The organism is Methanobacterium sp. (genome assembly GCF_016217785.1).
Classification (GTDB): Archaea; Methanobacteriota; Methanobacteria; order Methanobacteriales; family Methanobacteriaceae; genus Methanobacterium.
Genome location: NZ_JACRGA010000019.1, coordinates 87501 through 132529, shown reverse-complemented (window position 1 = coordinate 132529; position 45029 = coordinate 87501). Strand labels below are relative to the sequence as shown.

The 45029-nt window shown below is 37.2% G+C and carries 29 protein-coding genes, 3 tRNA genes and 2 rRNA genes; 24 read left to right on the top strand and 10 right to left on the bottom strand.

Going from position 1 to position 45029, the window contains the following annotated elements:
• Positions 1-5: 5 nt before the first annotated feature.
• Positions 6-127 (top strand): 5S ribosomal RNA (rrf, locus tag HY987_RS08515).
• A 757-nt stretch (positions 128-884) separates the two neighbouring features.
• Positions 885-1006: ribosomal RNA gene (gene rrf / locus HY987_RS08510) — 5S ribosomal RNA — on the top strand.
• A gap of 464 nt (positions 1007-1470) precedes the next feature.
• Here the strand turns inward: rrf (HY987_RS08510) and HY987_RS08505 are convergent.
• From HY987_RS08505 to HY987_RS08495, 3 genes are all read right to left on the bottom strand, one after another.
• On the bottom strand, positions 1471-3984 hold the full coding sequence (locus tag HY987_RS08505) for an Ig-like domain repeat protein (protein WP_292757545.1): 2514 nt from the start codon (positions 3982-3984) through the stop codon (positions 1471-1473).
• A gap of 314 nt (positions 3985-4298) precedes the next feature.
• Positions 4299-7517 carry an Ig-like domain repeat protein gene (locus HY987_RS08500; protein WP_292757543.1) on the bottom strand — a complete coding sequence of 1073 codons (3219 nt, stop codon included), beginning with the start codon at positions 7515-7517 and terminating at the stop codon, positions 4299-4301.
• Between the two features lie 373 nt (positions 7518-7890).
• The gene (locus HY987_RS08495) at positions 7891-10533 is read right to left on the bottom strand and encodes a hypothetical protein (protein ID WP_292757541.1); all 2643 of its coding nucleotides are present in this window, start codon (positions 10531-10533) and stop codon (positions 7891-7893) included.
• Between the two features lie 746 nt (positions 10534-11279).
• On the opposite strand from HY987_RS08495, the gene HY987_RS08490 reads away from it, so the two are divergent.
• The 3 genes from HY987_RS08490 to HY987_RS08480 all read left to right on the top strand — a co-directional run bounded on the left by HY987_RS08490 (position 11280) and on the right by HY987_RS08480 (position 15125).
• Complete coding sequence (locus HY987_RS08490) at positions 11280-12749, top strand: ATP-binding protein (RefSeq protein WP_292757540.1); 1470 nt, start codon at positions 11280-11282, stop codon at positions 12747-12749.
• 533 nt (positions 12750-13282) lie between these two features.
• Complete coding sequence (locus tag HY987_RS08485; RefSeq protein ID WP_292757538.1) at positions 13283-14206, top strand: hypothetical protein; 924 nt, start codon at positions 13283-13285, stop codon at positions 14204-14206.
• Positions 14207-14210: 4 nt separating this feature from the next.
• Positions 14211-15125, top strand: coding sequence for a DUF5655 domain-containing protein (locus HY987_RS08480; RefSeq protein ID WP_292757537.1), 915 nt, complete (start codon positions 14211-14213; stop codon positions 15123-15125).
• A 186-nt stretch (positions 15126-15311) separates the two neighbouring features.
• On the opposite strand, the gene HY987_RS08475 is transcribed toward HY987_RS08480, so the two are convergent.
• Positions 15312-15719, bottom strand: coding sequence for a hypothetical protein (locus HY987_RS08475; RefSeq protein WP_292757535.1), 408 nt, complete (start codon positions 15717-15719; stop codon positions 15312-15314).
• Between the two features lie 272 nt (positions 15720-15991).
• Between HY987_RS08475 and HY987_RS08470 the strand changes: the two genes are divergently transcribed.
• The 15 genes from HY987_RS08470 (at position 15992) to HY987_RS08400 (ending at position 37775) form a co-directional block, all read left to right on the top strand.
• Entirely contained in the window at positions 15992-18721 is a 2730-nt protein-coding gene (locus HY987_RS08470) for a DEAD/DEAH box helicase family protein (protein ID WP_292757533.1), read from the top strand.
• A 47-nt stretch (positions 18722-18768) separates the two neighbouring features.
• A complete protein-coding gene (gene avs4 / locus HY987_RS08465) occupies positions 18769-23559 on the top strand; it encodes an AVAST type 4 anti-phage nuclease Avs4 (RefSeq protein ID WP_292757531.1) in 4791 nt (1596 codons plus the stop codon).
• An 81-nt stretch (positions 23560-23640) separates the two neighbouring features.
• Positions 23641-24807, top strand: a complete 1167-nt coding sequence (locus HY987_RS08460) for a restriction endonuclease subunit S (protein ID WP_292757529.1) — start codon at positions 23641-23643, stop codon at positions 24805-24807.
• Positions 24801-26288 carry a type I restriction-modification system subunit M gene (locus HY987_RS08455; RefSeq protein ID WP_292757527.1) on the top strand — a complete coding sequence of 496 codons (1488 nt, stop codon included), beginning with the start codon at positions 24801-24803 and terminating at the stop codon, positions 26286-26288. The genes HY987_RS08460 and HY987_RS08455 overlap by 7 nt, the downstream gene beginning before the upstream one ends.
• A gap of 19 nt (positions 26289-26307) precedes the next feature.
• Positions 26308-28131 carry a DUF262 domain-containing protein gene (locus tag HY987_RS08450; RefSeq protein WP_292757525.1) on the top strand — a complete coding sequence of 608 codons (1824 nt, stop codon included), beginning with the start codon at positions 26308-26310 and terminating at the stop codon, positions 28129-28131.
• A 45-nt stretch (positions 28132-28176) separates the two neighbouring features.
• Positions 28177-28491 carry a hypothetical protein gene (locus HY987_RS08445; RefSeq protein WP_292757523.1) on the top strand — a complete coding sequence of 105 codons (315 nt, stop codon included), beginning with the start codon at positions 28177-28179 and terminating at the stop codon, positions 28489-28491.
• 12 nt (positions 28492-28503) lie between these two features.
• The gene (locus HY987_RS08440; RefSeq protein WP_292757521.1) at positions 28504-29172 is read left to right on the top strand and encodes a restriction endonuclease; all 669 of its coding nucleotides are present in this window, start codon (positions 28504-28506) and stop codon (positions 29170-29172) included.
• Positions 29173-29193: 21 nt separating this feature from the next.
• Complete coding sequence (locus HY987_RS08435) at positions 29194-31047, top strand: SIR2 family protein (RefSeq protein ID WP_292757519.1); 1854 nt, start codon at positions 29194-29196, stop codon at positions 31045-31047.
• A gap of 22 nt (positions 31048-31069) precedes the next feature.
• Positions 31070-31771, top strand: a complete 702-nt coding sequence (locus tag HY987_RS08430; RefSeq protein WP_292757517.1) for a tetratricopeptide repeat protein — start codon at positions 31070-31072, stop codon at positions 31769-31771.
• Between the two features lie 675 nt (positions 31772-32446).
• Entirely contained in the window at positions 32447-33028 is a 582-nt protein-coding gene (locus tag HY987_RS08425; protein ID WP_292757515.1) for a nucleotidyltransferase domain-containing protein, read from the top strand.
• A complete protein-coding gene (locus HY987_RS08420) occupies positions 33015-33206 on the top strand; it encodes a hypothetical protein (RefSeq protein ID WP_292757513.1) in 192 nt (63 codons plus the stop codon). Before HY987_RS08425 ends, HY987_RS08420 begins: the two co-directional genes overlap by 14 nt.
• A gap of 18 nt (positions 33207-33224) precedes the next feature.
• Positions 33225-33548 carry a hypothetical protein gene (locus tag HY987_RS08415; protein ID WP_292757511.1) on the top strand — a complete coding sequence of 108 codons (324 nt, stop codon included), beginning with the start codon at positions 33225-33227 and terminating at the stop codon, positions 33546-33548.
• A 380-nt stretch (positions 33549-33928) separates the two neighbouring features.
• A complete protein-coding gene (gene katG, locus HY987_RS08410) occupies positions 33929-36097 on the top strand; it encodes a catalase/peroxidase HPI (RefSeq protein ID WP_292757509.1) in 2169 nt (722 codons plus the stop codon).
• A 632-nt stretch (positions 36098-36729) separates the two neighbouring features.
• Entirely contained in the window at positions 36730-36936 is a 207-nt protein-coding gene (locus tag HY987_RS08405) for a hypothetical protein (protein WP_292757507.1), read from the top strand.
• A gap of 197 nt (positions 36937-37133) precedes the next feature.
• Positions 37134-37775, top strand: coding sequence for a M23 family metallopeptidase (locus HY987_RS08400; protein WP_292757505.1), 642 nt, complete (start codon positions 37134-37136; stop codon positions 37773-37775).
• A gap of 164 nt (positions 37776-37939) precedes the next feature.
• On the opposite strand, the gene HY987_RS08395 is transcribed toward HY987_RS08400, so the two are convergent.
• The 3 genes from HY987_RS08395 to HY987_RS08385 all read right to left on the bottom strand — a co-directional run bounded on the left by HY987_RS08395 (position 37940) and on the right by HY987_RS08385 (position 38835).
• A tRNA-Leu gene (locus tag HY987_RS08395) sits at positions 37940-38022 on the bottom strand.
• Positions 38023-38190: 168 nt separating this feature from the next.
• Positions 38191-38264: transfer RNA gene (locus tag HY987_RS08390), tRNA-Lys, on the bottom strand.
• Between the two features lie 488 nt (positions 38265-38752).
• A tRNA-Leu gene (locus HY987_RS08385) sits at positions 38753-38835 on the bottom strand.
• A gap of 201 nt (positions 38836-39036) precedes the next feature.
• Between HY987_RS08385 and HY987_RS08380 the strand changes: the two genes are divergently transcribed.
• Both HY987_RS08380 and HY987_RS08375 read left to right on the top strand, forming a co-directional pair.
• On the top strand, positions 39037-39750 hold the full coding sequence (locus tag HY987_RS08380) for a pseudomurein-binding repeat-containing protein (RefSeq protein ID WP_292757503.1): 714 nt from the start codon (positions 39037-39039) through the stop codon (positions 39748-39750).
• Between the two features lie 38 nt (positions 39751-39788).
• Complete coding sequence (locus tag HY987_RS08375) at positions 39789-40493, top strand: hypothetical protein (protein WP_292757501.1); 705 nt, start codon at positions 39789-39791, stop codon at positions 40491-40493.
• Positions 40494-40550: 57 nt separating this feature from the next.
• Here HY987_RS08375 and HY987_RS08370 read toward each other — a convergent pair whose 3' ends face one another.
• The 3 genes from HY987_RS08370 to HY987_RS08360 form a co-directional block, all read right to left on the bottom strand.
• Positions 40551-41228 carry a fibrillarin-like rRNA/tRNA 2'-O-methyltransferase gene (locus tag HY987_RS08370; RefSeq protein WP_292757499.1) on the bottom strand — a complete coding sequence of 226 codons (678 nt, stop codon included), beginning with the start codon at positions 41226-41228 and terminating at the stop codon, positions 40551-40553.
• A gap of 87 nt (positions 41229-41315) precedes the next feature.
• On the bottom strand, positions 41316-41591 hold the full coding sequence (locus HY987_RS08365; RefSeq protein WP_292757497.1) for a hypothetical protein: 276 nt from the start codon (positions 41589-41591) through the stop codon (positions 41316-41318).
• A gap of 219 nt (positions 41592-41810) precedes the next feature.
• Positions 41811-43034 (bottom strand): ATP-binding protein, encoded by a 1224-nt coding sequence (locus tag HY987_RS08360; RefSeq protein ID WP_292757495.1) that lies wholly within the window; start codon positions 43032-43034, stop codon positions 41811-41813.
• Positions 43035-43087: 53 nt separating this feature from the next.
• Between HY987_RS08360 and HY987_RS08355 the strand changes: the two genes are divergently transcribed.
• Together HY987_RS08355 and HY987_RS08350 are read left to right on the top strand one after the other, a co-directional pair.
• Positions 43088-43993, top strand: coding sequence for a dihydroorotate dehydrogenase (locus HY987_RS08355; RefSeq protein ID WP_292757493.1), 906 nt, complete (start codon positions 43088-43090; stop codon positions 43991-43993).
• An 18-nt stretch (positions 43994-44011) separates the two neighbouring features.
• Positions 44012-44878 carry a dihydroorotate dehydrogenase electron transfer subunit gene (locus HY987_RS08350; protein ID WP_292757491.1) on the top strand — a complete coding sequence of 289 codons (867 nt, stop codon included), beginning with the start codon at positions 44012-44014 and terminating at the stop codon, positions 44876-44878.
• Positions 44879-45029 lie beyond the last annotated feature (151 nt).

Here is a 45029-nt window from a genome sequence, read left to right as displayed (position 1 = left end):
ATTGGTTCGGCGGCCATAGCGGAGGGGCCATACCTGGTCTCGTTTCGATCCCAGAAGTGAAGTCCTCCTGCGTTTTGTTGTTGTACTGTGGATGAGAGTCTATGGGAAGCTCATAGCGCTGCCGGCCATTTATGTTTATCTTTAAGCATTCATTTAGACATAGCGTAAGTTTATGTAGTGTCTTTTGCGTATTTAGAATTTGAATAATTGGATTTCCATTTTTTTTGGATTTTGAATTATTGAATCTTTTAGATTGTTCTATGTATGTGATTTTATGTTTACCCCATTCTATCCCCTCGTTTTGAGGGGATAACCCCCCCCTTTTAATTTGACCCCTCCCTTTTGTGGAGGGATCACCCCCCTCCCCTTCACCATTTGTGTGGAGGGGAACCCCCCCTCTTATTGTGTGAGGGTTTTTTTATTTGGATTCGTGTTTACCCCTTTATTTGTCCCTTCTCCATTTTTTTGTGGAGAAGGGATTTACCCCCCCTTTATGTTTAACCCCATTTGTCCCCTCTACTAATGTGGAGGGGACACCCCCCTCTTAATAGATTTCATTCTATTCGGGGGATTCACAAATCCTTAGAAAAACTAAGGATATTCAATAATAATTCACATTCACCACATTAACAATTGAATTTCAGTAAAAAATCTAAGAAAATACATGGAATAACTCAAATTACATAGACAACAGTTCCCTGATTTACTGTTACTTCCAGGTTGAAAAAAGTCATGAAGTAACCTAAATCAATTCAATACAATACCTATCAAAATCATACACTTTAATTCATCAATCAAGTGCCAATCGGCGCCAAAACCGACCTTAAGGTCAGGTCCAGTAGGGCCATTTATGCTAAACCAACTTCATAGGTTGATTTATTTGGCACGGCGACCACAGCGGAGGGGCCACACCTGGTCTCGTTTCGATCCCAGAAGTAAAGTCCTCCCACGTTTTGATGTTGTACTGTGGGCGAGAGCCTATGGGAAGCTCATACCGTCGCCGGCCATTATTATCACATAAAAATTAAATCAATCTCGCTTTTTATCTTAATTTCCTTTATCTTAATCACTTTTTAACATAATTCCATATCCAATCTAAAATAAAATTCTTCTTTCATTTTATAATTTAAAAGCCCCCCCCTCTCTTCATTTTATAAACCTAAAAGTCCTATTTTCATATTATACCCCTAAAATTATTTTATACTCATTTTTTAGACTTATTACTCCTATTTTTTGATATTTCAAGTTATATCATGATAGTCCTATCTTCATTTTATCAAAAAAGAGATTATCAAAAAAAGAGACTTAGATTTTATTTTATAATACGGAAAATTATTCTATAAATCTGAAAAAACCGTTATAATCCGGGATAATAACTGTTTCTCTCTATTGATGTACATGAGTGAATTACTTTATTAGATACAGTAAAAAAAAATTAAAAAGGTGGAAAAAGGATTCAACTAAATCCTTTTATTGTTTTTTCCGGGTTGCTACTAATCCGCCGAGCACACTGAGGACTGCTAAGGCCAATGGTACGATTGGTGCTCCTGTGGTTTGCATTCCCACAGTGCTGCTGGTTGTGGTTGCTGCGTTTACTGTTGGTTGTGTGTTTAGAGTGAGGGGGCTAATTCCCATACTGTTTATGTTGAAGGTGTCTGAGGTTATTGATGCACTGAATAGGTAATTTCCTGGTATGGTTGTCCATCCTGAGATGTACAGGTTGGGGTCGCCTACTGTAACGTTGGTCATGGTCCAGGTTATGGTATTTCCATTTACAGTCCAGTTTCCATCACCCTCAATTTTGGATATTACAAATCCTTCAGGTAGGGGTATGGTTATGGTTACGTTGTCTGCTGTGTCTGGTCCGTTGTTTCCCAGTTTGTATCTGAGGGTGAATGTTTCACCCACAGTGGGGTTGTTTTTGTCACTGGTTATCTGGATGTAAAGGTCTGCTTTAGGCACATATAACTTGCCAGTTGCATTAGTTCCCTGATAAAATGTTGATTCATTGAAAACTGCAGTTAAAGTGTGGTTTCCAGGTGATTGGCTGATAATGTAATTGAATAATGCTGTTCCTGTGCTGTCTGTGGTGTTCTCTCCAACTTTAGCACCGTCAATCCAGAATTCAACAGTCTCACCAACCAGGGTATTTCCCAGATAATCGGTTAAAACAGCTTTTAAAGTGACTGTGTCACCTTTATTTCCCCTGACATCATCCACAGTGATGTTTGATGGTGTGATGTTAGATGTTAAATATGCAGTGTAATTATCATACCCCTTATATGGATAAGAGCTCTGATTTACTGTTTCTGCATAGTTGGAAACTGTTCCGGTCTGGTTCACGACAACTTCAATGGCCAGCCATCTTGAACTACCGATCATAGTTGATAGGGCGCCTGCATTCCAGTCTGTACCGTTGAATGTGTATTCAGGGTCATTGAAAACCCACGCGGATTCTGTATTTGGATATGATCCCACAGTACGGTAAACATAATAGTTCCCGGTCCAGGTTAGGTCATCCAAAAGATCCAAGACACTTACTGAAGATGTACTATCTGGGCCTGTGTTATGCACCTTTACAATGGCGTAGATCTTGTCATTGTAGTAGGCAGTAGTTATAACACTACCCCAGGGAAGATCCCTGAACTCCTTGTTAATATCCACAAAAGACGCAGGGATAATGGTCACATGCATTGAAACGTTCTGGTTATCGGTACTGGCGTTGATCTGTTGAATGCCTGCACTACTTGCCGTGAACAATATAGTTGCAGTTCCATTAGATGTTTCCACAGTCAATGGTTCCACCAAACTACCAAGAATATTTCCAATTAAACTGAACGTAACTGGAACACCATCTGGAATATGACCAAGATTAGGGTCTAATGGACTGGAGGAACTACCATCAGAACTGTAGTTGTTGAAACTCACTGTGATTAAACTGGTCTGGGTGTTGTTGATAGTCTCTGGAGAGGCATTGATGGTCATAAAAAGCCATGGTGAGTAATCCACTTGTCCAAATATCTGGCTGGATGGATCATTATTATAACCCCACCAGTTATTTTCTGCATTAACGGAACCACCGCTATTGTAAATGGCATTACCCCTACTGGTTGCTGTGTTATTGTAGAATCGGCTGAAATTGATATTACACGTCAAAGAACCATCATTGTAGTTATGGATAGCTCCTCCGTTAATGTCTGCGTGGTTGTCCGTGAAGGTGGATTGGGTTATGGTGTAAGTCAAAGAACCCCTAGGAAAATTATAGTTCCGGATAGCTCCACCATTATAGTATGCGTGATTGCCGGTGAATGTGGACTGGTTTATGATACAGGTCAAAGAACCCATAATATCATAGTTCATGATAGCTCCACCGTAATTTGCGGTGTTGTTTGTGAAGGTGGACTGGTTTATGATGCAAATCACTGAACCAGCATAAACATAGTTCCAGATAGCTCCACCATCTACACTTGCTCGGTTGTTGGAGAATGTACAGTTATTTACTGTAAGATTGTCCTGATTATAGATGGCACCACCCCTGAATGCTTGGTTTTGTGTGAAGGTACAGTTGTTTACGGTTAGATTACCCAGATTGGATATAGCACCACCAACATCTGTGGTGTATCCGTTGGTTAGTGTTAAGTTTTCTAGGGTCACGCTTATTCCTGGTTGGATATTGAATATCCAGTTGGTGCCGGTCCCGTTTATTATGGTTCCAGTCTGGCTTTGGCCCTGTATGGTCATGTTCCGGTTAATGGTAATATTGGTGTTGCCGTATCCTGCGTAAACCCCATCGGCAATGTTCACATTTCCATTGGGGCTTACGGTTCCTGTTGCGTTTTGAATGGTTAATTTCGGCGAGCTCCATGAATAACCATCATTAGTATCGAGTCCGGATGAACCATTCACAAAAATAGCTTCATCTGCAGCAGAAACAGTACTAGCACAAAATATCACGGTTAAGGTTATGAGCAGTAAAGGAATCAAATTTCTGTATGTAATCGCTTGCTTTCTTATCGTTTCACCTCCTTTATGCCTTATAATATCAAATCATAATCCATTGAAAGATATTTACATGTTAGTATGTTATAAAGTAGGCACATTTATTGAAAATAAAAAGATATATATGGATATTTCATAATTAATGGGAATTGTTACGAATCAATGTAAAATATTTCCCTAAAAAGAGTTTCTTTTTTAGTTTAAATAAACTAAAACTTTGCATTTCATGTTACATGAATAGAAAAAATCCTTTATCTAAAAATAAAAAAAGGTGGAAAAAAGGATTCATCAAATCCTTTTTATTGTTTTTTCCGGGTTGCCATTAATCCTCCGAGTATACTGAGGGCTGCTAAGGCCAAGGGTACTATTGGTGTTCCTGTGCTTTGCATTCCTACAGTGTTTCCAGATATTGTGGTTGCTGCGTTTACTGTTGGTTGTGCGTTTAGATTGAGGGGACTAACTCCCATACTGTTTATGTTGAAGGTGTCTGAGGTTATTGATGCACTGAATAGGTAATTTCCTGGTCCGGTGGTCCATCCTGAAATGTACAGGTTGGGGTCGCCTACTGTAACGTTGGTCATGGTCCAGGTTATGGTGTTTCCAGTCACGGTCCAGTTTCCATCACCCTCAATTTTGGATATCACAAATCCTTCAGGTAGGGGTATGGTTATGGTTACGTTGTCTGCTGTGTCTGGTCCGTTGTTTCCCAGCTTGTATCTGAGGGTGAATGTTTCACCCACAGTGGGATTGTTTTTGTCACTGGTAATCACAATGTACAAATTAGCACTAGGCACGTAAAAGTTTCCAGTGGTGTTACTTCCCTGATAAAAGGCGTTTCCATTGAACACTGCTTGTAATGTATGATTTCCTGGTGTCTCGGTGATCGGGTAGTTGAATATTGCGGTTCCATCGGATCCAGTGTTGCTTTCACCAACCATCACACCGTCAACCCAGAACTCCACAATAGCACCAACAACCGGATCACTGTTATGATCAGTTAAAGTTGCGCTCAAGGTTACTGTATCACCTTTATTTCCACGAACATCCCCCACAGTTATGGAGGTGGGAGCTGCCAGTGTTGTTAGGTTTGCTGTGTAGTTATCATTACCTTTATAGGGGTACGTGTTTTGATCTACGGTTTCTGCATGGTTTGACGCAGCATTTATTCCGGTTTGGTTGATGATTCCTTCAATGGCTAACCATTTTTCACTACCAATGAATATGTTCAGGAAGGGTATGTTCCAGTTGGTTCCGTTGAAAGTGTTTACAGGGTCATTTAAAACCCATGAACTAGGTGTAGGGAGAATAGATCCCACATTGGAGAGAACATAATAGTTACCAGTCCAAACAATACAGGTCATGGTGTCTAAAATACTAACAGAGGTGGTGTCTGGGCCCTGGTTTTTTACCTGAACTATGGCGTAAATCACGTCGTTGTAGTAAGCCGTGGTAATGACATTTCCCCATGGAAGGTCCCTGAATTCTTTGTAAATTGATAAATAACTTGCTTCAGGAACTGTTAAGTATGCAGTGTCGTTGTTGTTGGTGTGGTTCCAATCGTAGGTCTCACTTGACACTAATTCCGCGTAGTTGTGCAGTGTGCTGGTACTGGTGAGGTTGGTCATTATATCCAATGCAGCGGTCTGACCCGCAAGTAGTGATGGAATGGTCCAAGTCATTGTTGCTGGATCAAAGGAAGCATCATTCAAGTTCCAATACAAGTCATTAATATTCCATTTAACCCACCATTCATCCACGAAGCTAAGGCCTGAACCCATAATATCTGATATAACCACGTTAGTGGCGGTGTCAGGTCCATTGTTGGTTACAAGTATCCGTGTGGAGATAATATCCCAGTAATTGGCACTGGTAATCTCATAATCTCCGTCATAGTCGTAGAATGCTTTTTCAACAGCGATGTCAGCAGCTGAGGGAACAGTTATGATAGCGTTGTCCTGGGACCATGGTTTCAGGTCATAGGTGGTTTGTTCAGTTACATTTGCCCAGTTGGTGAAAGTTCCGGTACTGGTGGCATTCACAAATAGGGTTAAGATTGCTGTTGTGCCATTGGTCAGTGTTCCAATGTTCCATATGCCTGAATTATAGCTTCCGAAACCATGGGTATCTGCAGAAATCAGTGTCAAACCATTCGGTAAGATATCGGTGATTTCAAGACCTTCCACATCGTCAGGTCCTTCATTACCTGCGGTGATGGTAAATGTAACCCCATCCCAGTAATTCGGTGTATAGTCATCAGCTGTTTTAGTGATGTTCACATGTCCACTGGGATTGATGGTGATGGTTGCGCTTCTGTTTTCGTTATCGATTGTTGCATTTACGTGTTGAACTCCAATGGCATTTGCAGTGAATATAATACTGGCAGTACCATTAATAAATCCGGTTTGTGATCCCAGAGTTCCCAGTGGTCCGTCAATTAAACTGAACGTAACTGGAACACCATCTGGTATATGGCCAAGATTAGGGTCTAATGGACTGGAAGAACTACCATCAGAACTGTAGTTGTTTAAACTCACCGTGATTAAACTGGTCTGGGTGTTGTTGATGGTCTCTGGAGTGGCATTGATGGTCATGAAAAGCCATGGATTAGCATCCACATGACCATATATGAGGTTAGGAATCGTTGTTGGATCAACATTAGAACCCCACCAGTTATTCTCTGCATTTATTAAAACGTTCGAATTCGTATTAAATGCAAAAGCATTACCTAAATTGGCGGAATTATTGTAGAACCTGTTAAAATTAGCTGTTAAAGTGGCATCAAAAATGTAGATGGCACCACCACCAAAACTAGAAGGAATTCGATCTACAGAGTTTCCAACGAAGGTACAGCCCGTCACAATAGAATTACTACCTTGATATGCACCGATAGCACCACCGCACCAGGAATTCGCACCAGTTACAGAGTTATACATGAATGTACAATTAGTTATATTGCAAATATTTCGATATGCAATAGCACCACCACCGTATAATGCAGTGTTTTTAGTGAATGTGCAGTCTGTCAAAGACATTATACTTCCATACGAGTCGCTGTAGATAGCACCACCCCAATGAGTTGCAGTGTTTTCGGTGAGCGTACAATCTGAAATGGACAATATTCCATGGTTTAGGATAGCACCACCATCATATCTGATTCCGTTGGTAAAAGTCAGATTACGGAGGGTGACATTCACACCAGATGTGATAGTGAATACCCAGTTAGTGTCTGTTCCATTGATTATGGTCCCGTTCTGGCTCAGGCCCTGTATGGTCATGTTCTGGTTAATTGTGATATTGGTGTTTCCGGTTCCAGAGTAAACCCCATCGGCGATGTTCACTATTCCGTTGGAGCTTACGGTTCCGGTTGCGTTTTGAATGGTTAATTTTGGTGTACTCCATGAATAACCATCATTAGTGTCGAGTCCAGATGAACCATTCACAAAAATAGCTTCATCTGCAGCAAAAGCAGTACTAGCACAAAACAGTACAGTTAAGGTAATAAGCAGTAAAGGAATCAAATATTTGTATGTAATCGCTTGCTTTCTTATCGTTTCACCTCCTTTTTGTTTGATAAACAGATTACGCTAATATTATGGCATATCTATTGATATAAAGTATTCACTTCATAAAATAATAGAAAGGTTTATTCAATTTTCATAAAGTACGGGGAATTGTTAAGAATCAATGTGGATATTTAACCACAGAAACTAAAGGGAGTTTCCCAAAGAAAAAGAGAGTTCTTTTTGGTTTAAATAAAACTAAACTTTGCAATTATTTTGAAAGGCGCATTAGAGTGACTGATACTTAAAGTTAAAAATTTTCTGATGTAATGAATAGAAAAATCCTTTATCTAAAAATAAAAAAAGGTGGAAAAGGATTCATTAAATCCTTTTATTGTTTTTTACGGGTTATGGCTAATCCGCCGAGTACACTGAGAACTGCTAAGGCCAGTGGGGCTATTGGTGCTCCTGTGGTTTGCATTCCTACAGTGTTTCCAGATGTTGTGGTTGCTGCGTTTACTGTTGGTTGTGTGTTTAAAGTGAAGGGGTTAATTCCCATGGTGTTGATGCTGAAGGTATCTGAGGTTATTGATGCGGTGAATAGGTGATTTCCTGGTCCGGTGGTCCATCCTGAGATGTACAGGTAGGGGTCGCCTACTGTAACGTTGTTCATGGTCCAGGTTATGGTGTTTCCAGTCACGGTCCAGTTTCCATCACCCTCAATTTTGGATATTACAAAGCCTTCGGGGAGGGGTATGGTTATGGTTACGTTAGTTGCATCATCGGGTCCGTTGTTTCCCAGTTTGTAGGTTAGGGTGAATGTTTCACCCACAGTGGGATTGTTTTTGTCACTGGTTATCTGGATGTAAAGGTCTGCTTTAGGTACATAGATTGTACAGTTAGTTGTTGAATTGTTTGGATACTCGGTATGGGTTTCATTTACCACATTGGTGATGTTGGTACCGGCTAAACTGGTTGAATTTACCAGTGCAGTGAGGTAATAGGTTATGTTGCCATTATTTGCCACAATTGCAGCTGGCCAGGTAATAGTAAGGGTAACTGGATCCCAAACACCACCTCCAGTGCAACTGATAAAGTCTAAACCTGCTGGTAGGGTGTCGGTGACAATTAGGTTACTTGCAGTACCTGGTCCGGTGTTTTTGGCTACAATGGTAAACATTACGGTTTCACCAACGTTTGGTTGAGTGTTGTTAGCGGTCTTGTTCAGCTCCACAGTTGCCTGGTTAACATACACATTGGCTGTACTTTCGTTGAAGTAAGGATATGCATTGTAAGAGATGTTTGCTTTGTTAACTAGTGTAGTGCCCGCTGTAGAAGCTAAGATGCGCGCGTCAACCCAAATCGACACACTCATGCCCGGCTGTAATTGAGCAACACCCAATGAAGCTAAAATGTTAGTCCATGTTAGTTCTACACCGGATGGAATAGGGCTTAGGATGTCATATGCAGAGGATACACTCACAAGTTCAGTTCCAACGGGTAAAATGTCTTTTAATGTGATAATGGTTACATTATCCTGGCCGTTGTTGGTGATAGTGATATTATACCGGACTATGTCACCTGCATTGACTGCAGTCACATTGGCTGTGTTGGTAATGTTTAGGTTAGCTACGGGGTTAATTGAAATGTATGCTGCCTCTGCATCACTGGTGGTGTAGTCATCTGCAGTTGCACTGAGTTGAACCGGATTGAACAAAGGATTCAATGCACCTTCGGTGGCATAAAATGTAGCAGACATTGCACCCGCAACAGTATTTGCGGTTAATGAATGACTAATTCCAGAATTAGTGAAGCTTCCCCAGGGTATATCCAGGGTTATAGATTCATCAGGTATGTGTCCTCCAACTAGATCACCACCACCATTGATGTGGTTGAAATCGGCGGTAATGGCTGATGTTTCGCCGTTGTTGATGGTGCTGGGGGTTGTGTTGACACTTAAAATAACCCATGGATTAGCATCCACTATGCCAGATATGAGGTTAGTGACCGTTGTTGGATCAACATTAGATCCCCACCAGTTTAGTGTAGCATTCACAGAGCTGTTGTCATTGTATATTGCACTACCTGTTGGTGCAAGGTTTCCAACAAAACTGTTGAAATGAGCTGTTGTATTAATAGAACCTCGAGGACACCAATTAAAATTGTAGATAGCGCCGCCTGAAACATTTGCAGTGTTATTAGTGAGGGTACTGTTAATCAAAGTAAAATTAATAGAAATCTGACTCTGATCACCATTAATCCAATTGGCTATAGCACCACCATTACGGTCAGCATGGTTATTACTGAAGGTAGAATTTATTGCCGTATTAGTAATAGAACCTATTCTGCAGTAATTTGCTATAGCGCCAGCGTCCCATGTTGCGGTGTTATTGGTGAAGTTACAGTTAGTCACAAGACTATTAATATAACCATCATCTGCAAGATTGTAGATAGTTCCAAACGTATTTGCGGTGTTATTGGTGAAGCTACAGTTAGTTACGGTACTAATGATGTAGTGATCACTAATATCACAATAATTTAGTATAGCACTACCTCTATATGCATTGTTATTTTGGAATGTACAATTGGTTACAGTAGTTGTAATAGATCTAGCATCGGCTAAATTACAGATAGCACCTCCTCCCCATCCTCCTGCATAGTTATCCATTGTTGCAGTGTTGTTAGTGAAGGTACAATTTTCCACAGTTAAATCCCCGTGATTTAATATAGCACCACCCCGATATCCAATTCCGTTGGTAAATGTCAGATTCCCGATGGTGACATTCACACCAGATGTGATAGTGAATATCCAGTTAGTGTCTGTTCCATTGATCACGGTTCCGGTCTGGCTTTGGCCCTGTATGGTCATGTTCCTGTTAATTGTGATGTTGGTGTTGCCGTATCCTGAGTAAACTCCATCGGCAATAGTTACAGTTCCGTTGGAGCTTACGGTTCCTGTTGCGTTTTGAATGGTTAATTTTGGAGAAGTCCATGAATAACCATCATTGGTGTCCAGTCCGGATGAACCATTCACAAAAATAGCTTCATCCGCAGCAGAAACAGTACTGGCACAAAGTAGTATTGTTAATGTGATAAGCAGTAAAGGAATGAAAGTTTTAGTTATTTGTTTTCGTATATTTTCACCTCCTTTTACAATTGTTATCTTGAAAAAATTGACTGTAATTTTACTGTAAGTTAAGTAAAATTATCTGATTATAGTGAATTATAAGAAACTATAATCAAACATATTAATTTTATATCGCTTATAAAGATTATTATAACAAGAAAAATTAGCTATATTAATAATAATTGAGGGAAAAAGACAGTTTTCACTAGTGGAATGTTTCCTATTCAAGAAAATAGCAAGCAATTTGAAATTTTTGGCAGGTAAATGGCCTATAAAAAAAATCTAACAGTATCCAAGAATGAAATATTTATTTCCTTAATTGAGGATCCTGAAGTAAGAAGAGTGAGCTTAATTACTCCCATTTGCACAGGCAAATGAGGTATCCTCATTCTAAGAATGGATGTTCACGTATTTCTACTGAAATACCCAAATGACAATTGAAGTATGTTTAATGGGTTATAGTAGGGAAGTATAACTTGGACTTTGGTTGTATCCATTCCATTTATTAATAAAATCAAAGTTGGAGAATGAAATTAAAGGTTTTTTAATGAGTTTTTAGGACAGTTAATGTTTGAAAAGGACTTAAAAGGATAATTTTATTTAGTCTGAAGAATTGGAAAAAGAAATAAGTAATAACTTAAAGATGATTAGATATGAAATTTAAGGTTTTTATTAGTGGGAATCAGAAGGAACTCCAAGAAGAGAGGATAGCTGTAAAGGAAGTTATCCTAAACACCTCCATAATTAGAGATTTTTTTGAGCCGTTCCTATTTGAAGATTTGCCTGCTGGGGGGCGTGACGCCGTTTCAACATATCTCAATGAAGTAAAAAGTAGTGATATTTATATCGGGATTTTAGGAAATTCCTATGGTCAAAAAAATGAAAATGGAATTTCTGCAACAGAATTAGAATACCATACCTTTTTAGAAAATGTTAATGATGGAGAAATATTACTATTCATCAAAGGTCATGACGACAGCTTGCGAGACTCAGCAACCAATGAATTTTTCAACAAAGCAAAAAAATTGTCAGTTTACAAACGATTTAATTCCATTGAAGACCTGAAAAATCAAGTAATTAGGAGTTTAGAGGCTTTTCTAATCAGTGAAGGCAGAATAAGTTTTGAAGAATTTGATGATAGGATTAATCCTGAAATTGGCTATGATGCAATTGATGAGAATGAAGTAAAAGATTTTCTCAGAAAAAGAGCCATAAATATGGATCTTAAAGTTCCAAATATTCCCATAATTAATATTTTAGATAGTTTAGAAGTTTTAAAAGAACATAAAGGCCATTTAATCCCAAATAACACCGCAATTCTCTTTTTCAGTCAAAAAGCGTCAGATTACTTCCCTCAAAATGAAATTCGAATTGCCCGTTTTGATGGGATTACACGAGGGACTCCCACTATTGATAGTCAGGAGATAAAAGGTCCTGTTTATCAAATAATAGATCAAGTTGAGAATTTCTTCCGTCGAAATACTCGTACAGCAAGCAAAATAGTAGATTTTAAAAGAGTTGACATTCCAGAATACCCATATTCTGCTATAAGGGAGGCTCTTATCAATGCCATAGCCCATAGAGATTATAATCGTACTGGAGCGCCCATTCTCTTTTATATATATGATGACAAGGTTGAGATTATTAGTCCCGGGGGATTAGTTTCGGGTGTAACCCTAAAAAATATTGGTTCAAAACATGAAGCCCGTAATCGGAACATATGTCGGATTTTCCATAAGACTAAGGATATGGAACAGCTAGGTGCGGGCATTCATAAAATGAGAGACTATATGCGAGACTATGGGCTGTCTGAACCTGAATTCAGACTTTACGACAAATCATTTGCAGTAATATTCTATGGTCCTGGAGAACATATTCTGGATCTGGTATCTAGCATACCTGAAGATAGAAAAACTGATTTAAAAGATTTAGGACTGAATGATAGGCAGATAAAAGCTTTAGAGATGATGGTTAACGATGAAAAAGTATTCACCAATAAACTTTATCAGGAAACATTCGGAATTTCAGAGAGAACTGCTTCAAGAGATTTAAAGGATTTAACAGATAAAAAACAAGTTCATGCAATGGGAAAAACAAAAGATAGAAAATATAAGGCATTGTAAAATGGCGGGTATATTGATATTTTGGCGGGAATAATGGCGGGTATTGTAGTGGCGGGTATATTGATATTTTGGCGGGAATAATGGCGGGAATAATTTTGACATAAGTTTATTGGGGCATGACTTGAATTTGTAAGGCATAATTTATTGAAGCATAACTCATATTTTTGCAGCATAAAATGCAGCATATTCCAAATGGGAATGTATTAAGGGGAAATATCATGAGTCAAATTCCTTATGAAATTCTACATTAAAACAGATAAGGCCATTAAAATACTCTTAAAAGAAGATGGTGTGCTTTTAAAAATAGGTTCTTAGTGAAAGATCAATTGCCTTCCCATTCATTTTACAAACCCAAACCCATTGTATTACCTTAATATCTATTTTTTAATAAACATTTGGCTCCTACTTATCTTCCCAGATTAAATAGCAACTTTTAAGATAAACTTGGATAAAGTGATTATCAGAATTGTTTATTCCTAAGATTTTGTATGGGGAATTTTATTTGGGAATGAAAAATTAGGGGGCAATTTAATTTGCAGAAAGTAAATGTTCGTAAAATTATTTTAAATGCTGTTAAAACCACAGAACCAACATGGAAACAGTACGGGATCAAATGGGAAGACATTGATTACCTTTTTATTCAGAGAGGTTACGAACAAGGTGGTTTTAACACTTCTAAGTTCTCTGAACTCTTAATAAAAGAGAAAATTTTTTCTATTAGTAAAATAGGTAGTATTTTAGATAATTTTGAATTTAATCGGACTTATAATCGTGAATTTGCTGGTAATTATAAAAGTCCATTCTACTTAGATCTTGAAAATGGAAAAGCAGGAGAAGAGGGAATAGGTTTTTATAATTCAGTTCGAAATTTCAAAAGGAATAAAGGTAGCCACTATTATCAGTTATTATGGTGGATGCTAGTCTGCTGTAATGATTTAAAGCATAAGTATGATGCTAGTTTTTCCAATTACCTCCTAGTGAAATATTCTAAATTCAAAAATAGATCCATTGATGAAATTGAATTTTTAACCCAATCTGTAGATGAATGGGAACAATTTAAAAGGACTAAACCTTGGAATGACTTACTAGGCATCGGTGAAAATGTATTTGACTTTTTAATGGGAGATCTTGTTGATGAAGGGTGGGAAGACCGTGAATTTGTTAAAGATTCCTATAAACTAGATGATTCTAACATTCGATTTTTAAAAGTAACTGGAATCAATAATGAACCTGAACATGACGTAGTTGTAAATTATTTAAAAAAATTAGAACTTCCTTACACAATAAGACAAACCAATAAAGGTATCTATTCTTATTGTTCTGAAACTGCCTTGAAAGAGGTTGAAGAGGGAGTTTATCAGGGTGACCCCCAAAACCATGGATTCTGCCACCCTAATAGATGTAAAGAATGCAATGTAGAAGATATCTGTGAGAAAGATTTTTCAAGTTTAAGGTGATTTAATGCCATTATTTTCAATGAATAAGGGGAATCTAGAGCGCATAGATAAAATTGATTTTAAATTGGAAAGAGAAATCCAGAAAATAACTGAAGAAAACCTTGAACTCATTTTTGGTTTGGATTTTGTCAAGTCCGAATTTCAGCTAAACAATTTGAGGATGGATACTCTGGCCTTTGATAATGAAACCAGATCATTTGTGATTATAGAATTCAAAAGAAGCTCAAATTTTTCTGTGATTGATCAGGGCTTTGCCTACCTTGCTCTTTTATTAAATAACAAAGCTGATTTTATTTTGGAATACAATGAATCTAAAGATATTTCTTTAGGTAGAAATGATGTTGACTGGTCCCAGTCACGTGTAATATTTGTTGCACCCCAATTTACAAGGTACCAAAGACAGGCAATAGATTTTAAGGATTTACCCATAGAACTATGGGAAGTTACCAAATATAAAAATGAAAACATTCTTTTCAACCAGTTAAAGGCATCTAGAAGCAGTGAATCCATCACAAAGCTAAGTTCGAAGAGTGAAATTGTTCAAAAAGTTAGTGATGAAGTGAAAGTATTCACCGAGGATGATCATTTAAAAAACATATCCGATGAAATTAAAGAACTATATGATGAACTGAAAGAGAGAATCTATCTTTTTGGTGAAAATATAGAGGTTAAACCTACAAAACTCTACATAGCCTTTAAATCTAACACTAATTTCTGTGACATAACTTTGCAAAGGAATAAAATGAAAATATGGCTTAATGTACGTAAAGATACCTTGGATGATCCCCGAGGTATGGCCCGGGATGTTTCCGATGTGGGACACTGGGGAAATGGAGATTATGAGATTATAATAAAACCTGAAGAAGATATGGATTACTTGATGACTCTTATAAGACAATCTCACGAAATAAACTCCTAAAACTATGGGGATAAGTAATGGCAACACAAAGTGAAGCAGCACTGGGAAAAATGCCGCATAAAAAAAATTCATAGAATGTATATGGATAAGTTTACTCTCTTAATTTAGGAAATAAACTTCCTAAAGTCAACTATCGCATTTTGGCAACGGTTCAAAAATAGAGAAAGTTAACTGAAAGGAAATAAATTATATGGGGTTACCATATCCAGGGTCTCCTGGATTAAGGATTCCATCTCCTCCACATCCATCGCAACGTATTTTTTTAGTTCCTTCTCCAAAGCCTGAGCCTTGACATGTAGGGCAAGTATTATTGCCAACTTTACCTATACCATTACATGCTGTGCAGATATTTTTGCTTTCATAGTATCCTACACCCTTGCAGTAACTGCAAGTGTAACTTTTAGCTTCGGGAGTTTTAGAATTAGTAACACTGGAATTTGTAGTGTTAACTGTAACATTCATTGATGCGTTTTGGTTACTTGAATTGTTTGAAGGGGTAAAAGAATTATTTTGGCTTAAAATTGCAAACCCCACACTTATAATTGCTATTATAAGAATTACTATGATTATTATCAGAATATCTCTTTTTATCATACAATAACCAATTAAATTTTATTTATTATATATTTTATTATCTGATTTTTGATGAAAATAGCGAATGTGAATTGATTCTGATAAAAATGGATAATAAAGCTGAATTTGATTCATAATCTGAAAAAATGAATATCCATTTAGTTTTGATGTTGATTTTATTGTAAATATTATTAACTAATGGCAAAATATTAGGAACTTAGGAACTTAGTCCACAGATATGAAAAGTGGGAGCAAATAGTAACTTTTAATATAATCATAATCATCATAATATCATGGAATCGTATACTGATGATGTTTCATTGTTATCAGAATTCAAAACTAGAAAGCAGTATATCGATCCAGAATTAGAAAAACAAGGATGGCTTCCAAAATATATTAAAGAGGAAGTCAACTCTGTTAAATCAAATTTTAAAGATAAAAATATTATTTTGTTCGATGGAAACCCTCAACGGAATGTTGATCGTTTCATTGATTATGTTTTACTGGATGAAGATTACACACCTTTAGCTATAATTGAAGCAAAAAGGTTTTCCAAAAACGCAGATACCGGCCGAATACAGGCTAGAACATATTCTCTGGATATTGAAAGTCAAATAAACCAGAAAGTACCTATTTTCTTAACTAATGGTCAAAAATGGCTTTTTATTGATGAGTACGGTATTGAAAGGAAAGTCAGTGGCCCATTTTCTCAAGCTGATTTGAAAAGACGCAGGGATCTATACCGAAATCGTAAAGATCCTCGAACTGTTAAAATAAATACTCATATTGTGGATAGGCCCAGAAGTGTGACCATAGTCCGGAAACTCTCAGAACACTTTTCAGAATGTCATAGAACTGCTTTAATAGAGATGGCCACAGGTACAGGAAAGACCCGTGTAGCAATGGCCCTTATTGATCTATTAATCAAATCCAATGTGGTTAGAAATGTCTTATTCATTGCAGATAGGATTGCTTTAGTGGGACAGGCCAGAGATAATGGATTTAAAAAATATTTCACAGAACCAGCAGCTGATTTAAGGGAAGGATTCACCACTTCCAGTCGCTTGTATGTTTCCACAGTGCAGACCCTAATGGGTGGCAAGGAAACCCGAATGTTTGAGAAATATTCCCCTGGATTTTTTGATTTAATTGTTTTTGACGAAGCACACCGATCCATCTATGATAAAAACAATCTAATTTACCAGTACTTCGACTGTATAAAAATAGGATTAACCGCCACTCCCCGAGAAAGGGAAACGCAGAGTACCTTTGATTTATTTGGAAAGGCCACTGCAGAGTATTCTTATGATGAGGCGGTTCGGGATGGGGTTTTAGTTCCCTACTTTGCCCATATTATTTCCACCAAAGTTTTAAATGAGGGAATAAAACAGGAGGACCTGGACAAGTTTCTAAAAGACCAGCTCCGCAGGCAGGATGTGGATCCTGACACCTTCGAACCAACTGGTTCCCAGTTTGACCGGGTGTTCATGGATGACAAGACCAACACCCTCGTAATAAAAAGTTTCATGGAAACCTGCTACAGGTCAGATGAAGGCAAACCTGCCAAGTCCATTTTCTTCTGTGCCAGCAAGAACCATGCAAATAAAATGAAGGAAGTTTTTGGAGAGTTATTCCCCAAGTTTGCCAGTGAAGTGCAGGTTATAACCTCGGACATGTACCGCGCTAATGATGAGGTTAAACGGTTTAAACAAAGATCAAACCCACGCATTGCCCTTTCAGTGGGAATGCTCGATACAGGGGTGGACATCCCTGAAGTCTGCAACTTAGTGTTTATAAAACCAGTTGTATCTCCCATAAGATTCTGGCAGATGCTGGGCCGAGGAACCCGTAACTTGGAAGCATGCAAGCACAAGGACTGGCTCCCCAACAATAGAAAGGATGATTTTTTAATATTTGACTTCATGATCGGGGGTCATTCCAATATTGAGTTCCATGAACTGGAAAGGGGAAAAGGTACGGGAGTGCCCAACGATGTTCTAACCAACATTTTCAACAACCGGGTGGCTCTATTAGAGCAAAATTTAACCCCTAAAGAAAGGGAACTCATAACCGGTAAGATCAGGGCCACCATAGATGAACTGGATGAAGAGTTCTTCCTGGTCCGGGAAAAATCATCCATAATCTCCCGGATAAAAAAAAGTGATGACTTTGATGGAATGGTGGATGAGTTAATGGATGAAGTATCTCCCTTAATTATCACCCAGTTTGGGACTAATTCCAAGGTTTCATCATTTATTTTAAAGGCTGAAAAGCTATTCACCTGCGTGCTGGATCGGGATAAGGAGAAGATTGATAAAATACGCCGGGAACTGGTCTACATGATCCGCAATGTGGCTGATAAGGACAATCTCCAGGTGATAAGTGAGAGGAAACCACAGCTTATGAGAGCCCAGCAGATGGAGTTCTGGGAAGACCTGACATTTGAAGATGTGGAATTTTTGGTGAGGGAGATTGCACCGGTGATGAAGTACTTTGAACCCACCTGCAGGCCAGTCGTTGATATTTCCGCACTGGATATAATTGTAAACTGGAAAGAGTTTGAAAAAGAAGTTAAAGAAGATGAAGACCTTAAAAGACTCTTAGAGCGAAGTGAAGCAGTCCGTAAGTTAAAGGAAGGTGAAGGGATAACCTCCAGGGAACTTATGAATTTAGAAAAAGAACTCTCCTCTCTCAAACCTGAAATAACCATTGAATACATTCAAAAACAGCAGAATATTGACTTTCTACTATTTTTAAGGGACATTATTAATATAAAGCGAAACGATGATCCCAGAGCCATGATTGAGAAACGGTTCGACAGTTACATAACAAACAATCCCCACTACACCTCCCGACAGCTTGAATTTTTAATGTTGTTGAAGAAGGTGTTTGCAGAGAGGAAACACATAGAAATGAAGGACCTTGGTAGTCCTCCCTTTGAGGATGAGAATCCTTTGGACTTGTTTAGTTATGAGGAGTTAGAGGGGATTGTGGATAAGTGTAATAGGATTAGGATGTGTTGATATAAGATAATAATTTAATTAATTAATTTTAATACTATGGGAGATCTATGATGGAAATTATTAAACCAGATTGGGATAAGTTTAAAGCAAAATTTAGTGAGAATCATCAAGATAATTTTGAATGGTTTTGTAATTTACTTTTTTGTAAAGAATTCAATCAACCCTTTGGTATTTTCCGTTACAAAAATCAATCTGGAATCGAAACGGATCCTATTATTAAAGAAGATGAAGTAATTGGCTGGCAAGCAAAATTCTATGAAACTACTTTATCATCCCATAAAAAGGATCTTATTGAGACCATCAGACGAACTAAGCGTGATTATCCAGATATTACTAAAATTATTTTGTATTCTAATCAGGAATGGGTGCAGCGGCTAGATCGGGAAGATAAAGCTAAAAAGCCACCAAAAGGACTAATTGAAATTGAAGAAAAAGCTGAAAGTTTACAAATCGAAATTGATTGGAGAACTATGAGTTTTTTTGAATCTTCTTTCGTTACAATTGATAATAAAATTATTGCACAACACTTTTTTAGCCTAGATCAAAGCATTATAGGTCTTGTTAACGAAAAAAAACTGCATAATGATGCAGTATTCCATGAAATTCAGACGGATATAAATTTCAATGATCAAAAAATAGAAATTGATCGGAGTGAAATTTTACAAAATATTGAGAATGAACTTAGGCAGAAACAAATATTAATCATAAGTGGTGTTGGGGGAGTTGGCAAAACAGCAGTTATTAAAAATTTCTATAAAAAAATAGGGGAAGAAACTCCTTTTTATGTTTTTAAAGCTAATGAATTCAATTTAAATAACCTAAATGATCTCTTTAATGGACTTAATTTTAGAGATTTCATTGATTTTCATGATAATGAAAAAATTAAAATTATTGTTATTGATTCTGCTGAAAAATTATTAGAACTTCCAAATACAGACATTTTTAAGGAGTTTCTTTTAAATTTAATTAAAAATAACTGGAAAATAATTTTCACGACTCGAAATAATTATTTAGAAGATTTGAATTATCAATTTATTGATATATATAATATTAATCCATTTAATTTAGATATAACAAACTTAGATGAATCTGATTTGGAAAATTTATCTAGCAAATACAGTTTTTCTCTTCCAGAAGACTCAAAACTAAGTGATCTTATTAAAAATCCTTTTTATTTGAATGAATATTTAAGGTTTTATAATGAAAAAGAGACCTTAAATTATTCCAATTTTAAAGAAAAGTTATGGAATAATATAATAAAAAGATCGAAACCATCTAGAGAGCAATGTTTTTTAAAAACAGCTTTTGAAAGAGCAAATCAAAGTCAATTTTTTGTTAATCCTGATTGTGATTCTCAAATTTTAGATAATTTTGTTCAAGATGGAATTTTGGGATATGAAACAGCAGGATACTTCATTACTCATGATATTTATGAGGAATGGGCATTAGAAAAGATAATCAATTCTGAATTCATAAAGAAACAAAACAATGAAGAATTTTTTGAGAAAATTGGAGAATCTCTACCAGTACGTAGAAGCTTTAGAAATTGGGTATCTGAGAAACTTTTACTGGAAAATGGACTCATAACACAATTTATTGAAGAAATTATTCAAGATGAAGAAATTAAGTATTTTTGGAAAGATGAAATTTTAGTCTCCGTTTTGCTTTCTGATTACTCTGAAGCTTTTTTTGAGTTATTCAAAGAAAAATTGATAGAAAATGATCAAAAGTTTTTAAAAAAAGTTACCTTATTACTCAGGATAGCCTGTAAAGAAGTTGATAATGATTTTTTTCAAGCATTAAGCATAAAAGAGATGAATTCACTTCCTATAACTTACTTTTTTACTAAACCTAAAGGTAATGGTTGGAAAAATCTGATAAAGTTTGTTTATCAAAACTTAGAGTCTATTAAAATTGAAAATATTACTTTCATTTTTCCCATAATTCATGATTGGAATAGTAAATTCAAAAAAGGTGAAACAACAAGATTTTCTAGCTTAATAGCTTTAAAATACTATGAATGGGTAATTGAAGAGGATAAATACTTAGATAAAAAAATTGAAGAAAAAATTCTTCAAACTATTTTATTTGGTGCTAGTGAAATAAAAGACGAACTTATTATAATTTTTGATAAAATATTGGAAAATAAATGGGATAACCATAGAGACCATTATAATGAGTTAATAAATGCCATTTTAACAAAAGTGGGGGTCAATATGGAAGTCATAAAAGTTCTTCCAGAATATGTTTTGAGATTGGCAGATCTTTTTTGGTTTAAAAATCCTAAAAAAGATGATTTTCATAATTCTGGGCATCAAGGTGATTTACCTTTTATTGATGATCCTCTAGACATTGAAGGGAAATTTTGTTTAAAACGAAATGACATGGATTATTTCCCTTCAAGCTCTTTTCAAACACCTATTTACTGGTTGTTACTATATTCTTTTGAAAAAACTATAAATTTTATACTAAATTTCACCAATAAAACGATCAAATGCTATGCTAAATCTGATTTAGGGAAAGGAGAACTTTTCAAATCAGGGGATGAAGAAATTTTCAATTTAGGAAAAGAAAAAGTTGAAGAAATAGACGTTTTTATCGTAAATGGAAAAACAACCAAACAGTATATAGATGACACGATTTGGAATATGTATAGGGGTACTAAAAATTCACCTAATGTTTTACAATCAATGCATATGGCTTTAGAAAAATTTTTCCTCGAAAATGCAGAAAAATTTGATCCAGAAGTATTAGAATCTTGGCTTTTATATTTGCTTGTGAATGCTAAATCAGCTTCTATTACAGCCATAATCGCAAGTATTGTATTAGCATTCCCTGATAAAACTTTTAATGTAGCTAAAGTATTATTTCAAACAAAAGAATTTTTTATTTATGATACCGTTAGGTGGAGTCTTGAAAATACTGCAGAAGGTATTTATAGCATAGGATATGGCCTTAATTCTCAGCGCAATTTTTACCAGGATGAAAGAATAAAAACTTGCAAAGATGAACATAGAAAAAAGTCTTTAGAGAGTTTAGCTTTATTTTATCAAGTTTTTAGAAATGAACAAATAAGTGAAGAAGAAGTTGAAAAACGGCAGCATAAAATATGGGATATTTTTGATGAATATTACAATGATTTACCTAATGAAAAAGAAGAGACGGACTCTGATAAAACTTGGAGACTTTATTTAGCAAGAATGGATAGTAGGAAAATAGTTCCTAAAATTGAAAAAAAAGACGATCATGTATTAATTAAATTTATAACAAAACTTGGTTCTAAACTGAAAGAATTCAGTCAAAGATCAACTGATGAAATGTCAGAAAAAATGAAATACATGCCTTTAAAAATGTGGGCCAGCTACAAAATTGGAAATGATGATAGATATAATGAATTTAAGCAATATAAAGATCCTAAGCTAGTTTTAAAAGATTTAAAGGAAGTTGTTAACGGTTTCAAGTCTAATGATCTTGAATTTCATCTTTTTTATCATTCCATTCCAGGAGATGCATGTTCTGTTTTAGTTAGGGATTATTCTGAAGAAATTTCCAAGGATGAGATAAGTTATTGTAAAAATATTATTTTAGAATGTGCTTCCGCATCTCTACGAGAAAATTATGGCTATCAATTGGGAGATGGTGTAAAATCTGCGATTTCTGTGCTACCACTCTTGCTGGAGAAATTTCCAGAAGAAAAAGAGGTTATAAAATTTATTTTGTTATTAACTTTATTTGATCCTCAACCAATGGGAGTGGGTTCTGAATTCTGCGATTATTCTAAGTTAGCAATAATTAATTTATGGAATATTAATTTTGAAGATACCCAATCCTTACTTTTGGGATATTTGTGGTTAAAACCAAAATATGAGGAATTAAGAGCAGAAATACGTAAGAAAAATTATGGGAAAAATGTCTATGAAGTTTATGAAATTGAATTAATAAAAGAATTTGATAATAAGTACGAAAAAGAGCTGCAAAAAGTAATCAAAAACGAAATCACTATAAACGATTTAAATGAGATAGAAAAACAGGATTCATATGTTCTAAAAACAGCTTTTCAGTTAATACCATCAAAAACAGAGCATACAGAACATAAAGAATTAGCTAAAACTATAATTTCAACTTTTGCAAAGGATTTATTATCAAATAAAAGAGAAGATAAAATTGATTATTGGACAAGACATATATTTTTAGAAAAACTAGCAGATTTTGTTTTAAACTCATCTAAACAGGATATATCTAATTATTTAAAGCCATTTATTGATAATTTCAATAGTTCAGAAGATATGGCCAATTTATTTAAAGAATTTGCATACGCGGAAGATAGATTAGATGTTTACGATAATTTCTGGGAAGTTTGGGATTTATTTTATGAAAAAATAGTTGAAATATGCAATAAAGGAGACAATTATTATACTAAAAAAGTTATTAAAGGTTATCTTTTTGCGGAAAATATTTGGAAAAAGGAAGCCACTCATTGGCATACATTTAAAGAAGAGGATAAACGTTTTTTTAAAAAACTAACAGAGAATACTGGGCAATGTCCTTCTGTTTTATATTCAATCTCAAAATTATTAAATGGAATAGGAAGCCTTTATGTGGATGATGGAATTTTATGGATTTCTAGAATGTTAAATGTTTATAATAATTTGTGGTCAGATGAATTAGAGACTAATACGGTCTATTATTTAGAGAATATTGTCAGAAGGTATGAGAATATAAATTCTGAAAAGTTAAGAAAAAACACACAATTAAAACAACAATTTTTAGTAATTTTAGACTTTTTAATAGAAAAAGAGTCTGTTGTTGGATACATGTTAAGAGAAACTATTCTATAATGTGATTTTTGGAATAAACATATGAATTGACTTAAAATCATCAAATAAATGTTCGTTCAACTGCATTTTCGGAAGTTAATCATGATTAAAGAAGAAAATTTAAATTACAATTGGAAATTTGTTCAAATTAAGGATGCTTGTGAATTGTTGATGGGCCAATCACCTCCTGGATCTTCTTATAATGAAGAAGGAGAAGGAATGCCTTTTTTACAGGGAAAAGCAGAGTTTGGAAAAACATATCCTCACCATATAAAATTCACTACTGATCCTAAAAGGAAGACAAAAAGAGGGAGCATACTAATGTCTGTTAGGGCTCCTGTTGGTGATGTAAACATTGCCAATATAGATTATTGTATTGGAAGAGGTTTAGCTTCATTAAATCTAAAAAATGGTGATAATAAATATTTATTTTACTTATTAAATTATTTAAAGCCTAAAATTGAAGAATCAGGAACAGGATCAACTTTTAAGGCAATTACTAAATCTGGATTAGAAAAAATCAAAATCCCTGTTCCCCCCATCGAAACCCAAAAGAAAATAGTTGAAATTCTGGAAAAGGGCGAAAAACTGAAAGAATGGCGGGCAGAAGCTGATGAATTGATTGATGATTATTTAAAGAGTTTATTCGCTCATATGTTCTTTGATAAAGAGAAAAATAAAGATTGGGAAGTTAAATCTCTTTCAGAAATATGTGAAATCAATCCTAAAAAATCGGAAATCAATGATTTACCTTCAAGCACAGAAATTACTTTTTTAGGTATGGAAGATGTTGGAGAAAAAGGAGAAATATTTAATCATAAAATAAAGAATTTAGGTGATGTTATTAAAGGTTACACCTACTTTAGGAAAAATGATGTTTTATTTGCAAAAATTACTCCTTGTATGGAAAATGGAAAGGGTACTATAGCTCGTATTGATACTAAAATTGGCTTCGGTTCGACCGAATTTCATGTTTTAAGGCCTAAAGAAGTAAATTCTGAGTGGATATATCAGTTATTGTCGTTAGATTCTATCCGAGATAATGCTGAAAATATGATGACTGGTAGTGCGGGACAAAAAAGGGTATCTAAAAGATTTTTTGATAAATTAGAGGTTTCAATACCTCCATTAGAACTCCAAAATCAATTCGCCCAAATCGTCCAACAAGTGGAACCCCTAAAAGCTTGCCAATCCCAATCCAAACAAGAAATAGACAATCTATTCAACACCCTAATGCAAAAGGCATTCAAAGGAGAACTCGTATGTTAGACTCAGACCTCAAATCAAAGATTAACCAGTTATGGGATAAGTTCTGGAGCAGTGGAATATCCAATCCCCTGCAGGCCATTGAACAGATGTCCTACTTAATGTTCATGAAACGTTTAGATGATGATGAGATCTCCAGGGAAAAGAATGTACAGCTCAGTAAGGAAGAATATGAATCCATCTTTAAAGACTGTCCTGATTGCAGGTGGTCCAACTGGAATAATATGGCTGCTGATGAGATGCTGGGCCATGTTCGGGATAAAGTATTCCCCTTCTTACGGGATCTGGGTGGTGCGAATTCCCTTTACAGCCGTTACATGAAAGATGCAGTCTTTGCCATTCCTACAGGGAGTCTTCTGACTGAAGCCACCAAAATCATCGACGATATGCACATCAAGGACCGAAATTTGGATACCAAAGGGGATCTCTACGAATACCTCTTATCTGAACTTAAAACCTCCGGTAAAAACGGTCAGTTCCGTACACCCCGACACATCATCCAGATGATGGTGGAACTCTTAAACCCTAAAATAGGTGAAACAATCTGCGACCCGGCATGTGGTACTGCTGGTTTTTTAGTTAATTCTTATCGACATATTCTCAAATCAAATACATCCCCTGATTTAATTAAAATTGATGATGAAGGAATTGAATACAACTTCAAAGGGGATAAATTAAGCAAGGAAGAATTCAAGTTTCTGAAGAATGAGTCACTTTACGGTTATGACTTTGACCAGACAATGGTCCGAATTTCTTTAATGAACCTGATGATGCATGGCATCAGCAACCCTTACATTGATCAAATTAACACTATCTCCGTACGATACGATCAAAGGCCGCAATATAACATTGTTCTTGCTAACCCACCGTTTAAAGGAAGCATTAACAAAGAAGAGTTAAGCGATGATTTCACAATAAACACCACCAAAACAGAAATTCTCTTTTTGGAATTAATGTACAACATTCTAACGATAGGGGGAAGATGTGCAGTTATTGTACCTCAAGGAGTTTTATTTGGAAATTCCAAAGCACATAAATCCATAAGAATGAAACTTTTAGAGGAATGCAGGTTAGATGCAGTGATCTCCATGCCCTCTGGTGTTTTCAAGCCCTACGCAGGGGTATCCACAGGTATCTTAATCTTCACCAAAGGAGAACCAACTGAAAAGGTCTGGTTCTATGACATGGAGGCCGATGGTTATTCTTTAGATGATAAACGGACCTTTATTGATGGTAAAGGGGATATTTCAGATATTATTGAAAAATTCAACCAGAAAAATGAAGAAGATCTGGAAGATAGGAAAGCCAAGTGCTTCGTGGTTCCGCTGGATGAGATTAAAGAGAATGATTACAGTCTCAGCATCTCCAATTACAAGGAAATTGAGTACGAAGAGATTGAATACGAGCCTCCAGAAGTAATTAAAAAGAAGATTTTGGATTTGGAAGAAAAAATTATTGCTGGTTTGAAAGATTTAGAGATTTAATTGGATAAAGGGGAGTTCTATGCAAAAATATAAAACTGATTCCATTGGAAACATGATGAAACTGATATCTCAGAACGAAGTTTATCTGCCTGCAATTCAGAGAAAATTTGTTTGGTCATATGATCAGATTGAAATGCTTTTTGATTCTATCATGAGGGGTTATCCGATAGGAACTTTTCTTTTTTGGTCTGTAGTGGGAGCTACAAAGGATGATTATACATTTTACAAATTTATTCACAATTATCATGAACGTGACAATTATTTAAATGAAATAGCACCGAAGCCTGACCTTAAAGATAAAATAATAGGAGTATTAGATGGTCAGCAGAGATTAAGTTCAATGTACATTGCTCTTCAAGGAACTTACGCTTATAAGAAAAAACATTATCGAGTTGAAAGTGATAAGGCATATCCGCCAAGAGAGATGTATCTAAATCTATTTCAATCCACAAAACTCGAAGATGGCCTAATTTACGAATTTAGATTCTTGGAAGAAGAAGATGGCGAAATAATTGATGAAAACCAATCTTACTTCAGATTCAAGGACGAAAAACTATGGTTTAAAGTCAAAGAAGTTTTGACTTGGGGTTTAGATCCTGATTTAGACAAATTTTACGATGATTTAGTGGAGAATCCATCTATCAATACTGAAATCGTTTCTAGCATTAAAGAAATGAGACAACAAATCAAGAAAAGATTGAGGGTGCTTCATAATAGGCTTATCCGAGATGATTTGATTAATTACTTTGAATTAGAACAACAAGACCTTGATAAAATTTTAGATATATTTGTCCGGGTAAACAGTGGAGGCACTCCACTATCTAAATCCGACCTCCTTTTCTCAACTATTGTAGCAAGATGGGAAGAAGCAAGAAATGAAATTGATTCCCTGTTAAAAAATATAAACCAAAAAGGAGACGGATTCAGTTTCGATAATGATTTTATTATGAGAGCATGCCTCGTGCTTACAGACTCACAGATTGTTTTCACAGTTAAAAGTTTCAAAAAAGCAAATATTGAAAAAATTACAGAAAATTGGGAACAAATAAAATCATCAATCGAAAACATGGTAGATTTACTAGTTGAATTTGGTATTAATGAGAAGAATCTTACTTCTTTAAACGCAACAATTCCTATCGCTTATTATCTATTAAAAGGCGGGCAAATAAACAAAAGAACTAAACATGAATTGAAAATTTATTTAATCCAAAGTTTACTTCAGAAAGTCTATGGTGGTCAAGGTGACAGTGTTTTAACAAGCATTAGAGATGCCATACGAACAAAAGGCCATGAATCTTACATTCTAAGAAATAAAGATTTTGAAATCACAGATTTCGTGAATAATCTGGAACTACCCGGGAATAAACGTTTTAAAATTGATGAAGAAGATATAGAAGATTTATTAGAAACTAAAAAAGGACCTTATACCTTCTTAATACTTTCATTATTATATCCAAACTTAAAATATGGACTAAATAAATGGCATCAAGACCATATCCACCCTGCAAGTTCTTTCACTAATGCTAAACTCAAAAAATATGGGATTCCTGAAGAAAATTGGAAACATTGGCAATTATTGAAAGATCAATTACCTAATCTGCAAATAATGGAAGGATCTGAAAACGAAAGCAAAAACAAAACTCCATTCAATGCTTGGTTGCATGGTAAAAATGCAGATTGTATTCCAAACGTCAGAGATATTGATAAATTTTTATTAGATAATTATATTCCATTAGAAACAAGTTTAGAATTTGAAGATTTTGAAAATTTTTTTGAAAAAAGGAAAGGGATTTTAAGAGATGAAATCAAAAAGAGAGTATTTTTATCTCAAAGTAGCCATTAAATCACATTAAAGACTTTTTATCCATGAATTAAAAGGGGAATTTGTATGGAAAAAATGTGGATGGTAAGAGCCGGAGAATCAGCTTTTTTAATAGATAGGTTTAAAAACGAGAATATAATTGTTGTAGGAACAGAAATAGGGGACTTAAGCAATGTTAAAAGTCCTGAAGAAATCAAATTAAAGATCCAAAATAAATTTCCCGATAAAAAACCGGGTCAGATTGCCATATGGGCATCTCAAATAAGTAAATTTCGTTTTGATTTTCAAAAAAATGATCATGTTATTTCTTATGACCCTCAAAACCGTTTTTATCTAGTTGGAAAAATATTATCTGATTATGTATTCGATGACACATTTTAACCTGAAAATCCTTTGGAATACTGTGATTCTAGGAAAGTAAAATGGTTAGGAACTGTTAATAGAGATGATCTTTCCACATCCACCAAAAATACACTAGGTGCTATTTCTACTATATTTGAAATCAATCCTGACGCTTCTAAAGGAATACTTGACGCTCTCCATGGGATAGTGCCAGTAGAAGAAATTCAGGATGAAGATGAGGAACTAATTAGTTTAAAACAGGATATATTAGCTAAATCTCAGGAATTTATCAAAGATAAAATGTTAGATCTTGACTGGGAAGAAATGCAGGAGTTAGTTGCCGGTGTACTTAGAGCAATGGACTACAAGACCATAGTATCTTCCAAAGGACCAGATCGTGGCCGTGACATTTTAGCTTCACCAGATGGCCTGGGATTAAGTGAACCACGAATAGTAGTTGAAGTAAAACATAGGAAAGGTCAAATGGGGTCTCCAGAGATTCGAAGCTTTACCGGCGGTTTAAGACCTGGTGACAAGGGTCTATATGTATCTACAGGAGGATACAGCAAAGAGGCAAAGTATGAAGGTGAAAGATCTAATAATCCGGTCACACTCGTAGATGCGGACATGTTAGTCAGTCTAATAATTCAATATTATGATAATTTTGATACTGATGCAAGGTCTTTAATTCCTTTGACTAAGATTTATTGGCCAACTTAACTTAATTATCAGGGGATTAAAATGGCTTTTGATGAATTAAATCAACTGAAACAAATAATCTCAAAAGAGCCCATAGCTCTTTTTTTAGGATCTGGGATTTCCAAGGATTCTCCATCATCTCTCCCTACAGGGAATGAACTAAAAGAAAAAATAATGGAAGAGATCCTCAATGGGATAAAAATTCCTGAATCTATTAATAAAGATGTTAACAATACCATTTCAGAATTAAGATTAGAAGTTTTTCTTTATTTGTTAGATGAATGGAAGGGGAGGTACGATTGGAAGGAGAGAATGGATTTTATTATGGATTCACAACCAAATCACAACCATTACAATATTGCAAATCTTTTTAATAAGAAAATCGTCGAATTGATTATCACCACAAACTTTGACACACTCATTGAAGATTCTTTTAAACCAAAAAAAACACAGCTATTTTACAGTGATGATGATTTTAAAAAAATAGATGAAAATAAAGCAGTTCCAGGCCTATATAAAATTCACGGAAGTATATGTGATTGGGATGGAAATAAAACTCATGATAGCATTATAGGTTCAATTACAGAAGTTGCTAATAATGCATATCTACGATTATCACAAAACAAGAGTGATTTTTTAAGATATATTCTAGAAAATTATGTAGTTATTTTCTTAGGATACTCCGGGGAAGACGTAGACATTTTTCCTATTATTGAAAATTCTAATGTAAAACAAATAATTTGGGTTTTACACAGTCAAAATAGCAGCAATAAAACATTTGAGTTTTATTCAGATGCTAATAGAAGGGAAGATAGTCCAATTGATAAGTTAATAAAGAAACACCTTCAGACTATCGGTGTCTACTGTAATACATTTCTTTCATTTTTATCTGAAGAAAATTTCACTGACAACTTAATTCTAATTGAAGAATATGATAAAAGTGAATCTAAAACATCTAAAGATATTCAATTAAGTAAATCTCCTTACTCATTACTTAGTTTAATATTACGATATGGGAACAAATTTGAGAGTTCTGTTCAGGCATCTTCGTTAGCATTATTTGAAAAAAACCTTAAGGATGTTGATTCTTTTTTAAAGTCTGGTAAATTATTAAGTTCTTTAAGTTATGCAGCTGAACTGTTGAGAGATAAAGGAATTAGCCTTAAAGAACTTAATAATTTACAAGACGCGTTAAAATGCTTAGAAGAGGCGAAAAGGCTTATTGAATCTCAATATAATGCTTTAAATAAAGATGAGTTTTCTACTCCTAATAATTATTTCATAATGATGTCTCAAATTTATGAAGATATTGGATTAATTCATCTAGAAAAAAAAGATTTTGATAAGGCTTATAAATCGCTCATTAAAGCAAAAGAATTGTCTAAAAAACTAGAAGTTCCTAAAAAAACTGCGTTTCTTGCTAGAAACTATGGTAATTTAGGAGTAATATGTTGTAATTGTTTAATAACAAATACAGAGAAGAATGATTCCAGTTATTTTATTGAAAAATTTAGTGAAGCAAATTCTTTTTTTAAAAAGGCCACAAAACTAGAAACAAAAGTTGGAAATCTCGTTGGACTTGCCAAAACTCAGAATAATTGGGCAAATTTATTATCATATGGTCTTGAATGGAATAAATCATTTCAAAAAGGGATCAGCTCTTTAGTATTAATGGATTCACTTGAAGCACCATTTTCTGAAGAGGAAAAAGAAAATTGTAAGATTATAACTGCAAGTTCATTGAGTGCTATGGTTCCTAACCAAAAAGATGCAGAAAAATTGCTTGAAATCTTTCCAGGACCCAATATGAAATTAAAAACAAAATCTAAAGAAAAAATCATTGAATTATATAAAATTTATAGAAAAATTTGGGAAGCATCTATTTACATGACATAATTGAAAACTGAGGGGGAAAAACATGAATCAATCAGATATTTTAAAAAAGAAAAAAGCACAAGAACTAGGTAAAATGGCATGGGCCCTAAAAAATCAATGTCAGTATGATCATGCATTGGAATACATGAATCAATCTCGAGAAATTTTTAGAGAAATTGACGATAGACAAGGTGAAGCAAATCAAATTGGAAACATCGGCTGGGTTTATTTAGAAAAAAAAGAGTTTGATAAAGCATTAGAGCATATGTATGAATCTTTGAAGATGCAGGAAAAAATAGGGATTCCCAAAGAGATAGTTATTGACTTAAATGCTATTGGACTTACATTAAGACAGAAAGGAGAATTGGACCGTGCCCTAGAATACCATGAAAAAGCTTTGAGCATATCTAAAGCTAATAATTTTAAAAAGGAAATAGCACACGAACTGGAAGGTATAGGGCTTGTATATGGTGAGAAAAAAAATTTGAATAAGACGTTTAAATACTTAGAATCCGCTTTGGAGATCAATAGAGAAATCGAAGACAGGCAGGGAGAAGCAAATGTGTTAGCCAACATGGGATTATATTATTTGAAATTTGGAATAATCCTCGAAGCCGAAAAATGTCTGAAAGAGTCTAGGCACATCATTGATACAAATAATTTAATATATGGGCGTGATGTTACACAGCAATTACTCGATGTTATCAATAATATCAAACAAATGCAAGAGGAGAGTAGTGAATAAATTAGAGAATTTAAAACCCATTCAACGAGATAGCTGTAGTTAAAAAATGTCATCATCATATCTCTTGATGGTATAAAAACTATTCTGAGTGATTCTCAATTTGACAATATTATTAATCAGTTAAAAAGATCGATTAAGCTTCTCAAACAAAAGAAAAAGTCACCAAGGAATAAAATAACTTTACCCTCCTTTTTTTATCTTAATGGTTGTATTGGAGATTAAAATTCCGTATTCCGATTTATCGGGTTATGGTCTGGTTATCTGGGGTTTATCATTCTCCCCAGCACTCATCTCAACCAGTATCAGCCCATAATTCTGCGGTTTGAGCAGGAAATCAACACAGTTTTGTTTCATCAATTTTTGACATCCCTTATTCAAAGACCATATCAAACTATGCTTGGAGATAACTACTTGTCAAGTAATTAATTTTTGGTGCCAAAAAACTTTCTTATTTATGGATTTTGAAGCCCTAATTGCCCTTATTTTTTTCTCTGATTTTGAATTATTGGAAATCCTCATAACTATAAAAATCAGTGATGAAATAAATAATATTACTTTTATTTGAATGTGTACATTTTATATTGTAAAACTGCAATATGTATATTGTAAAAGTACAATAGGTATATTGTAATTTTGCAATACAGTTTATGGTATTAAATAGATGTAAGTGGTTCTATGAAAAATAATACAATTAAAATTATCACGGAATTGTTAGAGAAAGGCTGCCAAAAAACAAGCATTAAGGATTTATCACGGGATTTGAATTTGAATTATTCAAATGTTCACACCATAGTGAAAAAACTCCATAATTCTAACTTGGTTTCATTGAAGAAATATGGTGGGGCTTATGAATGTCTACTTTTGAAAAAAGTCGATCCATTAATATTTCATGCAGAATATTTACGTTGTCAGAATCTTTTAGAGAAAAATAAAGATCTTAAAGTTTTACATTTAAAATTAAAGTCATTAAAATTCCCTTTCATCGCTTTAATATTTGGTTCTCATGCCAAGGGTACTGCATCTAAATCATCTGATATAGATTTAATGATAATTTCAGAAAGCGAGAGAGAAAAAGAATTTGAAAAAATGATGAACATATTAGCTTTAGACATACATCTTGTAACTTTTAATTTTGAAGAATTTTTGTCTATGGCTAAGAATAAGGAATTTAGTGTAGTATCTGAGGCTCTAAAATCTAATATAATACTCTTAGGCATTGAAGACTATTACAGGGTGTTAGAAGATGTTGGATGCTGAAAGGATAAGAATTGCTCAAAAAAACTTTACTCTAGATCTAAAAGATGAATATATAAAGAAACAAATCCCGGACTCAGATTTGATAAATTCTTTATGGAACAATGCAACTGAAAGTTTAGAAGTTGCTGAATATCTATTTAAAGAAGAAATATCTCCTTTGTGGGTTATCGTATCTTAATATTATTCAATGTATTATATGTCCAATGCAGTTCTCAATAAAATGGGCTTTAAAGTGGGAGATCAGATTTCTCACAGGGTAACTGCCGATGCTTTAATTGTTCTTGTAAGAGACAAATTAAAAAATTTCCTTTTAGAAGATTTTGAAGAAGCTCAAGATGAATACAATGAAATAGATAATGTAACCGATGGAATAATTGAACTTTATGATTTAGAGCATAAAAAAAGACTAGATTCCCAGTATGTAGTTGGATATGATGTGAAGGTATCAAAATCCAAAACTTCTAGGGATAGAGCAAAAAAATTTGTTTTGGAGCTTGAAAAACTTTTAATAGAGCTTTAATCCGGAAAATTTTCTATATCTCTATAGTAAATATTTAATTTGTTTGGTGTTAGTATACATGATCATTATTGCAAGTGTAAGATCGGTGTTGGATCTATCTGGTAATGGCCCTATAATTTGGATTTTATTTTTAGTAAATTAATTGGAATCCCTCAAATCTACATTCATTATTAAATTTATGAAAATTTACGAGATAATTAAATAAAAATTTTTAATTAAAAGTTGTAACCTAATAAATAAACGTTAGAAAATATTAAAATATTCAATTATATTTTCTAAAAGAAGGTTAAATAATAGTAATTAAGCTCTAAAAACACGAAATCACAGTTTTTTGTGAAAATAAAATAGGATGAATTAAAGTGGAAAAAGAGGGTGAAATTATGGATGATGAAAGCCAAAAAGGTGTTAAAAGTGGCACGACGAACATTGATTGGTGGCCAAACCAGTTGAATCTTGACATCCTGCGCCAGCATTCTGAAAAGTCCAATCCAATGGATGAGGATTTCAACTATGCCGAAGAATTCAAGAGCCTAGACTTAGAGGCCGTGAAAAATGACCTCCATGAACTCATGACCCAGTCACAGGACTGGTGGCCGGCGGATTTTGGCCACTATGGGCCTTTATTCATCCGTATGGCGTGGCACAGCGCCGGCACATACCGTATCAGCGATGGCCGTGGAGGTGGGGGCAACGCTAACCAGCGATTTCCACCTCTCTCTAGCTGGCCTGACAACGCCAATCTCGACAAGCCTCGCCGGCTGCTCTGGCCTATCAAGCAGAAATACGGTCGGAAAATTTCCTGGGCCGACCTGATGATTCTCGCAGGCAATGTCGCCCTGGAATCCATGGGGTTTGCGACCTTCGGTTTTGGTGGGGGGCGTGAGGACATCTGGGAACCAGAGAAGGACGTATACTGGGGTTCTGAGAAAGAGTGGCTTACAGATCAGCGTCATACCGGTGAACGTGACCTCGAAAATCCCCTTGCCGCCCTGGAGATGGGTTTGATCTATGTGAACCCGGAAGGCCCCAACGGCGAGCCAGACCCCATAGCAGCAGCACATGATATCCGGGAGAGTTTCGCCCGCATGGCAATGAACGACGAGGAAACAGTGGCCCTCATTGCAGGTGGCCACGCCTTCGGCAAAACCCACGGTGCTGGTGACTCGGCACTGGTGGGCCCGGAGCCGGAAGCTGCTCCAATCGAGGAACAGGGTCTGGGTTGGAAGAGTAGCTTCGGCACTGGTAAAGGTAACGACACCATTACCGGCGGCCCGGAAGTTATCTGGACCAACACACCCACCCAGTGGGACAATAACTTCTTCAGGATATTATTCGAATTCGAATGGGAGCTGACCCAGAGCCCAGCTGGCGCCTACCAGTGGAGGCCGAGGGGTGACTCAGGCAAAAATACCGTGCCTGATCCCCACGACCCATCAAAACGTCGCACCCCAGGCATGCTAACCACTGACCTCTCTTTAAGGTTAGACCCGGTCTACGAGAAGATTTCAAGACGCTTCTATGAGAACCCTGACGAGCTTAAAGACGCGTTTGCCCGGGCATGGTTCAAGCTAACCCACCGTGACATGGGCCCCAAGGCACGTTATCTCGGCCCGGAGGTACCAGACGAGGATCTCATCTGGCAGGACCCTATCCCTGCAGTCAATCACGAATTAATCAATGAAGAAGACATCACCACCCTTAAGGAATGGATACTGGCTTCAGATCTATCAGTCAGAGAACTGATTTCCACTGCCTGGGCCTCAGCATCCACATTCCGAGGCTCCGACAAACGTGGCGGTGCCAATGGTGCTCGTATTCGCCTGGAACCCCAGAAGGATTGGGAAGTCAACCAACCCGACCAGCTAGCCAAAGTGCTCAAGACACTGGAAGGTATCCAGAGTGAATTTAACCAGGCCCAATCCGGTGACAAGAAGGTCTCCCTGGCTGATCTCATTGTTCTGGCAGGTTGTGCTGGTGTTGAAGAGGCGGCGAAAAATGCAGGATATACTATAAGAGTGCCCTTCACACCGGGACGCATGGATGCCCTGCAGGATCAGACTGATGTGGACTCATTCGCCGTGCTCGAACCCTTCGCAGACGGGTTCCGCAACTATCAAAAAGCTCAAAGCACACTTAGAGCCGAAGAGTTGCTGGTGGACAAAGCACAACTGTTGACATTGACCGCTCCTGAGATGACGGTCTTAATTGGTGGTTTACGTGTCCTCGATGCCAATTTTGACGGGTCCTCCCATGGTGTCTTCACCCAAAAGCCTGAGATGCTTACCAATGATTTCTTCGTGAACTTGCTTGATATGCAAACCGAATGGAAACAATCAAAAGAAGACGAAAATGTTTTCGAGGGGCATGACCGAGCAACCGGCGAACTCAAGTGGACCAGCACACGTTGCGACCTCATCTTCGGTTCAAACCCCGAACTCCGGGCATTGGCAGAATTCTACGCATGCGAAGACTCCCAAGAAAAGTTCCTGCACGACTTTATAAAGGCGTGGGACAAGGTCATGAACCTGGACCGGTTCGACCGGGTCTGATATCGATTCGGGGCCCACTCTGTAATTAACCTTAAATGGGGTTTATTTAAGCCTATTAAAGAAAAATTACTAGGGGAATAAAAATTACTCACCCTTTTTTTTTATTTTACTTTTTTTTATTTGAGATTACAATCTATAAGCATTGCAGCAAATTTTATCCCAACCAATAAATCCCCTAAATAATTTAAGCACTAATATGGCTTATTCAAGTAGGAATGGTTGCATTGATGCCCATTTGTCTTTCCATTCAATGGGTACGAGTTGTTTTGTTACTATTTCTGGTAATCTTTGGGGCTATTGCACGATCTTCGGGAGATAAGTTATATAATACAAATGGCCCCACCAAATATTCCGGGCCAGTGTGCTCTTGAAAAAAACTCTACATACTCTTTTTTATCCTGATCATCTCTTCGGGATCGATTTTTATTAGAAACTAAAAACCTCCCCTATACCAAATTATCTAAAACTATGCTCTAATATCTGTTAAAATTAAAATTTATAATTTATGAATACATTAGAATGTAAAAATTTGGACTGGTTTCTTCTTTGCATTATATCGAAAGGGATAAGAGAATTTATTATTCAAAAACTCTGAAATAATTATAATAGTATTTATTGTAGGAGTTAAGAAAATGGCAAAGGAAATCAAACAATTAGTGGTAGGAATAACCCGAGAGGGTGATATAGTGGTCAAAAGTGCCAGGGGTAGAATGTATTCGGTTAAAAAATCTGCAGATCTAGAATTCGGTTGTGAAGATCTTTTCAAGGATGTGGAAACAGAATTATACGCCACCATCGATACTGAAGCTGAAACCTGGGAATGTACCCTGATTGAATAGGATAAATATTGATAAATGAATTTAAAAAATAACATACAAACCATTTGAGGCTTGTGTTTGAGGGTGTGTTTACTATATCATCCATCCATGAGACTGGTGTGACTTAGGGAGTACTGGCTGGATAAGAATATGAAGATATGTAATGGATGGATACTATGGAACCTATACCCATAAAATCCCCTCTTAAGGGGGAGTGGATGGTCTTGAATAGCCCTGGATCTAAAGTTCCCAGTCATGGTACTCATTCTTTCGCATCAACCTATGCCTTCGACCTCATGCAGGTTGACTGGACCCAAAAACATGTTAAATTCCATAGGAAAAGTACTCTAGATCATATTTTAGGTAGAGTGCATTTAAATGATTGTTACTCGTATGGGAAGCCTATTTATGCACCTATTTCTGGCAGGGTAGTTGAAGCCCTTGATGGATACCCTGAACGTGACCCTGTACAGCCAATCCGTGATATTTCAGTGGCATTTAAGAATGCCTGGTTTTTTGATCCTCACAAACATAACATTCAGGATGTTGGTGGTAATTTCGTTATAATCCAGGGTGACCGAATATGGGATGGAATATGGGCATTTCTGGGTCACATGAAAACTGGTTCGGTAAAAGTAAACAATGGTGAAAAAATCGAATCCGGAGATCTTTTGGGGAACGTAGGTCATTCTGGTAACTCAACAGCCCCTCACCTCCATTTTCAACTCATGGACGGTCCTGATCCAATCATTGCTAAGGGTATTCCCTGTTGTTTTAAAGAATATGAATTATATCAGGATAAAAATTGGATTAAGATAGAAAATGGAATACCAAAAAATAAGGACAGAATTAGCCTTTAGACACCATTTGATATGCCAAAACCATTTGATATACTAAATATCAAACCAGAGGGATACACTCCCCATGAATTTCAGAATATTTTTGTACGATCCCACTCACCAAGCCCCAAATACATCCTAAGAGTAGTAAATAACTATTTTTTTAAGAAAACCTGTAAAATGAGTGCAGGGGAAGGGATTCGAACCCTTGAAGGCCTGCGCCAGAGGATCTTGAGTCCACCCCCGTTGACCGCTTGGGTACCCCTGCAACTATATACTGTGATGGTTGAAGATTACACCATATTAATTTAACTTTTTTTTGGTTTTACATAACTTCCGGGGGATAATGTTCCATAAAATTTCAAAGGAAAACAACATAAGGAGTTAAAAAATAACCAGGAGTTAAAAATAACCTGTTGGAATAAATGAAATAAAGCGGGCCCGACGGGAGTTGAACCCGCGGCCACCTGGTTAAAAGCCAGGCGCTCTCCCAGACTGAGCTACGGGCCCTCGGCTGTCATCATAATGAAATTAAACTTGAATTGTAGGGATCCCACATTCACATGCATATTCCAAAACAAAACAGGGTAGTACATGATTTGTTAACCTATTATATAAAGTTTCGTAATGGTAGATTGGTTAATATTAAACAGATTAACCATATGAACACGGTAAGTCAGTGACTTCACTATAACACTCCTATCCTTTTTATACTCCCTATTTTTAATTAAACTCTGGTGCTCTAATCCGATTAGGGTAGAAATCAGTCCTGTTTTAACCGTATATATTGCCCCAGGGAGTATGTGGAAAAAACAGGATTTACAAACACCTTGATCACCATGATTTGAAATAATATATTATTCCAACCTTTTTAAAAGAAAAATTTATCATTTGTAAGAATATAGGGTTTGTTTTAACTGAATTTAGAGCTTTTAAAATAATTATGGGGATTTAAAAAAAATAATAACCTAATTAATCTGGAAATAAGCTAAAATGAGTGCAGGGGAAGGGATTCGAACCCTTGAAGGCCTACACCAATAGGCCCTGAACCTATCCCCGTTGACCGCTTGGGTACCCCTGCGTATACCATTGATAGGTGAATATAGTATATAAAATCTACAGTTAGAAAACATTTTTTTAAATTGGGGAGTAGGAATAGAAATTTACAGGGTTGCTTTAATTTAATAGGTATTAGAAAAATACTATTCTATCAATTGATTGAACTTTGATATGGGATCTTATATTGATTAATTGAATAAGGGTGAATAGGGAGAGTTGGACTGTGAAATGCAAAAATTGTGGGCATGATAATGACTTGGATTCTGCGTTCTGTGAAGAATGTGGCAGTAAACTGGTGGGAGGGCCCTCCTTTGGAAGAAATCCCCAGTCAAAACCCAAAAAAGAAGGGTCAAAGACAACAAACAACATCTTAATAGTTGCCATCGTAGCACTGGTGATCATACTGGGAATAATGGGGGGAATACTCCTGAAACTCCCTGGAAACTCCACCCCAGTAGTAAACAACACCACAGCCAACAATTCCACAGTCACTGAACAAATATCCCTCACTGCAGGGGTCCCGGTTTCACAGGTTCCGGGTCTTGCACAGGCAATATCAGGGACCGGGGTTGGGTTCACCACTATCTCCTATGGTGGGGTGACCCTGGATAAGAATCAGTGCCTTTACATATTATCCAAGGGTATTGTGATGATAAACAATGCACAGACTGGAAACATCCCCATAAACCAGTACAAAAATCCAGATAATGCCTACGGAACAGTTACCTCTACCACTATCACCAAAACGGAATACGTGGACATGGCTCAAAGAACCTACATCTGGATGGACAACAATGGCCAGTCACCCAACTACATTGGGATAAAGGTCTCCGGACAACCTGATCTATCCCCTGATACTTTGCTGAGCCTGTACTCTAAGGTTTTAACCCAGTATAAATCAACTGGCCAGCTACCAGTCAGTGTAACCATACCCTAAACTCTTTTAGAGTATTAACATGAGTTATGAGGCTTAAAATGGGGAAGAGACTTCAATTATTTTTGGTACTGGGGATTGTCTTCTGTGCAGCGGTGATATCCTCCTTTTATTTATTCCCAATCCAGAAAGCTACCTCAACAGTACCGGTGTTCAGCAGTGTGGTTCTGGGTGAAAATGAATATGGAACAGTTACCCGGGAGGGTCCCTATGGTAATGCCAGCTCACCCAACCGGATCGCCTACATAGTAGGTGTTCATCCCCTGGAATACCAGGCCCACAACGCCCTGGTTGAAGCTCTTGAAAACCAGGATAAGTCCCTTAAAAACTGCTACTACATTTATAAAGTAAATGTGACCAGTGATTCTGATGATTATGGCCAGGGGAGAGCTAACGGCCAACAACTCGCCTATAACTATGCAGTGCCCTCTGTGAAAAACTCTTCAATGGACCTGGTTATTGATGTGCACTCCAACGAGGGTAACTACCAGGAGAAATGGTTCCTGTTCGTCCCAGGGCAATCTGAAAAAGCAGAATCAATCGCATATACCCTTAAAAATGAGACCAACTGGTTAACAGTGTACAGTCCCCCCAATCCCACCAGCCCGGCCTATGTGACCATCCCTGTGATCCAGGCGGGAGTTCCGGCAATTATCTATGAAACCTACACCTACGAATCAGTTGAACAGACTCAAAAACATGCAGGGGAAATAGTTTCAATCATAGACCAGCTGAAACTGAGTTAAGAAACTGAAGTTAACAGTAGTTATGAAAATTTTTCAGGGCTTGGTTTAATTAATCCATTAAAAAGCAAATTCACAAACCAGGCAACGGTGGTCCTTCTCATAGGGGTCCAGGTCTACTTTATCCACTATCCGGAAGCCATGCTCTTTTAATTTGGATGCTTCCTCACGGAATATCTGTTTGGGTTTGCGAGTGACATCGATACTCCGGGCTTTTATCATGATCATTCCCTGACCTTCTTCTTTAAGAAACATTCGCATGTTGTCCATGAATATTTCAGTCTGGTGGGGCTGGGCCACATCAGAGTAAACCAGATCCACCTTCTCCACCAATCCCATATATTTTGCAGGTTTACTAGCATCATCCAGTATGGGGGTCATGTTCCCCCTCTCCCTGCAAACAGCCAGCAGCTCCCGCATCATGCGGGGTGCAAACTCCACACAGTAGATCACACCATCGGTGATGATATCTGAGATATGGGATGGGGTTGTACCTGCAGAAGCACCCAGGTAGAGTACACGGGAGTCAGATTCAATGGGGAATGTTTCCAGTCCCTTCAAGAGGGCGGCTGCCAGTTTTGAACGGCGAGGGTCCCACAGACGGCACTCCACATCCTCATAATCCACCAGTTTCTCCCCGTAAATCTTCACCCCGGGGTTGAGGTTGCAGGTGGCCAGGTGGCCGTCCAGTTCGTACACTCCAGTGAAAGTATTATCCAAATCCGTATTATCTTCCATGATCTTCCTCTTTAAAATTCCTTTATACTCTTTTGAATTCCTTTATACTATTAAAATTAGTCGCCCTATTGGGAAGATGAGGATTATTTATTCAAATGGTTTGTTGTTTTTAATGTCTTTGAGAGTTTTATGGAGTTTCTCATGGGACTGGTCCACTGTTTTTTTAATGGCCTCTGCTTCCCGGTCAATGTTGGAAAGGCACTCCTGGGCCTGTTTCTGGTTGGCTTCCATGGTATCCTTTAGTATGAGGAAGTTATTATTGAGTCTTTCCTCCACCCGTCGGGAAAACTGGATGGCAAACACTGCCAATATAATTGAAAAAGCACTGGATATAATGGATACTGCAGCCACGACATCTACCATTTAACTCACCTTTTTAACATTAAATGAAATGACCCTTCAAAAAACCACCCTCCACACCACCAGATACACATAACTTAGTGAGTTTTTTGATTAGTTTTCTAAACTCACTCGACACCGGGTTTGATTTGTGGCTGGAAATAATTCTGCGGATGAAATGATTCAACTATTCATCCTCTGAATAATCCAACTATTCATCCTGAAATATTTCAATTATTCATCCTAATACTCATAATCACCCTTCTTAAACCGGAACTTATCCTTTTTTTTCTTCCGTTTTTTATCCTTTTTCTTCTTTGACTTCTCAATCCGTTTGGGGAAAGGATGTTCCTTGGTTATCTCTTCCAGCCTCTTCTGGAAACCTTCCTTCACCTCAGGATCGTATTCACCAGAGAAGTAATCCTTCCTCACTGCCAGGCTTATCTTACCAGCCAGTGCCCTGGATACTCTTCCCCGGATCCACCATCTGGAACCACGCACATCCGGGTGCTGGTAGATTAAACCGTGCTTGGGCGGCCGTTCACCAGTTTTAAGGTGACGGAACAGGGCCTTCTCCGCCCCCAGGATCTGAACAGTGCTGGAAGGTAAAAGGGCCAGTCGCTTAATACCACCGGTGTGGGCGATGATCTTAGCTCCAAGGGACCCACCTAACAGATCCCGTAGGTTGGGGGCCATCTCCTGCATCTTGGCATCAACATAATCCGTGGTTGACTTCTTGGATTCCTGAATGGACTGGATAGTCCGGGCAAAACCCTGGATTACCTCCAGATCATAGGAGGATAAATCCGCACCGAGACTCATTCCAGACTCCATATTTTCATTTGAAACTCCTAAATTCATATCCAGGGCACCTGAGTTTATAACCGTGTCACGGTCCCCGTACTCTGCCACTAACTCCACGTACCGGGCATGGTCCCGCACCTCATCCATTTCCGGGAAGTGAACTGGATACCATTCCCGGATACGTTCCACCAGTTTAACTTCAGCTTCCTCCAGCTCCTCAATGGCATGTATGGCCTGAATAAGGAGAAGATCATCAGACAGAGATGCTTCTTTCAGCTTTCTCTCGGTAACCTGAAGGGCTAATTTACGGGTGATACTCCACAAATCCCCTGGTGAATCCAGAAAACCAGCTTCATGGAGAACTTCCCCCAGATTACTCCGCAGGTAATCCCCACCTTTACTGGGAATCTGGTAAGTGAATTTAGAATTATATTTAAGGTCCTGATAGTGATAACTGCTCCGGGAAGTCTCGATAATGATCTCATCACAATCTTTACCCACTTTTTCCAGGAAACGCTTCTCCTCAGGGGTTATGTCCTTTTCTGCCATTTGGAACCATTTTTCCAGGAGTTCAGAGTGTGGGAAAAGTTCATAATCCAGTAAGTTAAAATCTTCATCTAAGACTAAGAAGCCTGCAAAACAACCAACTACATAACACTTCATAGAATTTAATGTGTACTTGATGGAATTTAAACCTTCTAACTTAAGGTGTAATCATGCTGGAAGTGGAAATATGCCATATGAAAATGAGAAACCCCACCGTCCTAGCGGCGGGTGTTCTGGGAAGCACGTCCTCGTCCCTTAACTGGGCAGCTCGAAGTGGAGCCGGGGCAGTGGTAACCAAATCCTTCGCATTAGAGCCTAATAAAGGCTACCCCAACCCCACCACCGTGGAAGTGGAGGGTGGTATAATCAATGCCATAGGCTTATCCAACCCGGGAGTGGAAGCATTCAAGGGGGAGCTGGAAAAACTGGATGGTAACGTCCCACAGATAGCCTCAATCTACGGTTCCACACCAGAAGATTTTACTATGGTGGCCAGTCAGGTGGAAAACCTGGTGGATGCTCTGGAACTTAATGTATCATGCCCTCATGCCATGGAAGGATGCGGGGCATCAATAGGCCAGGATCCGGATCTAACCCGCAGTATTGTAAAGACAGTTAAAAGATCAGTGGACACTCCGGTGATTGCCAAGCTAACACCCAATGTAACTGACATCGTGGAGATAGCCCAGGCAGCAGAGCAGGGTGGTGCCGATGCACTGACTCTCATCAACTCCCTGGGCCCGGGTATGAGGATCGATGTAGAAACAGCCCATCCCATACTCTCCAACCGTTTTGGGGGAATGTCCGGTCCAGCCATAAAGCCCATAGCCCTTCGCTGCGTATACCAGGTCCACCAGAACGTTAAAATACCTCTAATGGGTGTGGGTGGTATAACCGACTATCGGGATGTGGTGGAATTTTTGTACGCCGGAGCCAGTTGTGTTCAGATGGGAACCGCAGTCATGTACCATGGACTGGAAGTCTTCCAGGAAATAAACACTGGCCTGGAGAAGTTCATGAAAGAGAAGAACTACCAAACTGTGGAGGAGATGGTGGGACTGGCCCACCAGTTGTAAAAAGGAAGGTGTAAACTCATGTCAAGGACGAATACTATGCATGTTCCACAGGTACTGAAAATCAAGAGGATAGTTGAGGAAACACCCACGGTGAAAACCTTCTATTTGCCCTGGGAATTTAAAGATGAGACTCCGGGCCAATTTTCAACTACCGGCCAGTTTTCAACTACTGCCCAGTTTCCAATTCCCGGTCAGTTTTTAATGGTCTGGAATTTCCAGGATGAGAAACCCATGTCCATCTCCAGTATTGATCCAGTAAATGGGGAGATCGGTCTTTCGGTGAAGATGGTGGGCCCCTTCACCCAGTCACTGCACAAACTACAAGAAAACGACCAGCTGGGATTAAGAGGTCCCTATGGCAGGGGATTTGAGATTGCAGGTTCCCGGGTCCTGGCAGTTGGGGGTGGGATTGGAATGGCACCAGTGGCAGCTTTTGCTGAGGAAGCCAGTAGTAGGGGTGTAAAAGTGGACACCATCACCGCTGCCACCACCCAGAGCGAGATACTATTTGCAGAACGCCTGGAAAATGCAGGCGTCCGTGTATTCCCCACCACTGATGATGGAAGTCATGGTTTCTGCGGATTCGCCACAGAACTGGCAGAAAAACTCATAACTGAAGGAAAATATGACTTGGTGGTGGCCTGCGGTCCGGAGATCATGATGATGAAACTGTCCCTCATCACCCAGGAAAATCAGATCCCGGCACAGTTTTCCCTGGAGCGCTACATGAAGTGTGCCCTTGGAATATGTGGGCAGTGTTGTGTGGATGATGTGGGCTGGAGGATCTGTGTCGAAGGACCGGTTTTCTGGGGAGACCAGCTCCGGCTGATATCTGAATTCGGAAAATACCATAGGGATGCTTCCGGAATCAAAAACAGTTTTTAAAAATTAGGTTTACCCACATACAATCAGGTTACACAATGGAATTTAAAATGATAGAATCATATAAAAAAATTTTCACTATATTCTTATAATTAAAATTTTCAGTAATAATGTTCTATAATTAAAATCATGACCGGATCATTCAATTAATTAA

What these genes read in the sequence shown, in the direction of transcription:
- HY987_RS08490 (WP_292757540.1), top strand. Translation starts at nt 11,280, where the DNA reads ATGAAATTTAAGGTTTTTATTAGTGGGAATCAGAAGGAACTCCAAGAA.
- HY987_RS08480 (WP_292757537.1), top strand. Translation starts at nt 14,211, where the DNA reads ATGCCATTATTTTCAATGAATAAGGGGAATCTAGAGCGCATAGATAAA.
- HY987_RS08475 (WP_292757535.1), bottom strand. Translation starts at nt 15,719, where the DNA reads ATGATAAAAAGAGATATTCTGATAATAATCATAGTAATTCTTATAATA.
- HY987_RS08470 (WP_292757533.1), top strand. Translation starts at nt 15,992, where the DNA reads ATGGAATCGTATACTGATGATGTTTCATTGTTATCAGAATTCAAAACT.
- avs4 (WP_292757531.1), top strand. Translation starts at nt 18,769, where the DNA reads ATGATGGAAATTATTAAACCAGATTGGGATAAGTTTAAAGCAAAATTT.
- HY987_RS08460 (WP_292757529.1), top strand. Translation starts at nt 23,641, where the DNA reads ATGATTAAAGAAGAAAATTTAAATTACAATTGGAAATTTGTTCAAATT.
- HY987_RS08455 (WP_292757527.1), top strand. Translation starts at nt 24,801, where the DNA reads ATGTTAGACTCAGACCTCAAATCAAAGATTAACCAGTTATGGGATAAG.
- HY987_RS08450 (WP_292757525.1), top strand. Translation starts at nt 26,308, where the DNA reads ATGCAAAAATATAAAACTGATTCCATTGGAAACATGATGAAACTGATA.
- HY987_RS08445 (WP_292757523.1), top strand. Translation starts at nt 28,177, where the DNA reads ATGGAAAAAATGTGGATGGTAAGAGCCGGAGAATCAGCTTTTTTAATA.
- HY987_RS08435 (WP_292757519.1), top strand. Translation starts at nt 29,194, where the DNA reads ATGGCTTTTGATGAATTAAATCAACTGAAACAAATAATCTCAAAAGAG.
- HY987_RS08430 (WP_292757517.1), top strand. Translation starts at nt 31,070, where the DNA reads ATGAATCAATCAGATATTTTAAAAAAGAAAAAAGCACAAGAACTAGGT.
- HY987_RS08425 (WP_292757515.1), top strand. Translation starts at nt 32,447, where the DNA reads ATGAAAAATAATACAATTAAAATTATCACGGAATTGTTAGAGAAAGGC.
- HY987_RS08420 (WP_292757513.1), top strand. Translation starts at nt 33,015, where the DNA reads ATGTTGGATGCTGAAAGGATAAGAATTGCTCAAAAAAACTTTACTCTA.
- HY987_RS08415 (WP_292757511.1), top strand. Translation starts at nt 33,225, where the DNA reads ATGTCCAATGCAGTTCTCAATAAAATGGGCTTTAAAGTGGGAGATCAG.
- katG (WP_292757509.1), top strand. Translation starts at nt 33,929, where the DNA reads ATGGATGATGAAAGCCAAAAAGGTGTTAAAAGTGGCACGACGAACATT.
- HY987_RS08405 (WP_292757507.1), top strand. Translation starts at nt 36,730, where the DNA reads ATGGCAAAGGAAATCAAACAATTAGTGGTAGGAATAACCCGAGAGGGT.
- HY987_RS08400 (WP_292757505.1), top strand. Translation starts at nt 37,134, where the DNA reads ATGGTCTTGAATAGCCCTGGATCTAAAGTTCCCAGTCATGGTACTCAT.
- HY987_RS08375 (WP_292757501.1), top strand. Translation starts at nt 39,789, where the DNA reads ATGGGGAAGAGACTTCAATTATTTTTGGTACTGGGGATTGTCTTCTGT.
- HY987_RS08370 (WP_292757499.1), bottom strand. Translation starts at nt 41,228, where the DNA reads ATGGAAGATAATACGGATTTGGATAATACTTTCACTGGAGTGTACGAA.
- HY987_RS08365 (WP_292757497.1), bottom strand. Translation starts at nt 41,591, where the DNA reads ATGGTAGATGTCGTGGCTGCAGTATCCATTATATCCAGTGCTTTTTCA.
- HY987_RS08360 (WP_292757495.1), bottom strand. Translation starts at nt 43,034, where the DNA reads ATGAAGTGTTATGTAGTTGGTTGTTTTGCAGGCTTCTTAGTCTTAGAT.
- HY987_RS08355 (WP_292757493.1), top strand. Translation starts at nt 43,088, where the DNA reads ATGCTGGAAGTGGAAATATGCCATATGAAAATGAGAAACCCCACCGTC.
- HY987_RS08350 (WP_292757491.1), top strand. Translation starts at nt 44,012, where the DNA reads ATGTCAAGGACGAATACTATGCATGTTCCACAGGTACTGAAAATCAAG.